Origin of the sequence: Rhodomicrobium sp. (assembly GCF_047605405.1) — a bacterium.
Classification (GTDB): Bacteria; Pseudomonadota; Alphaproteobacteria; order Rhizobiales; family Rhodomicrobiaceae; genus Rhodomicrobium; species Rhodomicrobium lacus.
Window position 1 is genome coordinate 1 of the sequence record NZ_JASGFR010000010.1, and the last position, 57339, is coordinate 57339.

51 protein-coding genes and 1 tRNA gene (1 of these 52 only partly in view) are annotated in these 57339 nt (G+C 62.9%); 30 read left to right on the forward strand and 22 right to left on the reverse strand.

What is annotated here, in order from left to right; genetic code table 11:
* Positions 1 to 15: 15 nt before the first annotated feature.
* From QM659_RS05785 to QM659_RS05800, 4 genes are all read right to left on the reverse strand, one after another.
* The gene (locus tag QM659_RS05785; protein ID WP_415187703.1) at positions 16 to 828 is read right to left on the reverse strand and encodes an energy transducer TonB family protein; all 813 of its coding nucleotides are present in this window, start codon (positions 826 to 828) and stop codon (positions 16 to 18) included.
* Positions 825 to 1289 carry a TonB system transport protein ExbD gene (gene exbD / locus QM659_RS05790; RefSeq protein ID WP_127077035.1) on the reverse strand — a complete coding sequence of 155 codons (465 nt, stop codon included), beginning with the start codon at positions 1287 to 1289 and terminating at the stop codon, positions 825 to 827. The genes QM659_RS05785 and exbD overlap by 4 nt, the downstream gene beginning before the upstream one ends.
* 4 nt (positions 1290 to 1293) lie before the next feature.
* Positions 1294 to 2370 carry a tonB-system energizer ExbB gene (exbB, locus tag QM659_RS05795; protein ID WP_415187704.1) on the reverse strand — a complete coding sequence of 359 codons (1077 nt, stop codon included), beginning with the start codon at positions 2368 to 2370 and terminating at the stop codon, positions 1294 to 1296.
* 257 nt (positions 2371 to 2627) lie between these two features.
* Positions 2628 to 4745, reverse strand: coding sequence for a TonB-dependent hemoglobin/transferrin/lactoferrin family receptor (locus QM659_RS05800; protein ID WP_415187705.1), 2118 nt, complete (start codon positions 4743 to 4745; stop codon positions 2628 to 2630).
* A 523-nt stretch (positions 4746 to 5268) separates the two neighbouring features.
* On the opposite strand from QM659_RS05800, the gene hutW reads away from it, so the two are divergent.
* Together hutW and hutX are read left to right on the forward strand one after the other, a co-directional pair.
* Complete coding sequence (gene hutW / locus QM659_RS05805) at positions 5269 to 6624, forward strand: heme anaerobic degradation radical SAM methyltransferase ChuW/HutW (RefSeq protein WP_415187706.1); 1356 nt, start codon at positions 5269 to 5271, stop codon at positions 6622 to 6624.
* On the forward strand, positions 6621 to 7151 hold the full coding sequence (hutX, locus tag QM659_RS05810; RefSeq protein ID WP_303484171.1) for a heme utilization cystosolic carrier protein HutX: 531 nt from the start codon (positions 6621 to 6623) through the stop codon (positions 7149 to 7151). The genes hutW and hutX overlap by 4 nt, the downstream gene beginning before the upstream one ends.
* A gap of 565 nt (positions 7152 to 7716) precedes the next feature.
* Here the strand turns inward: hutX and QM659_RS05815 are convergent.
* Positions 7717 to 7792: transfer RNA gene (locus tag QM659_RS05815), tRNA-Ile, on the reverse strand.
* Between the two features lie 117 nt (positions 7793 to 7909).
* On the opposite strand from QM659_RS05815, the gene QM659_RS05820 reads away from it, so the two are divergent.
* Positions 7910 to 8635, forward strand: a complete 726-nt coding sequence (locus QM659_RS05820; RefSeq protein WP_415187707.1) for an SIMPL domain-containing protein — start codon at positions 7910 to 7912, stop codon at positions 8633 to 8635.
* A gap of 36 nt (positions 8636 to 8671) precedes the next feature.
* Here the strand turns inward: QM659_RS05820 and QM659_RS05825 are convergent, their stop codons facing one another.
* Positions 8672 to 9394 (reverse strand): LrgB family protein, encoded by a 723-nt coding sequence (locus QM659_RS05825; RefSeq protein WP_415187708.1) that lies wholly within the window; start codon positions 9392 to 9394, stop codon positions 8672 to 8674.
* Positions 9391 to 9783, reverse strand: a complete 393-nt coding sequence (locus tag QM659_RS05830; protein ID WP_415187709.1) for a CidA/LrgA family protein — start codon at positions 9781 to 9783, stop codon at positions 9391 to 9393. The genes QM659_RS05825 and QM659_RS05830 overlap by 4 nt, the downstream gene beginning before the upstream one ends.
* Before the next feature lie 187 nt (positions 9784 to 9970).
* Here QM659_RS05830 and QM659_RS05835 point away from each other — a divergent pair, with 187 nt between their 5' ends.
* Entirely contained in the window at positions 9971 to 11872 is a 1902-nt protein-coding gene (locus QM659_RS05835) for a pentapeptide repeat-containing protein (protein ID WP_415187710.1), read from the forward strand.
* A gap of 65 nt (positions 11873 to 11937) precedes the next feature.
* Here QM659_RS05835 and QM659_RS05840 read toward each other — a convergent pair whose 3' ends face one another.
* The 5 genes from QM659_RS05840 to QM659_RS05860 all read right to left on the reverse strand — a co-directional run bounded on the left by QM659_RS05840 (position 11938) and on the right by QM659_RS05860 (position 16825).
* Complete coding sequence (locus QM659_RS05840; protein ID WP_127077027.1) at positions 11938 to 12585, reverse strand: hypothetical protein; 648 nt, start codon at positions 12583 to 12585, stop codon at positions 11938 to 11940.
* 201 nt (positions 12586 to 12786) lie between these two features.
* A complete protein-coding gene (gene glmM, locus QM659_RS05845) occupies positions 12787 to 14157 on the reverse strand; it encodes a phosphoglucosamine mutase (RefSeq protein ID WP_303484181.1) in 1371 nt (456 codons plus the stop codon).
* A gap of 238 nt (positions 14158 to 14395) precedes the next feature.
* On the reverse strand, positions 14396 to 15457 hold the full coding sequence (gene folP / locus QM659_RS05850; protein ID WP_415187711.1) for a dihydropteroate synthase: 1062 nt from the start codon (positions 15455 to 15457) through the stop codon (positions 14396 to 14398).
* Positions 15458 to 15600: 143 nt separating this feature from the next.
* On the reverse strand, positions 15601 to 16257 hold the full coding sequence (locus tag QM659_RS05855) for an invasion associated locus B family protein (RefSeq protein ID WP_303484185.1): 657 nt from the start codon (positions 16255 to 16257) through the stop codon (positions 15601 to 15603).
* Positions 16258 to 16315: 58 nt separating this feature from the next.
* Positions 16316 to 16825: an RNA methyltransferase gene (locus tag QM659_RS05860; protein ID WP_127077023.1), complete on the reverse strand. Its 510-nt coding sequence runs from the start codon at positions 16823 to 16825 to the stop codon at positions 16316 to 16318.
* Positions 16826 to 16867: 42 nt separating this feature from the next.
* On the opposite strand from QM659_RS05860, the gene QM659_RS05865 reads away from it, so the two are divergent.
* From QM659_RS05865 to QM659_RS05880, 4 genes are all read left to right on the forward strand, one after another.
* On the forward strand, positions 16868 to 17842 hold the full coding sequence (locus tag QM659_RS05865; protein WP_415187712.1) for an NADPH:quinone oxidoreductase family protein: 975 nt from the start codon (positions 16868 to 16870) through the stop codon (positions 17840 to 17842).
* Positions 17843 to 17863: 21 nt separating this feature from the next.
* Entirely contained in the window at positions 17864 to 18304 is a 441-nt protein-coding gene (locus QM659_RS05870; RefSeq protein ID WP_415187713.1) for a gamma-glutamylcyclotransferase family protein, read from the forward strand.
* A gap of 103 nt (positions 18305 to 18407) precedes the next feature.
* Complete coding sequence (gene fumC, locus QM659_RS05875; RefSeq protein ID WP_415187714.1) at positions 18408 to 19820, forward strand: class II fumarate hydratase; 1413 nt, start codon at positions 18408 to 18410, stop codon at positions 19818 to 19820.
* A 71-nt stretch (positions 19821 to 19891) separates the two neighbouring features.
* Entirely contained in the window at positions 19892 to 20242 is a 351-nt protein-coding gene (locus tag QM659_RS05880) for a ribbon-helix-helix domain-containing protein (RefSeq protein WP_415187715.1), read from the forward strand.
* A 119-nt stretch (positions 20243 to 20361) separates the two neighbouring features.
* Here QM659_RS05880 and acnB read toward each other — a convergent pair whose 3' ends face one another.
* Entirely contained in the window at positions 20362 to 22992 is a 2631-nt protein-coding gene (gene acnB, locus QM659_RS05885; protein ID WP_415187716.1) for a bifunctional aconitate hydratase 2/2-methylisocitrate dehydratase, read from the reverse strand.
* Between the two features lie 102 nt (positions 22993 to 23094).
* Positions 23095 to 25329 carry an NADP-dependent isocitrate dehydrogenase gene (locus tag QM659_RS05890; protein WP_415187717.1) on the reverse strand — a complete coding sequence of 745 codons (2235 nt, stop codon included), beginning with the start codon at positions 25327 to 25329 and terminating at the stop codon, positions 23095 to 23097.
* Between the two features lie 384 nt (positions 25330 to 25713).
* On the opposite strand from QM659_RS05890, the gene QM659_RS05895 reads away from it, so the two are divergent.
* The 6 genes from QM659_RS05895 to irrA all read left to right on the forward strand — a co-directional run bounded on the left by QM659_RS05895 (position 25714) and on the right by irrA (position 28768).
* Positions 25714 to 25938 carry an antitoxin MazE family protein gene (locus QM659_RS05895; RefSeq protein WP_127077017.1) on the forward strand — a complete coding sequence of 75 codons (225 nt, stop codon included), beginning with the start codon at positions 25714 to 25716 and terminating at the stop codon, positions 25936 to 25938.
* Entirely contained in the window at positions 25935 to 26291 is a 357-nt protein-coding gene (locus tag QM659_RS05900; RefSeq protein WP_415187718.1) for a type II toxin-antitoxin system PemK/MazF family toxin, read from the forward strand. The genes QM659_RS05895 and QM659_RS05900 overlap by 4 nt, the downstream gene beginning before the upstream one ends.
* A 160-nt stretch (positions 26292 to 26451) precedes the next feature.
* Positions 26452 to 26772 (forward strand): HesB/IscA family protein, encoded by a 321-nt coding sequence (locus QM659_RS05905; protein WP_127077015.1) that lies wholly within the window; start codon positions 26452 to 26454, stop codon positions 26770 to 26772.
* Positions 26773 to 26789: 17 nt separating this feature from the next.
* Positions 26790 to 27086, forward strand: a complete 297-nt coding sequence (locus QM659_RS05910; protein WP_127077014.1) for a NifU family protein — start codon at positions 26790 to 26792, stop codon at positions 27084 to 27086.
* 18 nt (positions 27087 to 27104) lie between these two features.
* Positions 27105 to 28310 (forward strand): cysteine desulfurase NifS, encoded by a 1206-nt coding sequence (nifS, locus tag QM659_RS05915; RefSeq protein ID WP_415187719.1) that lies wholly within the window; start codon positions 27105 to 27107, stop codon positions 28308 to 28310.
* A gap of 11 nt (positions 28311 to 28321) precedes the next feature.
* Positions 28322 to 28768: an iron response transcriptional regulator IrrA gene (gene irrA, locus QM659_RS05920; protein ID WP_415187720.1), complete on the forward strand. Its 447-nt coding sequence runs from the start codon at positions 28322 to 28324 to the stop codon at positions 28766 to 28768.
* Between the two features lie 161 nt (positions 28769 to 28929).
* Here the strand turns inward: irrA and QM659_RS05925 are convergent, their stop codons facing one another.
* The 3 genes from QM659_RS05925 to QM659_RS05935 all read right to left on the reverse strand — a co-directional run bounded on the left by QM659_RS05925 (position 28930) and on the right by QM659_RS05935 (position 30774).
* A complete protein-coding gene (locus QM659_RS05925) occupies positions 28930 to 29403 on the reverse strand; it encodes a YbgC/FadM family acyl-CoA thioesterase (RefSeq protein ID WP_415187721.1) in 474 nt (157 codons plus the stop codon).
* 185 nt (positions 29404 to 29588) lie between these two features.
* Complete coding sequence (locus tag QM659_RS05930) at positions 29589 to 30080, reverse strand: ferritin-like domain-containing protein (protein ID WP_127077010.1); 492 nt, start codon at positions 30078 to 30080, stop codon at positions 29589 to 29591.
* Between the two features lie 88 nt (positions 30081 to 30168).
* Entirely contained in the window at positions 30169 to 30774 is a 606-nt protein-coding gene (locus tag QM659_RS05935) for a PRC-barrel domain-containing protein (RefSeq protein WP_415187722.1), read from the reverse strand.
* A 356-nt stretch (positions 30775 to 31130) separates the two neighbouring features.
* Here QM659_RS05935 and purD point away from each other — a divergent pair, with 356 nt between their 5' ends.
* From purD to QM659_RS06010, 15 genes are all read left to right on the forward strand, one after another.
* A complete protein-coding gene (purD, locus tag QM659_RS05940) occupies positions 31131 to 32390 on the forward strand; it encodes a phosphoribosylamine--glycine ligase (RefSeq protein WP_415187723.1) in 1260 nt (419 codons plus the stop codon).
* A 237-nt stretch (positions 32391 to 32627) separates the two neighbouring features.
* Entirely contained in the window at positions 32628 to 36083 is a 3456-nt protein-coding gene (dnaE, locus tag QM659_RS05945; RefSeq protein WP_415187724.1) for a DNA polymerase III subunit alpha, read from the forward strand.
* Positions 36084 to 36266: 183 nt separating this feature from the next.
* Entirely contained in the window at positions 36267 to 37313 is a 1047-nt protein-coding gene (locus QM659_RS05950) for a 30S ribosomal protein S2 (RefSeq protein WP_127077007.1), read from the forward strand.
* A gap of 56 nt (positions 37314 to 37369) precedes the next feature.
* The gene (gene tsf, locus QM659_RS05955) at positions 37370 to 38299 is read left to right on the forward strand and encodes a translation elongation factor Ts (protein ID WP_415187725.1); all 930 of its coding nucleotides are present in this window, start codon (positions 37370 to 37372) and stop codon (positions 38297 to 38299) included.
* 66 nt (positions 38300 to 38365) lie between these two features.
* Complete coding sequence (pyrH, locus tag QM659_RS05960) at positions 38366 to 39094, forward strand: UMP kinase (RefSeq protein ID WP_415187726.1); 729 nt, start codon at positions 38366 to 38368, stop codon at positions 39092 to 39094.
* 46 nt (positions 39095 to 39140) lie between these two features.
* Positions 39141 to 39707: a ribosome recycling factor gene (gene frr / locus QM659_RS05965; protein WP_127077004.1), complete on the forward strand. Its 567-nt coding sequence runs from the start codon at positions 39141 to 39143 to the stop codon at positions 39705 to 39707.
* A 145-nt stretch (positions 39708 to 39852) separates the two neighbouring features.
* Positions 39853 to 40575, forward strand: coding sequence for an isoprenyl transferase (locus QM659_RS05970; RefSeq protein ID WP_415187758.1), 723 nt, complete (start codon positions 39853 to 39855; stop codon positions 40573 to 40575).
* A gap of 42 nt (positions 40576 to 40617) precedes the next feature.
* A complete protein-coding gene (locus QM659_RS05975; RefSeq protein WP_415187759.1) occupies positions 40618 to 41451 on the forward strand; it encodes a phosphatidate cytidylyltransferase in 834 nt (277 codons plus the stop codon).
* A 7-nt stretch (positions 41452 to 41458) separates the two neighbouring features.
* Complete coding sequence (gene dxr, locus QM659_RS05980) at positions 41459 to 42712, forward strand: 1-deoxy-D-xylulose-5-phosphate reductoisomerase (RefSeq protein ID WP_303484223.1); 1254 nt, start codon at positions 41459 to 41461, stop codon at positions 42710 to 42712.
* Between the two features lie 114 nt (positions 42713 to 42826).
* Entirely contained in the window at positions 42827 to 43987 is a 1161-nt protein-coding gene (rseP, locus tag QM659_RS05985) for an RIP metalloprotease RseP (protein WP_303484225.1), read from the forward strand.
* Between the two features lie 204 nt (positions 43988 to 44191).
* Positions 44192 to 46534 carry an outer membrane protein assembly factor BamA gene (gene bamA, locus QM659_RS05990; protein ID WP_415187727.1) on the forward strand — a complete coding sequence of 781 codons (2343 nt, stop codon included), beginning with the start codon at positions 44192 to 44194 and terminating at the stop codon, positions 46532 to 46534.
* A 102-nt stretch (positions 46535 to 46636) separates the two neighbouring features.
* Complete coding sequence (gene lpxD, locus QM659_RS05995; RefSeq protein WP_415187728.1) at positions 46637 to 47689, forward strand: UDP-3-O-(3-hydroxymyristoyl)glucosamine N-acyltransferase; 1053 nt, start codon at positions 46637 to 46639, stop codon at positions 47687 to 47689.
* Between the two features lie 11 nt (positions 47690 to 47700).
* The gene (fabZ, locus tag QM659_RS06000) at positions 47701 to 48222 is read left to right on the forward strand and encodes a 3-hydroxyacyl-ACP dehydratase FabZ (protein ID WP_303484230.1); all 522 of its coding nucleotides are present in this window, start codon (positions 47701 to 47703) and stop codon (positions 48220 to 48222) included.
* Positions 48223 to 48228: 6 nt separating this feature from the next.
* A complete protein-coding gene (gene lpxA / locus QM659_RS06005) occupies positions 48229 to 49029 on the forward strand; it encodes an acyl-ACP--UDP-N-acetylglucosamine O-acyltransferase (RefSeq protein WP_127076997.1) in 801 nt (266 codons plus the stop codon).
* Complete coding sequence (locus QM659_RS06010; protein WP_415187729.1) at positions 49026 to 49922, forward strand: LpxI family protein; 897 nt, start codon at positions 49026 to 49028, stop codon at positions 49920 to 49922. Before lpxA ends, QM659_RS06010 begins: the two co-directional genes overlap by 4 nt.
* Before the next feature lie 339 nt (positions 49923 to 50261).
* On the opposite strand, the gene QM659_RS06015 is transcribed toward QM659_RS06010, so the two are convergent.
* Positions 50262 to 51974 carry a L,D-transpeptidase family protein gene (locus tag QM659_RS06015; RefSeq protein ID WP_415187730.1) on the reverse strand — a complete coding sequence of 571 codons (1713 nt, stop codon included), beginning with the start codon at positions 51972 to 51974 and terminating at the stop codon, positions 50262 to 50264.
* 364 nt (positions 51975 to 52338) lie between these two features.
* On the reverse strand, positions 52339 to 52914 hold the full coding sequence (locus QM659_RS06020; RefSeq protein ID WP_127076994.1) for an HNH endonuclease: 576 nt from the start codon (positions 52912 to 52914) through the stop codon (positions 52339 to 52341).
* A gap of 172 nt (positions 52915 to 53086) precedes the next feature.
* Between QM659_RS06020 and QM659_RS06025 the strand changes: the two genes are divergently transcribed.
* A complete protein-coding gene (locus tag QM659_RS06025; RefSeq protein WP_415187731.1) occupies positions 53087 to 53383 on the forward strand; it encodes a DUF2293 domain-containing protein in 297 nt (98 codons plus the stop codon).
* Positions 53384 to 53667: 284 nt separating this feature from the next.
* Here the strand turns inward: QM659_RS06025 and QM659_RS06030 are convergent, their stop codons facing one another.
* From QM659_RS06030 to QM659_RS06040, 3 genes are all read right to left on the reverse strand, one after another.
* Complete coding sequence (locus QM659_RS06030) at positions 53668 to 55155, reverse strand: DEAD/DEAH box helicase (RefSeq protein WP_127076992.1); 1488 nt, start codon at positions 55153 to 55155, stop codon at positions 53668 to 53670.
* A gap of 285 nt (positions 55156 to 55440) precedes the next feature.
* On the reverse strand, positions 55441 to 56358 hold the full coding sequence (locus tag QM659_RS06035; protein ID WP_415187732.1) for an SDR family oxidoreductase: 918 nt from the start codon (positions 56356 to 56358) through the stop codon (positions 55441 to 55443).
* A 217-nt stretch (positions 56359 to 56575) separates the two neighbouring features.
* A protein-coding gene (locus QM659_RS06040; protein WP_415187733.1) for a glutamine synthetase family protein crosses the window boundary here: on the reverse strand, positions 56576 to 57339 show its 3' portion. Its footprint extends 535 nt past the window's final position; the window shows 764 of its 1299 coding nt (coding positions 536-1299); its start codon lies off the right edge, out of view; it ends in the stop codon at positions 56576 to 56578.

Here is a 57339-nt window from a genome sequence, read left to right on the forward strand (position 1 = left end):
CGATCTTCGAACCGGTCAGCGCGTGAAACGGAGCGGAACCGAGAGGGTGATCGACCCGCGCGCCATTTCCGCTGGCGGCGCGGGCACGGGAGAGGCGCGCTTCGCAAGAGAGACGGCCTCAGCGTCAAGCTGGGAACTGCCGGACGAACGGATGAGGCGCGCCCACAGAACACGGCCTTGCCTGTCTATGGCGAAAGCGACCGAGGCCGTGCCGTTCGATGCGCCGCCCGGATGACGCTTGTGGCGGTTCAGATGACCGACAACCGCGCTTCGCCATGAGGCGGCGGACGCCGAGGATGAGACGCCTGCGGACGGCGCCGCGTTTACGGCGGCATGCCTCGTCTTGTCCGGGCGCGGCGCGGCTGCGGCGCGAGCGGTCGATTTCACCCGATGCGGCTTCTGCTCCTCCGCTTTCTTTTCAATCGGCTTTTCGACCGGCTTTTCTGGTTGCGGCTCCTGCCGCGCCCGTTCGAGAACGGCCACGGCCTTCTCGAACTCGGGAAGTCTGGTCTCTTGCGGCACCGGCTCTTCTTCCGGCTTGGGCTCGCTGGTCTCCTGTTCGGGCGAAGCTTCCGATTCCGCGCCCGTAGCGACGTCACGCACCGGCGTCTCCGGGGCGGCCACGATCGGCGCGAGTTCGACCATGACCGCGCCAGCGGAATCGCTCGATGCAGGCGCCGCCTCCTCAGGCTGCCAGAGGATGACTAAAGCCGCGCAGGCATAGAGCGTCGCGGCAGCCGCAGCGGCGGCCGCCCAGCGCATGGCGTCGGTCCGACGCTCGTCCATGTTGCCAGTCGCGTAGTCCAACGCCCAATCTGCTGAGGTCATGGCTTCGCGCCACCCGTTTCCACCGCCTGCGCGCTCGCCTGCGGCGCGGCCTCGAGTCCAACGAGCCCGATTTTCAGATAGCCGGCGTTCCGAAGCAGGTTCATCGCTTCCATGAGGGAGCCGTAGTCCACGCTCTTGTCTGCGCGCACGAAAACGCGTTGTTCGGTGTCGCCCTTCGTCTTGGCGTCGAGCGCGGCCTTGATCGCCTCACGCCGGACGGGATCGTTGCCGATGGAGAGGGAGAGGTCTGCCTTCACCGTAACGAAAAGCGGTTCGGACGGCCTTGGCTTCGGTTGCGCATTCGACACCGGCAGATCGACCGGCACATCTACCGTGGAGAGCGGCGCGGCGACCATGAAGATGATCAGCAGCACCAGCATCACGTCGATCAGCGGCGTGACGTTTATCTCGTGGTTTTCCTCTATGCCGTCGCTCGGCTCCCGCTTCAAACTTCCGGCCATGGCGCTACTCCGCCGCCGCCTTGACGCGAGGTCTGGCCACGCATCTCGCATCGAGATCGAAGCTCACCAGCCTTTCGACCTCTGCCGATGCGTCGGCGAGAAGCTGGCGGTAGTCGGTGATCTGCCGCGCGAAAGCGTTGTAGACGACCACGGCGGGGATCGCGGCAACAAGGCCGAGCGCGGTTGCGAGCAGCGCTTCCGCGATGCCGGGGGCGACCACGGCCAGGTTGGTGGTTTGCGCTTTCGAGATGCCGATGAAGGCGTTCATGATGCCCCAGACGGTGCCGAACAGTCCCACGAACGGTGCAACCGAGCCGATGGTGGCCACGATGCCGATGCCGGACATGACACGCCGGGCCGCGCGTGCCTCCGCGCGGGACAAGCGGGATGCGACCCGCTCCTTGACGCCGTCCTTGTCGGGCTCTCCTAGCGTCGTGGAGCGCTGAACCTCTCGGGCTGCCTCGGCGACGATGACCGCGCCCGGGCCTTTCGCTTCCGCTACCGCGTCCAATGCCCCGCTGAGGCTTCGCGCATCTTCGAGAACAGCGATTGTTCCTTTCAGGCGTCGACGCGCCGTCCAAAGCTCCGCCGTTTTCGCGAAGAACACCGTCCATGTGAGAAACGAGGCGAGCAGCAGCGCAATCATCACCGTTTTCACGACCATGTCGGCGGCATGGAACATTCCCAGCGGCGACAACTCGTGCGGAAGCTGCCTGCCGATCGCCTTCTCGCTCGCCGGAGGTGGCAGCGGGTCGGATTGGGAGAATGCGAGAGGCGGCGGCGCCTCCACGGTTGCTCCCGCTTCGGCCTGCGCGGCTTGTGGCGCTTGCTCTTCGACCTTCGCTTCGGCTGTGAGCGGCGCGGCTTGCGACGGTTGGCCCTCGACGGTTGGCGCCGCTCCCGTTTGAACCGCTTGCTGCGGTTGCGTCTCTGCGGTCGTCTCTCCGCCCGAAGCAGTTTGCGGCGGCTGTGCGCTGCCCTCCTGGCCGAAAACCGGGCTCATCGCTATCAGAAGCGTGGCCATCACAGCAACTATGGCATACACCATCTGCAGGCACCGCGTCGTCGCCTCCGACTGCATCCGTTCTCCCTCATGTCGTGAGATGCACTTCGCGCGACTGTCTTGCCGTATTAGAAGATTGCCCAAGCGCGCTTCGAGACAATAAGCGCGCATCGCGATACAATCAATCAATATAGTTTGTAATTATTATAGGTTTAGTTCGCTGTTGGAGGCAGAGACAACACATGTTGCCGGATTGGCAAGAAAAGCCTCCCAAAAAACCAACAGCCGGCGGATGAGCCGCCGGCTTTATATCGCTTATCTTTTCGCTCGCGTGGCTACCACTTCACGGTCCAGCTCACTGCACCCTTGAAGTTGATGCCCTTCTCGTAGACATCCGCGGCGATCAACTGATAGGCCTTGTCGGTGACGTTATCGATGCCGAGGTCTACACGAAGTCCTTTCAATGGCCCTTCGGTCGGCTCGATCACGGCGAACAGGTCAACGAGGTTATAGGCGTCGCGGTAGGCCGTCGCCGCATCCGCGCGCGTAAACTTGTCGGCGAAGGTGAAGCGCGTGCCGAGGCGCGTCCAGTATTCCGGCAGCTTCACGCCGGCGGTGAGGATCACCTTGTCGGGCTGGAGCGCGCCCACATACGCATCGGTATCCGCATCGCGGCCGGTCATGGTCGCCCACGAAGCGCTGCCAAAAAACCGCGCGCTGTCATAGGCGAGCGCGATTTCCGCGCCCGAAAGGATGGCGTGGTCGGTGTTGAAGAACCGGGTATAGCACCCGCCTCGACCGGTGAAGCAGCCCATGTCACTTGCGCCGCCGACACCCGCACCCACGATCTCCTGATTGATGTAGTCGTGAGCGTCCATGTGCCAGTAGGAGCCCTTTAGCTTCACGGCGTCGCCCTTTGCCACGACATCGGTGAACTCGAAGCCAGCGCCGACTTCCCCGGTTTCCGCGGTCTGCGGCTTGAGGTCGGGATTCGGGATGAACGTGTTGCAGACGGGGCCCATGCAGAAATGGTTCCCCATGGCGTAAAGCTCATTGTAGTCCGGCGCACGAAAGGCGCTTCCGTAATTGCCGAACAGCAGGAACCACGGCACCGGCTTGTATGCGGCTGCGATCTTCGGCGAGAACGCCTCGTCGGAGAAGTCCTCCTCGCCGCTCGCCTCCATCGAAAACGAGTCGAAGCGCGCGCTCGGGGTCAGCGTAAGCTCGCCCGGAAGCGACGCTGGCCGAAGCATCTTGATTTCAGCCTGCACGAAGGTGCCGGTATAGTCGGCTTCAGCACTCGGGATCGAGGAGATATTGTTCCCGTACTGCCAGCCCACGGGAAGGCTGTCCGCGCCCGCCTGCTTGTCCCTGTGGTAGTCGACGCCGTAGGTGAACGTCACCTTGGTCTGCCAGTCGTTCAACTCGAACCACGAGCGGTTGTCGGCCTTCACGCCAATCGTTTCGACATCGCGCGACTGATACCGAGTACTGTTATAGTAATTCTCGGTCACCTTGTTCTGCGCCCAGTAGGCGAGAAAATTGCCGTTGAACCACTGACTGCCTTCCGGCGCATAGCTGAGCTTGCCCGATAAGGTATCGCTCAGGATGCCGCGCTTGACGAGCAGGTTCGATGAACTGACTTCGCCGTTGTCTTGCGGATTCGCGGGCGTGACGCCGTCGTCGCCGAAATGGACCCAGGTCGCGGTTGCCTTGAGGTCCGGCGTCACCTGCGCCGTGCCCTTCGCCAGCGCGGACTTGATGTTGTCCTTGTTGCTGAGGTCGTCGCCATTGCCAAGCTCGATCGACCCCATGCGCCGATAGGTGAAGCTGCCGATGGTTTCGAACTTGCCGTCCTCGGTCCGCGCGAAACCCGTGGTCGTGAGGATCGGCTGACCGTCCGCCGTCTGGAAGCCGACCTTGACGCGCGCGCCCGCCGTTTCGCCCGCTTCCAGAAGATCGCTCGCGTCGATGGTGGTCATCGCGATCACGCCGCCGAGCGCCCCCGAGCCGTAGAGCGATGAATTCGGCCCCTTCACCACTTCGACGCGCTTCAGCAGATCCGGGTCGACGAAAAGGCGACCGTCATGCCCGGACTGGAACGTCTGCGGCACGCCGTCGACGAGAATGAGGACGTCCTCACCGTCGAAGCCGCGAATGTTGGGCGTCTGCCCGCTCATGCGCGCGCCGCCATTCACGAACACGCCGGGGACGTTCTTCAGCGTCTCGGCCACTGTCGAGGCTTGCTCGGTCTGGATCTGATCGCGATCCACTACGTCCACTTGCCCGGGATAGTCGAACGTCGCGATCGGATTGAGAGTCGCGAAGATCGAAATCTCGTCGAGTTCGACGCGTTGCCCCGCTTCATCTTGCGAAAACGCAGACGCGGAAAGAAGAGTGGACGCGGAAAGCGCCACTGCAGCGGCGTAAGCCGCTCTGCTGCCCCATAACATTCAACAACCCCATCAAGTGCCAAATTGCCCGGCACAAGAGTGAGATAACAAAAAAGGCGGCGCAAGCCTAAAAAAGAGTCCATTTTCAGTTATTCATCATGTGTGTCGAATATATTTAGAATATTTCGTGATATAGATACGCATAATCATTCTTAGAATAATTGCAATCGCTAGATTTCTTCCTATGGCGGTTTTAAAGTTATAATTAGTCTAAATATATACAAATGTTGTTGCTGTATTAATCGGCGTAGTCTAGCGTTTTACTTAAGCTGGAGCCTCGCACTCTCATGCCCGCTCGACTGATTGAAGCGGGACAAGCATCTGCGCGCCAGCGTCGGGCCAGTTGAGGGGAGGGACCATGAAACGCACGCCGCCGCACGCCGAAAAAACAAGCTTATCCGGGCATGCGCGCAGCGACGCGCCACCTCACCATGGCGCAGGCCATTCCCATGCAGCCAATACCAGCGCGGGGCATCCGGCCCCCAAGCCGGGCCATCCGGGAGGTCATCCCGGCGGCCACCCCATGTCCGCGCCGAAAACCATCGACGCTTTTTTGGTGCCGGCGGGGCGCGATCCTCTGACAGAGGCGTTTTCCGGCCGTGAGTTTTCTCCGCCATGGCGCGGCAGTGTCGCCATCGATCCCGCTGAAGCAGGCAGCGCGGTCGCCCGAGCCTTCGCAACGCCCCGCTCCGAACCGGCCGCCGTTTATATCAATGTGCCCTACTGCCAGAGCCGCTGCCTGTTCTGCGGGTTTTTCCAGAACGTATGGCGGCCCGAGCTTTCGGATGCGTTCGTGGACGATGTCGTCGCCGAAATGGAGGAAATGGCCGCGACGCCGTTGGTTTCGACCGCGCCCATCGAGTCTGTCTATCTCGGCGGCGGCACACCGAGCGCGCTTCTGACGGCTCCGCTGGCGCGTCTCATCGCGAATATGCTCCGCCTGCTCCCGCTCGAACCTGAGTGTGAAATCACCGTGGAGGGCCGCGCTTACGGCTTCGGTCTTGAAAAGGCGGTCGCGGCATTCGACGCGGGTGCCAACCGCGTCTCGCTTGGCGTTCAGACCTTCGACACGGCTGTACGCCGCCGTCTTGGACGAAAGCTCGACGGCGCGGAAACGCTCGCCTTCCTGAACGATCTCGCCGCGCTCGACCGCGCCAGCATCGTGTGCGATCTCATGTACGGACTGCCCGGTCAATCGCGCGAAATCTGGCGGCGCGATATCGAAACCGTCGCGGCCAGCCGCATCGATGGCGTGACGCTCTACGCGCTGAATGTGTTTCGCGGCGGCCCGCTCGCGAAGTCCATCGCGGACGAGAAGCTGCCCCCCGCCGGCTCCGTGGGCGAGCAGGCGCAGATGTATGCCGAAGCCGCGGAATTCCTCGTGGCGGAAGGGTTCAAGCAGGTATCGCAGTCGCATTTCGCGCGGGGCGACCGCGAGCGGAACCGCTATAACAGCGGCATCAAGCGCGGCGTGCCCTGCATTCCGTTCGGCCCCGGCGCGGGCGGGCAGGCGCATGGCGTCCGCTGGAGCAATCTCGTCAGCATCGAAGAACGCAGGGCCGCGAAGGCGGAGGGGCAGGCCCCGATCGCGGGCGCATCGCGCATGCCGGCGGCCTATGCTGCGCAAGCCGCCATCACGGCGGGGCTCGAAACAGGCTCACTCGCCATCGCCGCAGTGGAGGCGGTCGCGCCCGGTTTCGCGCGCACAGTCGCGCCGCTTCTCGACAATTGGGCGGCCGCAGGGCTGGGAAGCATCGACGGCGGCACTTTCCGCACGACGCGCGCGGGCACCTTCTGGATCACCAACCTGACCGGCGGTCTTTACGCCGCGCTCGATGCCATTCGGCATGAAGCCACAGCAACGGAGGAAATCGCATGACCCAGACACAAACCGGCTTTGCCTCGAAAGAAGAAGCGCTGGCGGCACTCGCCGCGCGTCTCGAAACGAACCCGGACGGCGTCATCGAAGCACTGGCGGAGGCGCACGGCGTGAGCGTGGTCGAAGCGATGCAGCTTCTGCCGCGCGTTAACTGCGCCTTCGCGCCCGCGTCTGCCTTCGACGACGTCATGAACGAACTCTCCGAATGGGGCGACCTGACAGTTGTGGTTCACACGAAGAACCTCGTTCTCGAATGCCGGGGACCGCTTCCGAAGGGAGAGTACGGGCGCGGCTTCTTCAACCTGCATGGCAAAAGTCCCATCGGCGGGCATATCAAGGCGTCGCGTTGTGCCTGCATCGCGTTCGTGCGCCGGCCGTTCATGGGCAAGGAAAGCTGCGGCGTGCAATTCTTCGATGTCGACGGCGAAGCCATGTTCAAGGTGTTCGTGGGGCGGCTTGCGGACTATTCGCTCAACCCGGAGCAGGTGGCGAAATTCGAGGATCTGAAGGCGCGGCTGAGCAAGTGAGTGCCGCCAGCCGCGTCAAATCGGGTCCGATTTGACGCGGCTCGCTCTTGCGTCCGTTCCGGTCCGGTTGAACGACCTGATCGGAATTCTTTTCATGAGGAGAGCGCATCCGCTTTCGATTCGATAAGAAGCGGAGGTGCTCTTTTTTTGTGCGTGCCTTTCAGAAAACCGCGTCACTTTTCCGGACGCGGCGTGCGTAGGACCGTCGCGGACTGGCCCGACGCTAAATTTTACAGGTAACTTTTCCCTACGCGCGCGCGGCCGTCTTGCCGATCAAGGTGCAGCGAGGCTTGCCCTTTGGCTTTAACGCTTTGATTTAAAAGGCGTTTATGGCCAATTTAGCCCCTAATTTATGGTGCGTGGTACGACACCTGCGACACGTTTATGGTACGGCCTCCGCGTACCATGATTTATACCACAACGCAATTTCACTGGACGGGCGGCAAAATTACCGATTGTCGAGTAAATATGAGCGTAATCAGGTACATAGAGAGCTTGCGCAGCCCATGTTTCACCAACCGGAGGTGTTTGCTAAGCGCTTGATTTTGCTCATTCGGGTGGTAAGTGGTGGGCGCGGCAGGACTCGAACCTGCAACCAAGCGGTTATGAGCCGCTAGCTCTGACCATTGAGCTACACGCCCTATGCGAGACGTTCTTCGTCGCGAAGCCTACGGAAACTTAATCGGCGGCACAGCTAACGCTACCCGACGCAAAGTCTCATATGCGTTGCGGTTTCGATTCTTAGCGAAGAAAGCACCATGAGAAAAGCACTCCTTGTTCCTTTAGCGGCCTTTGCGGTGGCGTTTTCGACAGCAGCATCGGCAGAGCCGCAGGAATTGAGCATTCCCGCGCAGAGAACGTCGACGATCGAGGTGTCGGGCTCGGGCAGCGTGCAGGTCAAGCCGGACATCGCGGTGATCCGCATCGGCGTTGCGACCGAAGACGCCAACGCGGAATCGGCCGTCGCCAGGAACAGCGCGTCCACCGCGAAGGTGCTGTCCGAAATCGCGGCGGCGGGGATCGAGAAGACGGATTTGCAGACCGCGCAATTCTCCCTCTATCCGCAGACGCAGGCGGCCAGTTCATCGGCAAAGGAAAGGGGCGGCACCACCATTTTCCGCGCCTCCAACACGGTGAGCGTGACCGTGCGCAAACTCGAACGGCTGGCTGAAATCCTCGGCAAAGCCGTCGCTGCGGGTTCCAACCAGATTTCGGGACCGGACTTCATCGTGTCGGAGCCCGAAAAGCATCTCGGCGAGGCCCGCCGCAAGGCGGTGGAGCAGGCACTCGCGAAGGCGAATACCTATGCGGAAGCGGCCGGGCTGAAGCTCGGCACCGTGCTTTCCATCACGGAAGAGGGCGGTGCATCGCCCGTGCCGGTTTTCCGGGCTTCATACGCGAAGGCGCAGTCCGTGCCGGTCGAAAGCGGCGAGGAAACGCTTTCGGCGCAGGTGCGCATCGTGATCGAACTCGTCAAACCGTAGCGGAGACGACGGCGCCGAGCGGCCGCCGTCTTTCGCCTATCTTCCGAAGATGAGATGCCATGCTGCGGGAATCAGCAGCGCCGACGCGAGCGCGTTCAGCCCCATCGCAAGCCCGGCGAACGCGCCCGCGACCTCGTTCACCTGAAGCGCGCGCGCCGTGCCGATGCCGTGCGAGGCCGTGCCCATCGCGAGACCGCGCGCTGCCCAATCCCTGATGCCAAGCGCGTTCAGGAGCGGCGCGCCCAGCATCGCGCCGGTGATGCCGGTCAGGATGACGAACATCGCCGTCAGCGTCGGCAGGCCGCCGATCTGCTCGGTGATACCCATCGCGACAGGGGTCGTCACGGATTTCGGGGCCATCGAGACGAAGGAATCGCGCGTGCCGCCGAGCACCCAGGTGATGAAGACCGCACTCGCCGCCGCCGTTATCGAGCCGACGGTCAGGCTGACCGTCACCGCGAGCGCCGACTTCCGCACCCGCGCGACCTGACGGTATAGCGGGATCGCGAGCGCTACCGTCGCCGGGCCGAGCAGGAAGTGCACGAACTGCGCGCCCTGGAAATAGGTCTGGTAGCTCGTATGCGTCAGGAGCAGGATCGTGACCAGAATGATGATCGCGATCAGCACCGGGTTGAAGATGGGATTGAACTTCCGCCAGCGATAGACGGCGTAACCCGCCTGATAGGCGACGAGCGTCAGCGCGAGATGCAGGAGCGGGCTCGCGGAGAGGTAAACCCAGATGTCTGCGATACTGGTCATGGCCGCGCCTCGGGCTCTGACGCGGCGGGCTTCGGCCCCGGAGCGGTCCCGGATGGCTTGCGCGAGAGCCACGCCATGAGCGCTGCCGTTACGGCGATGGTGAGAAGCGTACTCAGGACGAGCGAGGCCCCGATGGGAAGCAGGTCGTGTTGAAGAACGCCGAAGTGCAGCATGACGCCCGCGCCGGCCGGGACGAACAGCAGCGACAGGTTCGACAGGAGACCTTCAGCGGTTTTCGCCAGCCCGTCAGGCACGCGTCGGTAGATGACCAGCGCGAGAAACAGCAGCACCATTCCGCACACGGGGCCCGGCACGGGCAGCTTCGTCGCCGCCGAAAGGATTTCTCCAGCGAGCTGGAAAACAACGAGGACGGTGAACCATTCGACCATGGCAAGGCTCCTGTCGGCAGGATTTTCCGGCGGGAAGGGTAAGCACAACTTCAGGGCGCGGTTCAAAGACTAATTTCCGGGGGAATACCTCACGCCCGCCCAATTCATGATAAAAAGGCTGTTCATCACTCGGGTGTGAATTTGGGTTCGGGAAGTCGCCGCGGCGGGCGATGGGGCTTGGGACTGCATGAATGGGCAGGAGACGCGGGCGCTGTTCGACATGGGCCGCGCGGCCTGGAACGACTGGGCTTCGCAGGTTCTGAAATCGAAAGCGAACTTTCAAGAAGCAGGGACGCTTTCGCTGAACTGGTTCGGCGAGGGCGACAACGATGAAACGCGCCTCTGGCTCAAGGTGGCGAAGGCCGATTTTGCGAATGAGCGTTTTGAAGATGCCGTCGATTTCGAGGGCTTCATCTTCCCCGGTCCGGTCAACCTCGCAGGGGCGGTGTTCGAGCGTCCGGTTTCGTTCGCGGGCGCGGAATTCGGGCTTTCCGTCGCTTTTGCACGCGCGCATTTTCAAGGAGACGCTACCTTCAAGGCGGCGAAGTTTTCCGGGCAGGCGGTTTTCGATGACGCGCTTTTCGACGGCGTGGCCGATTTCGAGCGCGCGGAGTTCCTGCAGGAGAAGAACGGCCCGCTTAGTCACGGCGTGAAATTCCAGCGGGCTCGCTTCACGGGAAAGGCCGATTTCCGGTCGAGCCTGATAACCGGCAGCGCCGACTTCTCGAAGGCGCAGTTTGCCGCCGCCGCGCGGTTCGACGAGGCGCGCCTGCTGTCAGACACGCTGTTCGAGGGAGCGGTTTTTTCCGGCTCGGCAGGGTTCCACGCGGCGCAGTTTCTTGGCAATGCCGGGTTTGCGGAGGCGCAGTTCACGGGCGATGCGCGTTTCGCCGAAGCCGCCTTCAAGGGTGAGGTGCTGTTCGATCGCTGCCAGTTCTGGAACGACGTGTCGTTTCGCGATGCTCGTTTCGATAGGCCCGCATCTTTCGTGGACATGCGCGCGGAAGGCAAGGCGCGCTTCAGCGGCGCGAAATTCGCGCTCGACGCGACATTTACCGACGCGCGCTTTTCGGGCGAGGGCGATTTTTCGGCCGCCGAGTTCGGCGCTCCCGCGATTTTCCGGCAGTCCGGATTTCCGGGCGGCGTGACCTTCGCGAACGCGCGTTTTCTCAGTCAGTCGGATTTCGCGGGCTTCAGCGTTGGCAAGACATCCACTTTCGCTGAAAGCAGGTTCGAAGGCGAGGCGGTGTTTCGCGAGGCCCGTTTTGAAGCGCCGGTTTCGTTTGCCTCTGCCGTATTTCTTGCGAACGCGGATTTCAGCGCCGCGCAGAGCCGCGTTGCGTTCGTGCTCGCGCGAGCGAATTTCAAAGCCGTGCCTAATTTCCTCGAAGCGAATTTCCACGAGCCGCCCCGTCTCGACAACATGACGGTGGCCGATCCGCTGAAGCGTTTCCACTCGTGGAAGAAGGCGGGCATTTCGGATCCGCGCGGGCCGTTCTTCAAGGCCGCGAAGGTCTGCGCGGACGCGGATGCTTCCGCGAAGTTCCGCCGTCTCAAGAAGCTGGCGTCGGAGGCGCAGGATCTGCCCCGCGAGCAAGAGTTCTTCGCGCAGGAGTTTCGCTGCCGGAGGTTCTGGAGCGACAGACCGTTCGGCGCGGGCGTCGGCCGCTTCTGGCTGGGCTATCTTTACGGCGGCGTTGCGAATTTCGGCCGCTCGCTTTTGAGACCGGCGGCTCTGTGGGGGCTGTCGGTCCTGGTGTTCGCGTGCTTCTACCTTATCGCGCGGGGAAGCGCAGCGTCGCTCCTGAAGTGGCCGCCCGCCGCAATAGGTTCGCCCTGCGCGAGCGGCGCCTCGAACCCGATCCTCGAAGCGCTGTATCTCTCGTTCAGAAGCGCGTTCCTGCAAATCGACTGGCACGATTCGATAAACGCGCGCCGCGTCTTCGGCTGCCTCTATGGCGTCGAGGCAGGTGGAACGCCCATCATGCCGCTCGTCGTATCCTCACTGGCGCTGTGTCAGGCGATCCTGAGCGCGGCGCTCATCTTTCTTTTCCTGCTCGCGCTGAGAAATCTGCTCAAGGTCCGCTGAGAACTCGGCGACGAAAAAAGGGCGGCACATGGCCGCCCTGCCGGATAGGAACATACGCGTCGTTGTTAATGCCGCCGCCAGCGCAGATATTCGTCGAGGCGCACGATGTTCGCTTCGAGCGACATCGGCGTTTCCATCATTGAAGACGACGCCACGGCCCGCGCGAGTGCGGGTTCTCTCACCGGCGTAAACGCCATGCGGGGCAGCGGCACCGACGCGCGCCAGAGCGCCGAGAAGCTCGCGATCGCTTCGGTGAGCACAAGCGGTGTGCAATCTTCCACGCGGTCGATCGCGCTGCGCGAATCTTCCGAGCGGCGCATGGAATCGCCCGTCCAGCAGAGTGTGCGGCCCAGCGTCAACCGCTCGTGCGCATCGAGAAGCGCGCGGTTCTTGGCCCAGCGAACGATGATTTCGGGGGCTCGGCCGCAGGCGTTGGCGAGCGAGCGCACGAAGGACTCAAGTTCGTCGGCGGGCGCGATCTGCGCGAAGATGACATTGACTTCGACGGAGCGCGGCTGGAAGCGGGCGAGGTTCAACGCCAGCGCCTTCGCACAGGGAGAAACGGGGGAACGCGCTATCAGAGTGACGGTTCGCTGCACCTCGTCGGCCTCCTGCTTGAGGCTAAGGCCGTAAACGTCGAAATAGGCGTCGAAACGGCTGGCCGCTCCGAGCAGCCCTTCGTGGGTAGCGTCGTAATCTGACATAAAGCTCATGGTTTGATCCAGTGATGCAGCATGGGACGGGCAAATCGGTCTGGCATCATTGGTAAACGGCTAAGGTTAAATATCGCTTGCGAGCGGGCCGTTTGTACTGGAAAAAGCCATCACGGATTATTATGGTTACTGAAGGGTGAAGTAATCCTAAGTATTGCGTGAAGCCGAGGCGAAAGCGAAAAGGTGCCCGCGCCCGGCCTTTTATGCCGCCGAAACAACGCCCTCGCCTTGCCCGGCGGCTTCAACGGCGGCGACGATCTCGGCCACGACGCCGCTGATGAGCGTCTGGTCCTCGCCCTGCGCCATGACGCGGATTAACGGCTCGGTGCCCGATTTGCGGATGAGGAGCCGCCCGGCCCTTCCGAGGCGCTTTTCCTGCGCGGCGATGACCGCCTTGACCGCCTCGCTTTCGAGCGGGCTCCTGCCGGAGAAGCGAAGGTTTTTCAGAAGCTGCGGCACCGGTTCGAAGCGGCGGCACACCTCGCTGACCGGCTTGCCGCTCTGAATCACGACGCTCAGCACCTGAAGCGCGGTTACGAGGCCGTCGCCCGTGGTAGTGAAGTCAGACAGCACGACATGGCCCGACTGCTCGCCGCCGACATTGTAATTGCCGCGCCGCATGGCCTCGACCACGTATCGGTCGCCGACCTTGGTGCGAACCAACGAGAGATCGAGCTTCTCGAAATAGCGCTCCAGGCCGAGATTGGACATCACCGTCGCCACTACGCCGCCGCCGCGCAGCCGCCCCGATTCGCGGAAATTTTCTCCGATGACGGCGAGGATCTGGTCGCCGTCGACGAGCTGGCCATTTTCATCCGAAATGATGACGCGGTCGGCGTCGCCGTCGAGTGCTATTCCGATATGCGCGCCCGTCTCGAGAACCTTGCGGCAGATGTGGTCGGGCACCGTCGAGCCGCATTCGCGGTTGATGTTGCGGCCGTCCGGCGCGATCCCCAGCGCAACCACCTCGGCGCCGAGTTCCCATAGCGCAGCGGGGGCGACGCGATAGGCGGCTCCGTTCGCGCAGTCGATGACGATCTTGAGGCCTGAGAGGCTGATGCTGCGGTCGAGGGTGCGTTTGGCGAATTCGATGTATCGGTCGACAATGCCGTCGATGCGCCGGGACTTGCCGATGTGGTCCGGTTCGGCGAGCAGGCGGTCGATGTCGCCGAACACCTCGGCCTCGATTTCGGCTTCCACCTCGTCCGAGAGCTTGTAGCCGTCGGGGCCGAACAGCTTGATGCCGTTATCCTGGTAAGCGTTGTGCGATGCCGAGATCATCACGCCGAGGTCGGCGCGAAGCGAGCGCACGAGCATGGCGACGGCGGGCGTCGGTATGGGGCCGAGTTGCACCACGTCCATGCCAACCGAGGTGAAGCCGGAAACGAGCGCGTTCTCGATGGTATAGCCGGAGAGCCGGGTGTCCTTGCCAATCACCACGCGGTGGCGGCGACCGCCATTCGTGAACATATGACCGGCCGCCATGCCCACCTTCAATGCAATCTCAGCCGTCATCGGCCAGGTGTTTGCCTGCCCGCGAATGCCGTCCGTGCCGAAGAGTTTTTGCCGCATGTCCATTCCCGGTAAGTCAGTTTGGCCGCCGTCAACAAAGACAGACTTGCGCTTAAATCGGATAAAGATTTTCGCTTCAGGCTACGTCTGTCAGCTCAACATTATATTTGAATATTTGACGGAATTGAGCCTGTTTGTTCCAGAATTGCATGAATACCGACAGGCGGTGTCTTGCATACAATCCGAAGCCGCTTCCCGCAAGCGTCTCGCCGGCATGGCAGCCACCCGGCCCCTTGCCTTATGGATCACGGCCGTTGAGCCAGCGCCAGATCGCAAGCGCCTGCGCGGTGGCGCCGACATTATGCATCCGCAGAATCTGCACGCCCCGCGAGGCGGCGTCGAGGGCCGCTGCGACGCTTGCGGCGTCGATGTCGGCTGAAAGCTCGACAGCGGCCACGCGCCGGAGCGACCGCTTGCGCGATGTGCCGACAAGCAGCGGCACGCCGAGGCCGTGGAACAGCGCGATGCTGCGGAGCAGGGCTGCGTTGTGATCGAGCGTCTTGCCGAAACCGATCCCCGGGTCGACGACGATTTTCGCTCTGTCTATTCCCGCCGCGACGGCAGCTTCGATCCGCGCTTCGAGCCAGTCGAACACTTCGAGCACAACGTCGGAATAAGTCGGCGCGTCCTGCATCGTTTTCGGATCGCCCTGCGCATGCATCAGGACAACGGGTCTGCCGAGTTCTGCTGCCGTTGACAGGCTGTCGCTGGCAAAGGTGAGGGCGGCAACGTCATTGACAAGGTCGAGCCGCGCGCCCGCCGCAGCACGCATGACGTCCGGCCGGCGCGTATCGACCGAAACGGGTGTCTGCCAGGCGGTCAGCCCTTCGAGCACGGGGAGGATGCGGCGCACCTCTTCCTCGACGTCCACCGGATCCGAGCCCGGCCGCGTCGATTCCCCGCCGACATCGATGAAGTCGGCGCCCTGGCTTACGAGATCCGCCGCATGCGCCAGCGCTGCATCCGTACCGAAATGCTGGCCGCCGTCGGAGAAGCTGTCCGGTGTGACGTTCAGAATGCCCATGATGCGCGGGCCGTCCATCGGCACGCCCGCTATGTCGGACCGAGGCGCGGTAAGGCGCGCGAGCAGGTCTTTCGCCCGCGGTTCGCTCAATTGCGAAAGGGCCGCTGCGCGCAGGAAGATGTTGCGAATGCGGCCAGCCCCGCCCTCCTGAAGGCGCGCGGCCGAAAACGCGATACGCGGGCTACCCGCAAGCGGCAACGCCTCTCCCGCCGCGATCGCCTGCCGCGCTACCTCGCCGTAAAGAAAGCCGGTTGGTTCCAGATAAAGTCCGGGCATCTCATCTCCAGAGCGTGAAACGGTCGCGCTGTTGGCGGCTGGTGGAAGCTCCACTAGAATCATGATGTTGCTGGTAATCCTTTCGATTCCGGCATTTGCTCGCAAGGGTGCTGCAAACGGATGCAAATGTCGGAATCGGACCACTAGGGGCAGATTTCGCGAAGCTTCTGAACGGCGGCAGGCGCCCCTTCGAGCGAATAGTGGTCCGTCGTGGCCGTACCCTTCGCGGACGTGGCCTTGACCGTCATCGGCCCGCCCATGGCCATCGCCGAAAGCAGCCTGCGCTCTTCGGCCGGGTCTCTCGCATAGGCCTTGTCGTCGAGCGCATAGAGCGCGAAGGATTGGCCGCCGAGCGTGATCGTGGTCTGCGCATTCGCCTTCATGGCGTAGCCCTGCCGCACGCTGACCTCATTATAGATCCCGTCCTTCTGCCACGAGCTGATGTAGAAAATGACGGACGTGCGCTTCGCCGTCTTCGGCTGCATGTCGGTTGGCGCGCTCGCGGCGAAACAGATACGGCCTTCGGGGCTGTCATGCAGGAAGACATTCCATTCCCCGATTTTCTCGACGAGCTTCGCCTTCACATCGGGAACGGGAGCGGGCGCCGGCTTTTTGGCGGGCACTGGCTTCGGCTTGGGCTTCGGTGCCGCCGCCGGGCGCGGCGGCTGGGTCGGGTCCGGCACTGCTGACGGTCCTTGCGGCAGCGTCTGCGGAATTTGCTGCACCTGAACTTGTTGAGCGACCGCGCCCGACGAGATCGCGGCGACGGACAGAAGCGGAAGGATCAGATGGCGCCGCATGAAAATTCCCGTTTGAAAAGCCATAGTTGGCAAGCCAAAACCTTAAGCAGAACCCAGGTCATCGGTCCACGGAAAGCCTGCCTTGGCGCGGCTGGAGCGCCTTTGCGGGTGCGTCCATCCGATCCGGGAACGAGCCGAGGCTTCGCACGCGGTCGTACATCACGATTGCTCCCGCGGTGCCGACGTTGATGCAGAATGCGGTCGGAATTTTGATCACGTGATCGCAGCGGGCGAGCACCTCGTCCGACAGCACGCCGAGTTCCGGGCCGAGCACATAGGCCGCGTGGAGCGGATGCTTGAACGCAGGCAGATCGGTGGCGCCTTCGATCAGTTCGACACCGACGAGTTTGCAGCGCAGCGGCAGCGCCATCTCCGCCACGTTCGCCCAGTGATAGACCGGCAGGTGGTCCACCGTTTTCGACGTGTCGGATTTTGCATCGAAGGCCCTCTCGTGCGCGCCGATGGTAAAAAAGAAGTTGGCGCCGAAAGCATGAGCGGAACGCATCAGCGCGCCGAGGTTCATCGGCTTCGAGATCCGTTCGGCTCCGATGGCGAAATATCCGCGCATGCTATAGCTTCGTTCGGGAAGTGCCATGCGATGAGGTAGGCGATGAAGGCTGTGCTGTGCAAGTCTCTCGAAGGACCGGACGCACTTGAAATGGCGGACCTGCCCGACGCGATACCGGGTCCGGGCGAGGTCGCAGTTCAAGTTACAGCGGTTGCGCTTAATTTTTTCGATACGCTGATCACGCGCGGAAAATATCAGACGAAGCCGGCGCTGCCGTTCTCGCCCGGCGGCGAGGTCGTGGGGCGCGTGATCGCTACGGGGGCGGGCGTCGAGGATTTTGCGGAAGGCGAGCGCGTGCTCGCCTATGTCGGCTATGGCGGATGCCGTGAGCAGGCCATCGCCCCGGCGGCGCGCACCGTCGTCGTGCCGGACGGCATCGCCGACGAAGAGGCGGCATCCATTCCCATCGCCTACGGCACGGCGCTGCACGGCCTCGAAGATCGCGGACAGGTTCGCGAGGGCGATGCGGTGCTTGTGCTGGGCGCAACGGGAGGCGCGGGCCTTGCGGCGGTGGAGGTGGCGGCGGCGCTCGGTGCGGAGGTAATCGCGGCGGGCACGTCCGACGAAAAGCTCAAGCTGTGTGCTGATCGCGGCGCGGCGCATCTTCTGAACCTGAACGGCGCCGACGTGAAGGAGGCCGTGCGGGCCCTTCGCGGCGGCAAGGGGCCGGACGTGATCTATGACTGCATCGGTGGCCCGTATGCCGAACCGGCGCTGCGCGGCATCGCCTGGGGCGGGCGCTATCTCGTCATCGGCTTCGCGGCGGGCGACATTCCGAAAATCCCGCTGAACCTCGTGCTCTTGAAGGGCTGCGATGTTCGGGGCGTGTTTTTCGGCCGTCACATCGACACCCATCCGGCAGCGTTCCGCGTTCAGATGGCGAAGCTGCTCGACTGGTGCGCGGAGGGAAAAATCCGCCCGCATATCGACCGCATTTTCAGCCTCGACGAAACGAAGGATGCGATCAAGGCGCTGGACGCGCGGACGATCAAGGGCAAGATCGTCGTGAAGCCGTGAGGGAAAAACGGGGGCAGCAGGATGAATGAAGACACCGATCTAGGGGCGACGAAGGTGAGCCGCCCGGTTGCCGAGCCGAAGCATATCTTCGTCTACGGCACATTGATGCGCGCAAGCCGCAGTCCCTATGCGCGCCTTCTCGAAACGCGCGCCCGTTTTGTCGGCGAAGCGTCTGTACGGGGGCGGCTTTACAATCTCGGGCGTTTTCCGGGGGCGGTGTTCGACGAGGCGGCGCGGACCCGCGTTTTCGGCGAGGTGTTCCGGCTGAATGGGGGGGCGGTGCTTGCGGCGCTCGACGCTTACGAAGGCTGCGCGGGCGTCGGCACCAAGCCCGACCAGTTCTATCGCACCGTGATCGAGGTACGGCTTCATCGCGGCGGCCCGCTGGCGGTATGGGTCTATCCTTACGCGGGCAAGGTCGACTTCCGCCCGCTCGTCGCGTCGGGCCGCTTCCCGCTGTAACGGAAGCGTGCGGTTTTGCGCCAATCCGTGCGGCTTGGCGCGACCGGCGCGGGCATGATAGACCACCCGTCAACCTTTCCACGCAAATCAGCAGAGACCGGCCATGACAGAAGACGTCTCCCCGTCCGCAACGCGCACCGAAACCGACACCTTCGGCCCCATCGACGTGCCCGCCAACCATTACTGGGGCGCGCAGACGCAGCGTAGCCTCGGCAATTTCAAGATCGGCGGCGAGCGCATGCCCATTCCGCTGGTGCACGCTCTCGGCATCGTGAAGAAGGCGGCGGCGAAGACGAATCTCGCGCTCGGCAATCTGGAGCAGCCCTTGCACGACGCCATCGTGACGGCGGCGGAAGAAGTCATATCCGGCAAGCTCGATGCGGAATTTCCGCTCGTCGTCTGGCAGACGGGATCCGGCACGCAGTCGAACATGAACGCGAACGAGGTGATCTCGAACCGCGCGATCGAACTGCTCGGCGGCGAGAAAGGCTCGAAGAAGCCGGTTCACCCGAACGACCATGTGAACCGCTCGCAATCCTCGAACGACACCTTCCCCACCGCGATGCGCATTGCCGCCGCCGTGCAGGTAAACGAGGCGCTGCTGCCCGCGCTCGACCATCTGGCCAGCGCCATCGAGGCGAAGGCGGAAGAGTTCAAGGACATCATCAAGATCGGCCGCACGCATCTTCAGGATGCGACGCCGGTTACGCTCGGGCAGGAGTTTTCGGGCTACGCGACGCAGCTGCGCTTCGGCATCGAGCGCGTGAAGGCCACGCTGCCGCGCCTCTATTTCCTCGCGCAGGGCGGCACGGCGGTGGGCACCGGCCTCAACACGCCCATCGGTTTCGCCGAGAAGTTCGCGGACGAAGTGGCTAGAGAAACGGGCCTGCCGTTCGTCACCGCGCCGAACAAGTTCGAGGCGCTGGCGTCGAACGACGCCGAAGTCGAGCTTTCGGGCGCGCTCAATGTGCTTGCGACGAGCCTGTTCAAGATCGCGAGCGACATCCGCCTCATGGGCTCCGGCCCGCGCTCCGGCATCGCCGAAATCTCGCTGCCCGAGAACGAGCCGGGCTCGTCCATCATGCCGGGCAAGGTGAACCCGACGCAGTGCGAGGCGCTCACCATGGTCTGCGCGCAGGTGTTCGGCAACAACGTGGCGATCACTGTCGCGGGCAGCCAGGGCCATTTCGAGCTGAACGTCTACAAGCCCGTCATCATTTACAATCTGCTCCAGTCGATCCGGCTGATCGCCGACGCGGCGGTGAGCTTCACCGACCATTGCGTCGTCGGCATCGAGCCGAATCGTGCGCGCATCGAAGACCTGCTGGAGCGTTCGCTGATGCTCGTAACCGCGCTCGCGCCGAAGATCGGCTACGACAAGGCCGCCAAGATCGCGAAGACGGCGCACAAGAACGGCACGACGCTTCGCGAGGAAGCGCTGGCGCTCGGCTACATCTCCGAGGAAGACTTCAACGCTCTGATGAAGCCGGAACTGATGATCAAGCCCGGCGTGTGACGAGCGGCGACGGGCGAGGCCGGGATTTCCCGGCCTTCCTTTTTGGGATCGTTCGGCGAAGCGGGTTGCCCATGAGGAAAGTCATCGCGCGCGGAAAAGCCGGAAGCAGCGGCAGGGAGCCCGGCGTGCGGCCCAGTGGCGATGCGGTCCAGAGTGCGGATGCAGGCTCCGAGCGTGCCGCGTTCGACCCCGCGCTTGCCTTGCCAAAAAAGCGCTCCCTCGCCATCGCGGGGCACCGCACGTCCATCACGCTCGAAGATGCCTTCTGGCGGGAACTCAAGGCCTCGGCGGAAGAACAGGGGCGCACGGTCGCGACACTCGTCGCCGAGATCGACGCGGCGCGCGGACCAGCGGGCCTTTCCGCTGCCATCCGGGTCTGGCTTCTCGAAAGATCGAATGAACGCGCGCCGCGACCGGAGTAACAAGCGCCGCGCTTGGCATGGGCCGCAAATAATGCGCCTCACAGGGCCATTCGACTGAAAGTGCAGAATCGATCAAAAAAGCCCCGCAGCACGGGGCTTCATGATCATTTCGTGCGCCGTCAAGCCGCCGCCTTACCCGCGTCGGCGAACTCCGGGATCTGGTCGAAATTCATGTAGCGGTAGACGTCACCGGAGGCTTTGTTCACGGCCTCGACGTGCTCCAGATATTCCGCGAGCGTCGGGATGCGTCCGAGAAGCGCGCCCACCGCCGCAAGCTCCGCCGACGAGAGATAGACCCGCGTGTCGATGCCGAGCCGGTTGGGGAAGTTGCGCGTCGAGGTGGAAAGCGCCGTCGAGCCTTTGCGGATCTGCGCCTGATTGCCCATGCAGAGCGAGCAGCCGGGCATTTCCATCCGCGCGCCGGACTTGCCGAGCACTGAATAATAGCCCTCTTCGGTCAGGATGCGCGCGTCCATCTTGGTCGGGGGCGCGATCCACAGCCGCGTCGGGATGTCGGATTTGCCCGCGAGGATCTTCCCCGCCGCGCGGAAGTGGCCGATGTTCGTCATGCACGAACCGATGAACACTTCGTCGATGGTGTCGCCAGCCACCTCGGACAGCGTCTTGACGTCGTCCGGGTCGTTCGGGCAGGCGAGGATCGGTTCCTTGATGTCGGCAAGGTCGATCTCGAACACGGCGGCGTAGTCCGCGTCCGCGTCCGGCTCGATGAGGTGCGGCGCGGCGATCCACGCCTCCATCGCGGCGATGCGGCGCTGCAAGCTGCGCGCGTCCTCATAGCCGTTCGCGATCATCCACCGCATCAGCGCGATGTTCGAGCGCATGTATTCGATGATCGGCTCCTTGTTGAGCCGCACGGTACACGCCGCCGCCGATCGCTCCGCCGATGCGTCGGTCAGCTCGAACGCCTGTTCCACCTTCAGATCCGGCAGCCCCTCGATTTCGAGGATGCGGCCGTTGAAGACGTTCTTCTTGCCCTTCTTCTCGACGGTGAGCGCGCCCGCCTTGATCGCCGCCAGCGGGATCGCATTCACGAGGTCGCGCAGCGTGATGCCGGGCTGTAGCTTGCCCTTGAAGCGCACGAGCACACTTTCCGGCATGTCGAGCGGCATGACGCCCGTCGCGGCAGCGAACGCCACGAGGCCCGAGCCCGCCGGGAACGAAATGCCGATCGGAAAGCGTGTATGGCTGTCGCCGCCGGTGCCGACCGTGTCGGGCAGAAGCAGGCGGTTCAGCCACGAATGGATGACGCCGTCGCCGGGGCGCAGGGATGCGCCGCCGCGTGTGGCGATGAAGCCCGGCAATTCGCGGTGCGTCGTCACGTCGACCGGCTTCGGATAGGCCGCCGTGTGGCAGAAGGACTGCATGACGAGATCCGCGGAGAAGCCGAGGCAGGCGAGATCCTTCAGCTCGTCGCGCGTCATCGGGCCGGTGGTGTCCTGACTGCCGACCGTCGTCATCTTCGGCTCGCAATAGGTGCCGGGGCGAATGCCCTTGCCTTCCGGCAGACCGCAGGCGCGGCCGACGATCTTCTGGGCGAGCGTGAAGCCCTTGCCGGTGTCGTGCGGCACGGCGGGCAGCCGGAACAGCGTCGATGCCGGAAGCCCGAGCGCCTCGCGCGCCTTCGCGGTGAGCCCGCGCCCGATGATGAGCGGGATGCGGCCGCCCGCGCGCACCTCGTCGAAGATCACGTCGGACTTCACCTTGAATTCCGCGATGACCTCGCCGCCTTTCAGCGCCTTGCCCTCATAGGGGCGAAGCTCGACCACGTCGCCCATGTCCATCTTCGACACGTCGAGTTCGATCGGCAGCGCGCCCGCATCTTCCATCGTGTTGTAGAAGATCGGCGCGATCTTCGTTCCGAGGCAGACGCCGCCGAAGCGCTTGTTCGGCACGTAGGGAATGTCTTCGCCCGTGAACCACAAGACCGAATTCGTCGCGGATTTGCGCGACGAACCGGTGCCGACCACATCGCCGACATACGCAACCGGGTTCCCCTTGGCGATGAGCGCCGCAAGCTGCTTGACGGGTCCGCGCGCGCCGGGTTCGTCCGGTTCGATGCCGGGGCGCGGGTTCTTCAGCATTGCGAGCGCGTGGAGGGGGATGTCGGGGCGAGTCGAGGCGTCGGGCGCGGGCGACAGGTCGTCCGTGTTCGTCTCGCCATTCACCTTGAACACGGTGACGGTGAGCGAGGCAGGCACTTCGGGGCGCGACGTGAACCACTCCGCGTCCGCCCAGCTCTGGATCACGACTTTCGCGTTGGCGTTGCCGCGATCCGCCCGCTCCTTCACGTCGTGGAAATAGTCGAACACGAGCAGCGTCTTCTTGAGGCCATCGGCGGCCACCGCGCCGACTTCGGCATCGTCGAGAAGCTCGATCAGAGGCTTGACGTTGAAGCCGCCGAGCATGGTTCCGAGAAGCTCAGTAGCCCGCGCGCGCGAAATAAGCGCGTTCGCTTCCTCGCCCCTCGCGATGGCGGAGAGGAACGCCGCCTTCACCTTCGCCGCATCGTCCACGCCCGCCGGGACGCGGTACGTTATGAGATCGAGAAGAAACGCTTCCTCGCCCGCAGGCGGATTGCGCAGCAGCGCGACGAGGTCTTCTGTCTGCTGGCGACTGAGCGGCAGCGCGGGAATGCCGAGCGCGGCGCGTTCGGCGGCGTGGGCACGGTAGGCTTCAAGCATGGTGTAGTCCTTGGAGGTCGGCGGCGGCGCGTTGTCTTTTTGAGGCAAGCGGCGTCATGAGGCAAGCGACACTGGAATCGTTTCAGGGTAGGCGAACCTGCCTTCCCTGAAACTCGCGTAAAAACAGACCGCGTGCGCATGTGCCGCTGTCTAGCGAAGGCTCTCCAGCGCCGCGTTCAAGGTCGCGCTCGGACGCATGGCGGCCGAGGCTTTCGCGAAGTCGGGGCGATAATAGCCGCCGAGATCGACCGGGCGCCCCTGCGCCGCGGCGAGTTCGCCCACGATCTTCGCTTCGTTCTCAGTCAGCGTCTCCGCGATCGGAGCGAACAGCGCCTGCAATTCCGCGTCCTTCGTCTGCTCGGCCAGCGCCTGCGCCCAGTAAAGCGCGAGATAGAAGTGGCTGCCGCGATTGTCGATGCCGCCGATCTTGCGTGCGGGGCCCTTGTCGTTCTCAAGAACCTTCGCGGTTGCCTTATCGAGCGTCTCCGCCAGAACTTCCGCCTTCTCGTTCCTGTAGGTCTGGCCGAGATGTTCGAGCGAGACGCCGAGCGCGAGATATTCGCCGAGCGAATCCCAGCGCAGATAGCCATCTTCCTGGAACTGCTGGATATGGCGCGGAGCAGAGCCGCCGGCGCCCGTTTCGAACAGCCCGCCGCCATCCATCAGCGGCACGATGGAGAGCATCTTCGCGGACGTGCCGAGTTCGAGGATGGGGAACAGGTCGGTCAGATAGTCGCGCAGCACGTTGCCGGTGACGGAAATCGTGTCCTCGCCCCTGCGGATGCGCGCGAGCGTGAAGCGCATCGCGTCGTCGGGCGAGAGGATGCGGATGTCGAGCCCGCCGGTGTTGTGGTCCTTGAGATAGCGCTCGACCTTCGCGATGACCTGCGCGTCGTGCCCGCGCTTCGGATCGAGCCAGAAGATCGCCGGCGTGCCGGTCGCGCGGGCGCGATTGACGGCGAGCTTCACCCAGTCCTGAATAGGCGCATCCTTCACCTGACACATGCGGAAGATGTCGCCGTGCTGCACTTCCTGTTCGAGGAGGACGTTGCCATCCTCGTCGATGGCGCGCACCTTGCCGTGGCCTTCGGTGATTTCGAAAGTCTTGTCGTGGCTGCCATATTCCTCGGCCTGCTGCGCCATGAGGCCGATATTCGACACGCTGCCCATGGTCTTCGGATCGAACTGGCCGTGTTCCTTGCAGTCGTCGATCATCACCTGATAGATCGTCGCGTAACAGCGGTCGGGGATCATCGCGAGCGTATCGGCGGTCTTGCCTTCCGCGTCCCACATCTTGCCGCCTTCGCGGATCATCGCGGGCATGGAGGCGTCAACGATCACGTCGTTCGGCACATGCAGGTTGGTGATGCCCTTGTCGGAATTCACCATCGCAAGCTGCGGACGCTTCGCATAAACGGCCTTGATATCGGCTTCGATCTCGGCGCGCTTGTCTTCCGGGAGCTTGCCCAGCTTCGCGTAGAGATCGCCGAGGCCGTTGTTCGGATTGACGCCGATGTCCTTGAAGGTTTCGGCGTGCTTGTCGAACACGTCCTTGAAGTAGACCGAAACCGCATGGCCGAACATGATCGGGTCCGACACCTTCATCATCGTGGCCTTGAGGTGCAGCGACAGCAGCACGCCCTCCGCCTTCGCCGCCTCGATGGCGTCCGCGTAGAAGGCGCGCAATGCGTCTCGGCTGATGAAGGCGGCGTCGACGATCTCGCCCGCCTTGTAGCGCACTTTCTGCTTCAGGACATGTGTGTGGCCATCCTCACCGAAGAACTCGATCATGAAGCTGCCATCGGTCGGCAGGGTGATGGACTTTTCGCTGCCGTAGAAGTCGCCGCCCGCCATATGCGCAACGTTCGTCTTCGAACTGGCCTTCCACGCCCCCATCTTGTGCGGATGGTTCTTCGCGTATTGCTTCACCGATGGAGCGGAGCGGCGATCAGAATTGCCTTCGCGCAGAACGGGGTTCACGGCCGAGCCGAGCACCTTCGCATAGCGCGCCTTGATTTCTCTCTCCGCCTCGGTCTTCGGCTCCTCGGGATAATCGGGCAGATCGTAACCTTGTGCCTGAAGCTCCTTGATCGCCGCCTTGAGCTGCGGGAGCGAGGCCGAGATGTTCGGCAGCTTGATGATGTTCGCTTCCGGCTTTTTCGCGAGAGCGCCGAGTTCGGCGAGCGCGTCGGGCTGGCGCTGCGCGGGCGTCAGGTTCTCGGGGAACGTCGCGATGATGCGGCCCGCGAGCGAAATGTCCTTCTCGACGACCGAAACACCGGCTGTTTTCGTGAACGCCTGGACGATGGGCAGGAGCGAATAGCTCGCAAGCGCCGGGGATTCATCGGTCCTGGTCCAGACGATCGTCGGTGCTTCGTTGGTCATGCTGTCAACCTCAGTCAATGGTTCCGGCCAAGCTTAGCCGCTCCGCAGCCGAATATCACGAGACAACCCGTGGGGCCGAGACGGAAAGCCGAAAAATCATCTCGCCGCATGAACGTTTCCAAAGACGATGGCGGTTCGCCGCCATTCCGCTTGTGGCATTCTGTAGCGCGGGCACTCATCTGGGATGGTAATGAATCGCCGCGTTCCGACCGAATGTAGCATGATGTTGTCGCCCGCGACGACGTGAAATCGCGCAAGAAAGCTTCGCCCCGCGGCGCGCATTCTTGGCCTCAAGCGTGCGGTCACGAAAGACAAATGCTTGTGAGGCTCGCAATTGCACCCTGTCAGCCGATATGATAGGTTACATGTAACCGGACCATAGACATGCCGCTATCTCCAAAGCCTAGGTCGTCTCGCATCAAGGTGCGCGAACATCGCGCGCGACTGCGGGCGCTCGGCCTCAGACCGATACAGATCTGGGTTCCGGATACAAGGACGCCCACCTTCAAGAGAGAAGCTCACCGCCAGTCGGCGGTTGTTGCGCGAAGCGGCAGCGCGGCTGACGACCAGGCTTTCATCGATTCAGTTTCCGACTGGCCGAACGAATGAGGCGCGGGGAAATCTGGACCGTGTCGGGCGGTAAGGATTACGCGGGCAAGCCCCGCCCCGCCGTCATCATTCAGGAAGACGCTTTCGACGCCACGGATTCAATAACGATCTGCGCCTTCACCTCCGACGAAACCGAAGCACCGTTGTTCCGGCTGCCGGTCGAGCCAGACAAGATGAACGGCCTCAGGCAGAGCTGCCGCCTCATGGTCGACAAGATTACGACGATTTCGAAATCGAAGCTTGGCGTGCGTATAGGACACCTCGCCGACGAGGACATTCTCCGTCTCAACCGCGCGATTCTGGTCTTTCTCGGCTTGACCGCTGCTCACAGGACAGCGCGCTCCGGTCATTGAACCGCGCGTCCCGCTTGCGACGTGTCGGGAATCCGACAAACCGCATCTTCGATCCGCTCTAGATTTGATATTTATCAAGCCATGCAGCCACTTGCCGCATTGGCACGGGCGTTGCTTCTGCCTTGAGCGAATGCAGGTTCAAGCAGAAAGGCTCCGCCGCATGATCTACCTTACGGAAGCCGCAGCAAACGCCGTTCGCACCGCCATCCAGGGCGCGAACACGCCGATCGAAGGGTTGCGCCTCGCCGTGGACGCAGGGGGATGCGCGGGCTTCAAATATCTGATGGGGCTCGTGGCCGATCCGAACCCCGACGACATCGTCGTTGAAGAGCGTGGCGTAAAACTCTTCGTGGATCGCGACAGCGTCGGGATGCTCGAAGGCACCACCGTCGATTTCGTGACCAGCGTGCAAAGCTCGGGCTTCACCTTCGACAATCCGAAGGCGACGTCGAGCTGTTCCTGCGGTAAATCGTTCGGCTGACAGAGGGAAAACAAACAATGTTCGAAGTCTTGGAACGCGCCGAAACCGTCGAGTGCGATGCCCCCGTGGAAACGGCCGAAGAAACGAAACTGCGCATCATCCGCGAAACCATCGAAGAACTGCGCCCGCACCTGAAGCGCGACGGCGGCGACTGCGAGCTTCTCGAAGTCTCGGGCAATTTCGTGAAAGTACGCATGACAGGCGCTTGCGTCGGCTGTCAGCTTGCGTCGGTCACCGTGCACGGCATCCAGGCCAAGATCATCGCGAAGCTTGGCTATCCGGTGCGGCTCATTCCCGCGATGGGTGCCCACTAAAACCGAAAGAAGGGACTTATGCATCCGGTCTATCTGGACAACAACGCCACCACCCGGCTCGATCCGGCTGTGCTGGCTGAGATGCTTCCCTTCTTTACCGAGCATTTCGGCAACGCGTCTTCCATCCACGGCTTCGGCAAGGAAGTGGGCGCGGCGATCAATCGGGCGCGCGAGCAGGTGCGCGCTCTGATCGGCGCTGCCCAAAGCCACGAGATCGTCTTCACCTCGGGCGGCACCGAATCGGACAATACGGCGCTTCTGTCAGCGCTCGAAACGCAGAGCGGCCGCAACGAGATCGTGACATCTGCCGTCGAGCATCCGGCGATCCTCGCGCTTGTGCAGCATCTCCAGCGCCATCGCGGCATCGTGGTGCACATGATCGGCGTCGACGGGAAGGGCCGTCTCGATATCGACGCCTATCGCGCCGCGCTCGGGCGGAAAACGGCCATAGCCTCGATCATGTGGGCGAACAACGAAACCGGTGCCATCTTCCCCGTAGCGGAGCTTGCGCGGCTCGCACACGAAGCGGGCGCGCTGTTTCACACGGACGCGGTTCAGGCCGCCGGACGCATCCCGATCGACGTGAAGGCCGCCGATGTCGATATGCTTTCACTGTCGTCGCACAAGTTTCACGGGCCGAAAGGGATCGGCGCGCTTTACGTGAAAAAGGGCGTGGCCTTCCATCAACTCATCCGCGGCGGCAAGCAGGAGCGTGGACGGCGCGCGGGGACCGAGAATGCGCCGGGCATCGTCGGGCTCGGCAAGGCTGCGGACCTCGCGCTGAAGCGTTTGCTGACCGGCGAAGGCGATCGCGTAAGGCAGCTTCGCGACAGCTTCGAGCGCGCGGCACTTGGTCGCATAGATGCGACGTTTATTGCGGGCGATACCGAGAATCGACTTCCGAACACGTCGAATATCGTGTTTGATCGCGCCGAGGGTGAAGTGATCCTTCTGGAACTCGATAAGGCTGGAATAGCAGCGTCGTCCGGTTCCGCTTGTGCTGCCGGCTCTACGGAGCCATCTCATGTCCTGCGGGCCATGAAGGTGCCTTACGCCGCCGCTTTGGGGGCGGTTCGCTTTTCGTTTTCGCATACCAGCGGGGCAGAGGACGTCGCTCGTGTTCTTGCAATATTGCCCGCGATAGTGGAAAAAGCGCGTGAAGCCTCAGGCTTTGCTGCGATGGACGAGACGGCGCAAGCAGGGCTTGGCGCCAGGTTTCGATAGGGGAGGGTGCGGTGTATCTGCCGGAAGAAGCGCGGGTTACGGACAGCAGGGACGCGACCTGCCGTATCGAAGCGAAACTTCGCGATGCGGGCCTGCGCCCCACGCGGCAGCGAATTGATCTCGCCAAGCTCCTGTTCAAGGAGAGAGATCGCCACGTGACAGCGGAGGAACTGCACGCGGAAGCCGTCGCCAACAAGATGGCGGTGTCGCTTGCCACCGTTTACAACACGCTGAAACAGCTCACCGAATGCGGGCTGCTGCGTGAAGTCGCGATCGAAGGGTCGAAGAACTATTTCCACACCAAGATTTCAGACCATCAGCACTTCTACTTCGAGGAGGAAGGCCGCCTCGTCGACCTTGAGCCCGACAACGAAGTGACCGTGACGGTTCCCAAGTTGCCGGAAGGCATGAAGGTCGCCCGTATAGACGTGCTGATCCGGCTCGTGAAGGCGCGCTAGTAGTCCGTTTCCGACATTTGCATCCGTTTGCAGCACGCTTGCGAGCAAATGTCGGGATCGAAAGGACCACGAGCATCATCATGAATTGAGTGGAGCTTTTTGAATTTGACATTTGAGCGAGAGCTCGCAGCCACTGGGACTCAAATGTCAAAACCGCTCCACTAGTCCTGACCGCGCGTCAGCATATCCACCAGCGCGGGCGGCAGGCGCAGCACGCGCCCGGTCATCGACAGCAGCACGCATTGCACTTCAAGTTCGAACACGCGCTCGCTTCCGCGCACGATGTGCTGCGTGAGCGAGATGGTCGCCTTGGTGAAGGAGCCGTAGGCCGTGTGCACCTCAAGCTCGTCGTCGATGCGGGCTGCGCGCAGGAATTCGGCCTTGAGACGGCGCACGGCGAACACCGACGGTTCGCCCGTCAGCGAGCCGTCCGCCAGCTTGTTGTGATGCACGCCGAGAAGGCGCAGGAAGTCGGAGCGGCCGCGCTCGCACCAGCGCAAGTAGCTCGCATGATAGGATGCGCCGGAAAAATCCGTGTCCTCGAAATAGACGCGCACCGGCAGCACGTGGCCGTCGGCCAGCACGCGGCCCGAAAGATCGGGCCAGGCCGAGCCCGGCGATGAAGCATCCGTCATGCGGCCCCCGCAACCGCGACCGCCGCGACCACGGCGCGTGCCGCTGCCCAAACGCTTCCCCGAAGTCCGTACACCGCCGTCTCCATCGCAGAACGGGCCTGCTCGCCCCCAATGGGCCACCTCCACAAAAAGTAAGGCGGGTCCATGGCAGAACCCGCCTTGCGACAAAATTTCGAGGAACCTGCTCAGGCCGCGCTTCGATTGATGCCACCCATGGCCATCTTGTTCAGGAGCGCATCCGTCTCCTTCTCTTCCTTCAGGGTCTGCTGGAGCAGCTTTGCCGCCTCGGGCATGCCAAGCTGCTCGGCCCACGCACACAAGGTTCCATATCGGGCGATCTCGTAATGCTCGACGGCCTGCGCAGCCGCGATCAGACCGGCGTCCATCACTTCTCCCGGTTCGGTCTCGCTCATGACTTCCTGGCCTTCTTCGACAAGCCCTTCGATTGCTTCGCAGGTCTTCCCGCGCGCGGACTTGTCGAGCATTTCGAACACCTGCTGCAGCCGCTCCACTTGCCCCTGCGTCTGGTCGAGGTGAAGCTGGAAGGCCTTCTTGAGTTCCGGCGTGGTGGCGTTTTTTGCCATCTTTGGGAGCGCTTTCAGGATCTGCTTTTCGCCGTGATAGATGTCCTGAAGCGTTGCGTAGAACAGTTCGTTCAGGTTTTTCGCCATCGGCATGACGGGATGTCCTTTTTCTAGGTGAATATTTCTCGGTTCCGGCTGCTGTTACGAAAAGAGAGGGCTATCAAGCCCCCTCTCCCGCCGATCATTGTCGTCTTTCGCCCATCATGCCGCTTCCTGAACCCTGGCGCTGGAAATTGGGCGCGTTGTTCAGGTCGTCCTTCGTCATGTTGATGGTGACGCGGTCTGGCGTGATGCCGCCGTTCTGCCGCAGATGGTTGTAATCCACCGCGACGTTTTTCTCGCCGAGGCCAAGGAAGCCCCCGACTCCGACCACGACCGCCGCGATGCGACCATCCTTGTCGATCACGAGATCATTCAGGTCGCCGATAGATTCACCATTGGAATTGTAGACACGCTTGTTCCAGAGATTGCCAACGAGCCACTGATCGGCACCTTGCGTCTGGCGGAAGCGCTCCGACGCGCCTGGCGCGCCCATGCCGCTTCGAATCGTATCGCGGACCTGGCCCTCTGTGCCCATCTGACTCTGATTTGTCTGTGCCATTCGGTCACGGCTGGCGCGGTTCGACTCTTCCGCGCGCATGGCGGCGGGATCTCCGGGGCCGCGCGTCCCGAGGCTGGACCCCGCATTGCCGGGGGGCGACGACTGCTGAACCTGCGGGGTTTGCTGAGCCTGAGCGGCGGTTGCAAGCAAGAGCACCGCAGCAGCCGCCGTGGTCATACACTTCATGGTCGTGTCCTCCGTTTGATGATGGTCCTTCTCAAACGCTCATTACGCCGTGAAGTTCCTGCCTGTGGAAAGGAACGGCGGTTTGCAGCCGAGTGTTCTACTGACCTGTCAAGCAATAGGAGGTAGAAAAATGAAGGGGGTTATGCTTTGGGCGATCGGAATCCCGATCCCGCTTATCATACTCGGCTATATCTTCGGATGGCTGTAAGCTTCTTGAGCGTGGCTTATGCTATCGAAGTGTCCAATTATATTCGCAGAACATCTGACACGCGTCGCTCGCGAGGGCCTCGAACGACGCGTGCCCGGACGGCTTTTTCGCTGTTAACGCGGGGCAATTTCGTTGCTAAGAAGCGTGCATGAACGTTCTTCTCATTGGCGGCGGTGGCCGCGAACATGCGCTGGCGTGGAAGCTCAGGCAGAGCCCGGCGCTCGGCACGCTTTATTGCTCGCCCGGCAACGCGGGGATCGCGCAAATCGCGGAGCAGGGGCCGACGAACCCTGACGATTTCGCGCAGGTCGCCGAATTCTGCCGTGAGGCGGCCATCGGCCTTGTGGTCGTCGGCCCGGAAGCGCCTTTGGTGGCGGGGCTCGCGGATTATCTCCGCGCCGCCGGATTACCGGTTTTCGGCCCGTCCGCAGCCGCCGCGCAGCTTGAGGCGTCGAAATCCTTCACCAAGGCCGTTTGCGACGAGCGCACCATTCCGACAGCCGCCTACGGCCATTTCGTGAGCCGCGAGGAAGCGATGGCGTATGCGCGCGCAAAGGGTGCGTCGCTCGTCGTGAAGGCGGACGGGCTTGCGGCCGGCAAGGGCGTGACCGTATGCGAGACGCTCGCCGAGGCCGAAGCCGCTATCGCGTCTTGTTTTGACGGCGCATTCGGCGAGGGCGGTTCGTCCGTCGTCATCGAGGAAAAACTTGTCGGCGAGGAAGCGAGCTTTTTCGCGATCTGCGACGGCACGCGCGCCGTGCCGTTCGGGAGCGGCAAGGACCACAAGCGCGCATTCGACGGCGACGAGGGTCCGAACACCGGCGGCATGGGCGTGATCTCGCCCGCGCCGCAGATGACGCCTGCGCTCGAAGAGCGCGTCATGCGCGAGATCGTGACCCCGACGCTCGAAGCGATGGCTGCGCACGGGACGCCGTTTCAGGGGGTGCTCTACGCCGGGCTGATGGTCACGGCGGATGGCCCAAAGCTCATCGAATACAATGTCCGCTTCGGCGATCCCGAATGTCAGGTGCTGATGCTTCGGCTGAAGTCCGATCTCCTGCCGTTGCTCCATGCCGCTGCGAAGGGCGATCTTTCCGGCGTGGCGCCGGAATGGAGCGACGACACGGCCGTCACCGTCGTGCTGGCCGCAAAAGGCTACCCCGGCGATTACGGGAAGGGCAGCGTCATTCGCGGGCTGGACGCGGCGGCCGCGCTTCCGGGCGTGACCGTGTTCCACGCCGGGACGAAGCGCGGGAACGATGGCAAGGTTCTCGCCAATGGCGGGCGCGTGCTCAATGTGAGTGCGGTAGGCCGCGATGTCGCGGAAGCGCGCGCTCGCGCCTATGCCGCCGTCGACGCCATCGATTGGCCGGAGGGGTTCTGCCGCCGGGACATCGCTTTGCGGTAGGATAAGGCGAAAGCCGGCATCATCGGACGGCATCGCCTCCGCCTGGGCTTTTCCGCCTGGAGGCTTTTCCGTCTGGCCCCGCCCACAGGCGGGAAGAGTTTTCCCCGCAAATGCCGCTGGATTGCCTTATATTCGTAAGCGACTTGAATCTCGATCCGCTTTCGCGGCCAATGGTTCCGCCGCCGGAGACGATTCGGCCATTACGGCCGTTTGCGGGAGAAGGGAGGGGCGAGGCTTATGACAAAACCGGGCTTCATCCACCTTCACGTTCATTCGGCCTATTCGCTGCTCGAAGGTGCGTTGCCGGTCAAGGCGCTCATCAAGGCCGCGGCCGCCGATAACCAGCCGGCGCTTGCGATCACCGACCGCAACAATCTTTTCGGCGCGCTCGAATTCTCCGAATACATGGCGGGGGAAGGCATCCAGCCGATCATCGGCTGCGCGCTGACGCTCGCCTTCCCCGCGCCCGCCGACGAGACGCCGCGCCCCGGTGCGCGCCCCGCCGCGAACACGGGCACTGTCGTTGTGCTCGCGAAGGACGCGGAGGGCTACGTCAACCTCATGCGTTTGTCCAGCCAGGCGTTTCTCGATTCCGGCGACGGCTCGAAGCCGCATGTCGAACTCGATTTTCTCGCGGAACACGCGCGCGGCCTCATCGCCCTGTCAGGCGGCCCCGACGGCCCGGCGGATCGCGCTTTCGCTGCCGGAAACACAGCCGTCGCGGAAGCGCGTCTTGCGGCGCTCGCGGAGTCGTTCGGCGACCGTTTCTATGTCGAAATCCAGCGCCACGGGCTCGCCCGCGAGCGCGCGGTGGAGCCGCAGCTCCTGCGCTGGGCCTATGATAATGGCGTGCCGCTCGTCGCCACCAATGAAGCCTATTTCCCGAAGCGCGCGGTTTTCGAGGCACACGACGCGCTGCTTTGCATTGCCGAGGGGCGCTACGTCGCCGAAGACGATCGCCGCCGCCTCTCGCCCGATCACTGGCTGAAGCCGCAAGCCGACATGGTGAAGCTGTTCGCGGACCTGCCCGAGGCGGTCGCGAACACCATCGAGATTGCGCAGCGCTGCGCCTTTCGCCCGCGCCCGAGAAAGCCGATCCTGCCGCAATTCGTGGTCGGCAGCGAGGACACGCACGAGGCAGAAGCCGCGGAGCTTCGCAAGCAGGCGCAGGAGGGGCTCGCGCGCCGCCTCGCCGTCATCCCGGAAAACCAGCGCGCGGCGAGCGTCGAGGATTACGAGAAGCGCCTCGAATTCGAACTCGACGTCATCACGCGCATGAAGTTTCCCGGCTACTTCCTGATCGTGTCCGACTTCATCAAATGGGCGAAGGCGCACGGCATCCCCGTTGGGCCGGGCCGCGGCTCGGGCGCGGGCTCGGTCGTCGCGTGGTCGCTCACCATCACCGATCTCGACCCGATCCGCTTCGGCCTCCTGTTCGAGCGCTTCCTCAACCCGGAACGCGTGTCGATGCCGGACTTCGACATCGACTTCTGCCAGGATCGCCGCGACGAGGTGATCCAGTATGTGCGCGGGAAATACGGAGCGAACCGCGTCGCGCAGATCATCACCTATGGAAAGCTTCAGGCGCGCGCGGTGCTTCGCGACGTGGGCCGCGTGCTGCAAATGCCCTACGGGCAGGTGGACCGGCTCTGCAAGCTCGTGCCGAACAACCCGGCAAACCCGGTCACGCTCGCGGAGGCCATCGAGGGCGAGCCGAAGCTTCAGGAAGCGCGAGACGGCGAGGAAATCGTCGCCCAGCTTCTCGACACCGCGCAGAAGCTCGAAGGGCTCTATCGCCACGCATCGACGCACGCGGCGGGCGTGGTGATCGGCGACCGCGACCTCGTGGAGCTTGTGCCGCTTTATCGCGATCCGAAGTCCGACATGCTCGTCACCCAGTTCAACATGAAGTGGGTGGAGCAGGCGGGGCTTGTGAAGTTCGACTTCCTCGGCCTGAAGACGCTGACCGTCCTGCAGAAGGCGTGCGCGCTGCTGGAGAAGGCGGGCAGACCCATCGACCTCGGCCATCTGCCGCTCGACGACCGGCCGACCTATGAAATGCTGGCGAAAGGCGATACGGGCGGCGTGTTCCAGCTCGAAAGTACGGGAATGCGGGAGGCACTGCGCAAGCTGAAGCCCGACCGCTTCGGCGACATCATCGCCATGGTGGCGCTCTACCGCCCCGGCCCGATGGACAACATCGAGACCTACGTCAACCGCAAGCACGGCATCGAGGTGCCGGACTATCTGCATCCGCTCGCGCAGCCCATCCTCGAAGAGACCTACGGCGTCATCATCTATCAGGAACAGGTGATGCAGCTCGCGCAGGTGCTGTCGGGCTACAGCCTTGGCGAAGCCGACCTGCTCCGCCGCGCCATGGGCAAGAAGATCAAGGCGGAGATGGACGCGCAGGGCGCGCGCTTCGTGAAGGGCGCGCTGGAGAAGGACATTCCCGAGGCCCGCGCACGCTACATCTTCGAGCTTGTGGCGAAGTTCGCGGGCTACGGCTTCAACAAGAGCCATGCCGCCGCTTATGCGCTGATCGCCTATCAGACGGCTTACCTGAAGGCGAACCACCCGCAGGAGTTCATCGCCGCGTCGATGACGCTCGACATGGCGAACACGGACAAGCTCTACGGCTTCACGCGCGAGGCCCGGCAAAACGGTCTTGCGATCCTGCCGCCCTCGGTCAACAGGTCGGCGGTCGAGTTCGAACCCGAGGGCGACGGCGCCATTCGCTACGCTCTCGCCGCCCTCAAGAATATGGGGCACGCAGCCGCAGCGCACATCGTGGAGGAGCGCGGCGACAAGCCATTTCTCGATCTCGCCGACTTCATGCTCCGCATCAACCCGAAGTCGGTGAACAAGCGCGCCATCGAGACGCTGAACGCGGCGGGCGCTTTTTCGGACATGGAGCCGAACCGCGCGAAGGTGGCGAAGAACCTCGACCGGCTCGTGGAGTTTGGCGCAAAGGCCGCCGAGGATCGCGCGCGCGGGCAGGTGGACATGTTCGGCGGCGGGATCGCGGGCGGCCCCGCGCCGCGCCTCGACCTCGCGGACGCGCCCGAATGGAGCCTCGTCGAAAAGCTCGAAAACGAGCTTGGCGCGGCGGGCTTCTACCTCTCCGGCCACCCGCTCGACGATTTCACCGACCAGCTCGCCCGCATGAACGTGCTGAAATGGAGCGATTTCTCGGCGCGCGTGCAGGCGCATGGCCGCGCGGAGTCGCGGCTTGCGGCAACCGTCACCTATCGGCAGGACCGCAAGGCCAAGTCCGGCAACCGCTTCGCGTTTGCGGGCTTCTCCGATCCGACCGGCCAATTCGAAGCCGTCATTTTCTCCGACACGCTGAATGTGGCGGGCGACAAGCTCGAAGCGGGCAAGAACGTGCTCGTCCATGTGGAGGGCGAGGCCGACGGCGAGGCGATCAAGGTGCGCGTGCAGGCCGTGCAGGCGCTTGACGACGTGCTCGGCAAGACCACGAAGCAGCTTTCCATCACCGCCACGGAGCGCCTGCAGGTGGCCGAACTCGTGAAGCATCTCGGCCGCGAGGGCGGCATCCAGGTGAACCTCGTGGTGCAGATCCCCGAGGCGCAAAAGGCCGTGGAGTTCAAGCTCGGCGACAATTTCTCGATTTCCGCGCGCCAGCTCGCCACGCTGAAGACGCTGCCGGGCGTGTTGCAGGTGGGGTAACGGGGGCGCCAAGCCGCGTCGCATCAACCCCGCTCTTGCAAATCGCGCCGTCGCCCCCTATACAAAGCGCATCTCGCACGCGGGGATCATGTCAGGGCCGTTCAAGCGGCCCTTTTTGGCATTCCGGTGATGGCATCGCCATCCACACGCCCCGCGGAGGCTCAACCGGACGAAGGACATACCATGACGCTTCCCCAATTCACGATGCGCCAGCTCCTCGAAGCTGGCGTGCATTTCGGCCACCAGACGCACCGCTGGAACCCGAAAATGTCGGACTACCTGTTCGGCACGCGCAACAAGATCCACATCATCGACCTGTCGAAGACCGTGCCGCTGCTGCATCAGGCAGTCGTCGCGGCGAGCGACGTGGTGGCCCAGGGCGGGCGTATCCTGTTCGTCGGCACGAAGCGGCAGGCGTCGGACGCCGTCGCGGACGCGGCGAAGCGCAGCGCGCAATATTACGTCAATCACCGCTGGCTCGGCGGCATGCTGACCAACTGGAAGACGATCACGAATTCGATCAAGCGGCTTCGCTATCTCGACGATCTCGTGTCGGGCGAAGGTCAGGGCTTCACCAAGAAGGAGCTTCTGAACCTCACGCGCGAGCGCGACAGGCTTGAGCAGGAACTCGGCGGCATCAAGGACATGGGCGGCGTGCCCGATCTTCTGTTCGTCATCGACACGAACAAGGAATCGATCGCGATCCAGGAAGCGAAGAAGCTCAAGATCCCGGTCATCGCGGTGATCGACTCGAACTCGAACCCGGACGGCGTCACCTATCCGATCCCGGGCAACGACGACGCGGGCCGCGCCATCACGCTGTATTGCGATCTGATTTCGCGCGCGGCGATCGACGGCATCGAGCGCGCTCAGGGCGTGTCGGGCATCGACATCGGCGAAGCAGAAGACGTCGCCGAAGTGGCGCTTGACGAAGTGCCCGCGACGAACGGCAAGAACGGCGCGCATGCGACCGTCGCCAAGAAGGAAGACGACGCGGAAACCACGCTTGAAGGTCTGGCCGAGCCGCAGGGTGAGAAGGACGACCTCAAGAAGGTGCGCGGCATCACCAAGGCGCACGAGAAGAAGCTCAACGAGCGCGGCATCTTCCATTTCTGGCAGGTTGCGGCGTTCACGCAGGACAATCTGGACGAGATCGACCGCCTGCTGCATGGCAACGGCCAGATCGCGAAGGGCGATTGGGTCGATCAGGCGCGCGAACTGACGAGCTAGGACATTAAGCCGGAGCGCGCGCGAGCGCGCTCCGGCTCAACGAAACGAGGTAGAGAATGGCTGCGATTACTGCCGCATTGGTGAAGGATCTTCGCGAGAAGACCGGCGCGGGTATGATGGACTGCAAGACGGCGCTTTCGGAATCGAACGGCGACATGGAAGCAGCCGTCGATTGGCTTCGCGCGAAAGGTCTGTCCAAGGCCGCGAAGAAGGCGGACCGTGTGGCTGCCGAGGGTCTGATCGGCGTGGCGTCCGACGCAAAGTCCGGCGCCCTGGTCGAAGTCAACTCCGAAACCGACTTCGTGGCCCGCAATCCCGAGTTCCAGAAGGTCGTGGCCGAAGTGGGCAAGCTCGCGCTCAAGGCCGGCGGCGATGTCGAGAAGCTCGCCGCTGCCATCTATCCGGGCAAGACGGCTTCCGTCACAGACCATCTCAAGGAACTCGTGGCCACCATCGGCGAGAACATCTCGCTGCGCCGCACGGCTGCGTTGTCGGTGAACGATGGCGTGGTTGCGACCTACGTCCACAATCAGGCGGCTCCGGGCCTCGGCAAGATCGGCGTGCTCGTCGCGCTCGAATCGACGGGCAACGCGGAGAAGCTCGCCGAGATCGGCCGTCAGATCGCGATGCATGTCGCGGCGACGAACCCGCTCGCGCTGAAGGATGAGGAAGTCGATCCGGAAGTGGTGGAGCGCGAGCGCGCGATCTTCACCGAGCAGGCGAGGGAAAGCGGCAAGCCCGAGAAGGTCATCGCGCAGATGATCGAAGGACGCATCCGCAAGTTCTATCAGGAGGTCGTTCTCCTGAAGCAGGCTTTCGTGATCAATCCCGACCTCACCGTTGAGAAGGCGGTGAAGGAAGCCGAGAAGGAAGCGGGAGCGCCGATCACGGTTGCGGGCTTCGTTCGCTTCGAACTCGGCGAGGGCATCGTCACCGAGAAGGGCGACTTCGCGGCGGAAGTGGCGGCGGCCGCTGCAAACCAATAACGGCAGACCGATATGGCGGGCGGCAACTCTGCCGTCCGTACTTCCCGCAGCCTCAAGGAAAAGCCCATGGCGCACCTTCCTTTCACCCGCCCGCTCATCAAGATTTCGGGCGAGGCGCTTATGGGCGGCGGACATTACGGCATCGACCCGCAGGCGCTCGACGCTATTGCGCGCGATATCGCCGAGGTGGCCAAGAGCGGCAAGCGCATCGCGCTCGTCGTCGGCGGCGGAAATATCTATCGCGGCCTCGCGGGCTCCGCGAAAGGCATCGACCGCGTGAAGGCCGACTTCATGGGCATGCTCGCCACGGTCATGAACGGCGTCGCTTTGCAGCAGACGCTGGTGCGCATCGGGCAGCCCGCCACGATCTACTCCGGGCTTCCGGTGCCAACGATCTGCGCGACCTTTTCACGCGATGAGGCGCTCGCCGATCTTGAGGCGGGCAAGGTCGTTGTGCTCGCGGGCGGCACTGGAAATCCGTATTTCACGACCGACACGACGGCAGCGCTTCGCGCCGCCGAACTCGATTGCGATTCGCTGCTCAAGGCGACGCAGGTGGACGGCATCTATTCCGCCGATCCGAAGAAAGACCCGCATGCCGAACGCTACGACCGGCTGACCTTTTCGGACGTCTTGGCCCGGGATCTCAAGGTGATGGACGCAGCGGCGATCGCGCTTGCCCGCGACAACGCGATTCCCGTCGTGGTATTCTCGCTTCACGAACAAGGCGCAATCGGCAAGGTAATGCGCGGTGAGGCCCTTTGCAGCGTTGTCGGAACCGACGCGGACGCATAAATCAGGGCCTAAAGAAACACAGCCTCAAGACTCGAAGGGGATGGAAATGGCTACCGGCAATTTCGACATCAAGGAAATCGAGAAGCGCATGAAGAGCTCGGTCGCTTCGCTGAAAAGCGAATTCGGCGGCCTTCGTACGGGGCGCGCGAGCACGACGCTGCTCGATCCGATCATGGTTCAGACGTCTTACGGCGCAAAGATGCCCATCCAGCAGGTGGCTGCGGTCAACGCGCCGGAACCGCGCCTCATCACGGTGCAGGTATGGGACAAGAGCAACCTTCACGGTGTGGAGAAGGCAATCCGCGAGTCGAACCTCGGCCTCAATCCCGTCGTCGACGGGCTGACGCTGCGCCTCCCGATCCCGGAGCTGAACCAGGAGCGCCGCCAGGAGCTCGTGAAGATCGCGAAGAAGTATGCCGAGACGACACGCGTTGCCGTGCGCAACGTCCGCAAGGATGGCATGGACCAGATCAAGAAGCTCGAAAAAGACGGCAAGATCAGCGAAGACGAGAGCGGCAAGTCTTCCGCCAAGGTGCAGGATCTGACCGACAAGACCATCAAGGAAATCGATGCATTGCTCGCCACCAAAGAGCAGGAAATCTTGCAGGTTTGAGGTTCGTCGATTCAGCCCGGCGCAGGTTCCGGCGCGTAACCTCCGGTGCCCGTCGACGGAGCCTGAAGCGCAAGAGCCTGTCGGGTTTAGCGGCAAATTGCCTCGGTAATCATGGGTGCTCGAAGTGAGATTGCGTGAACAGGCTCTGACCGACGGAAACGAGCGCCCGTCTCCGAAGCATATCGCCATCATCATGGATGGAAACGGCCGGTGGGCGGCTCAGCGCGGTCTGCCGCGTTCCGAGGGGCATCGCCGAGGGGTGGAAAGCACGCGCGAATGCGTGCGCGCGGCTGCCGAACTCGGGATTTCCTATCTGACGCTGTTCAGCTTTTCGTCGGAGAACTGGAAGCGCCCGCCGCTGGAAGTGACCTACCTCATGGGGCTTCTGCGCCGGTTCATCCGCCGCGATCTCGCGGAAATCCACCAGAACAACATCAAGATACGCGTCATCGGCTCGGAGGAAGGTGTGCCGCCCGACCTCTACGCCATGTTCCGCGACGCAATGGCGCTGACATCCGGCAACACCGGGATGGAACTCATCATCGCCTTCAATTACGGCGCGCGCGATGAGATCGTGCGTGCGGCGAAGCGTCTCGCGGAGCAGGCCAAGGCCGGCGAAATCGACCCCGCCGATATCACGCAGGAGATGTTAGCCAAACAGTTCGATACCGCCGGAATCCCCGATCCCGATCTCCTGATCCGGACGAGCGGCGAACAGCGGATTTCAAACTTTCTCCTGTGGCAGTGTGCCTACTCCGAGTTTTTATTCGTTGATAATTTCTGGCCGGACTTTACAAGACAGACGTTAGAAAGCGCGATCGCGTCTTACCAGCAGCGTGAACGCCGTTTCGGCGGCCTTGCAGGATAGCGCCCTCGCGCACCTCGCAGCCGCCAGAACGGGCGAAGGATGATGGTCAAACCTCTCAGTTCAGAGCTGGTTCTCAGAATCAATTCGGCCTTGGTCATGGTCGTCCTGACCTTGGCGTTGACCTACGCCGGGACAACGACGTTTGCAGGGTTGATCCTCTTCGCGGCGACGTTGATGAGCTGGGAATGGGGCCGCGTCGTGCGCGGGTCCAACATCGATCGCATCTTCGTCATTCAGTCGGTAGCCATCATCGCCGCCGGCTACGCGACGCTGATCGGGGAGCGGGTGCTGGCCATAGCCATCATCGTTGCGGCAACCTGGATCGTTTTTCGCGTTCACAAGAACAGCGAACTCACGAGCGATCCCTGGTGGTCCGCGGCCGGTGTCTATTACGCGGGTTTTCCCGCCATCGCGCTCATCGCGATCCGGCAGGATCCGGATTACGGATTCCACGCCATCATCTATCTGTTTCTGGTCGTCTGGTCCGCGGATACGGGCGCCTTCTTCGTCGGCAGGTTTTTCGGCGGTCCGAAACTTGCGCCCAGTATCTCGCCCAACAAGACGTGGTCGGGCTTCATCGGCGGCGCTGTGACGGCCGGCGTTGCGGGCGTCCTCTTCGCGCTCTGGTTCGAGCATACATCCGTCGAGATCATGGCCGGGCTCAGCGTGGTGCTCGCGATCATCTCGATGGGCGGCGATCTCGGCGAGTCGTTCATCAAACGCGCCTTCGGCGTAAAGAATTCGAGCGGGTTGATCCCCGGGCATGGCGGCGTTCTCGACCGCCTGGACGGTCTTGTTTTCGCGGCGATGGGCGCTGGCCTTATCGCTGCGGCGGCCGATCCGTTGAAGCCGGGACGCGCGCTGTTGATCTGGTGAGGCATCAATGACCAAGAACGGGCAGGCACACAAATCGAATGGAGCGGGCGTCAGAAAGCGCGTCAGCGTGCTGGGCGCAACCGGCACCATCGGCGACAGCACCTGCGACCTCCTCGCGCAGAACCCCGACCAGTTCGAAGTCGTGGCGCTTTCGGCGAACCGCAACGCGAAGAAGCTGGCGAGCCTCGCCGTGCAGTTCAAGGCGAAGTTCGCGGCGATCGCCGATGAGAGCGCAGGCGCGGAACTGCGCGACCTGCTTGCCGGAACGGGGATCGAATGCGGCGCTGGCAAGTCGGCTGTGGTCGACGCTGGGGCGCGCGACGCCGATGTCGTCATGGCTTCCATCGTGGGCTATGCGGGCCTCGCGCCCACGCTGGCCGCTTTGAAACAAGGCAGGACGGTAGCGCTCGCCAACAAGGAATGTCTCGTCTGCGCCGGTGCCTACTTCATGAACGAGCGCGAGCGTTACGGGACAACGCTGCTTCCGGTCGATTCGGAACATTCGGCCGTATTTCAGTCGCTCGACGAACAGGATGGCCGCCACGTCGAAAAGATCGTGCTCACGGCTTCCGGCGGCCCGTTCCGCACCTGGACGAAGGAGCAGATCGCGGCGGCGCGCGTCGAGGATGCGCTGAAGCATCCGAACTGGACGATGGGACAGAAAATCACCATCGACAGCGCCACGCTCATGAACAAGGGGCTCGAAATCATCGAGGCGTTCCACCTTTTCAAGGTGCGCGCCGACCAGCTCGATGCCGTCGTGCATCCGCAGTCGATCATCCACGCGCTCGTCTACTACACCGATGGCTCCGTGATCGCGCAGGCGAGCCTGCCGGACATGCGCACGCCCATCGCGCTGAGCCTTGCCTGGCCGCAGCGGCTCAAGGCGGAGACCATCAAGCGGCTCGACCTCGCCGAAGCTGCCACGCTCACCTTCGAGAAGCCGGACGAAACACGCTTTCCGGCGCTTCGCCTCGCAAAAGAAGTGCTGAAGTCGGGCGGCAACACGCCGACCGTTCTCAATGCAGCCAATGAGGTGGCGGTGGAAGCCTTCCTCAACCGCCAGATTTCCTTCCCCGGCATCGCCGAGGCCGTCGAGCGCACGCTCGACAAGGCGGCATCCGCGCTTGCGGGCGTGCTGCCGGATAGTCTCGACGCCGTCACCCATATCGATGAGCGTGCCCGCGATATCGCCCGGTCGGCGCTCGGCGCCGTTCGCCCCGCCGTCACCGCCACGGAAGCGGCGGCTCCGCATATTTAAGCCGTCCATCGAGCACCTTATATGCCTTCTGTTCAAGCTGCAGGTCGCGGCAAGTTCCGGAAGCGATAAGGCAGCTCACGCGTCGTTTTTCGCCTCCTCGCTGTAAGGGCCCCTATGATTCTCTCGGATTTATCCTCGGCGTTCGGGCAGTTCTTCCTCTGGACGGTGCCGTTCCTTCTCGTGCTCGGCGTCGTTGTGATCATTCACGAACTGGGGCACTTTCTCGCGGCGCGGGCGCTCGGCGTGAAGGTGGAGACCTTCTCGGTCGGCTTCGGCCCCGAGATTGCGGGCTTCGTCGATAGAAGCGGGATTCGCTGGCGGCTCGCCTGGGTTCCGCTCGGCGGATATGTGAAGTTCAAGGGCGATGAAAACGCGTCGAGCGTCGCCTCGGCCGAAGATATCGCGAAGCTGACGCCGGAAGAGCGCAAGGGCAACTTCCACACCGCAGACCTCTGGCGGCGCACGCTCATTGTGCTCGCCGGACCCTTTGCGAATTTCGCGCTCGGCATCGCGATTTTCGCCGGTCTCGCGCTCGCGAACGGCATCAGCTACCAGGAAGCGCGAATCGTTTGCGTCGAGCCGAACACGCCTGCCGCGAAGGCGGGCCTCGAAGCAGGGGACAAGATCCTTTCGATCGGCGGACGCCCGGTGAAAAGTTTCGAGGATTTCAGCTATTACGTGAAGCTGAATGCAAGGTCGCCGCTCGACATAGAGGTGGAGCGCGGGGGCCGCGTCATGGCCCTTACAGCGATACCCGAGCTTACCGAAAACGACTGCGTCGGGCGGCTCGGCGTGTTGGGAGGATCGCGGCGCGAGGACTCCCGAGTCGAAAGTGTCGGCCTCGCGCAGTCGGTGGGCATCGGCGTGGAGCGCACATGGCGCATCATCGAGGGCCCGTTCCAGTTTTTTGGACAGCTTTTTAAGGGCAACGCCTGCGCGAGCACGCTCGGTGGTCCGGTGAAGATCGCGGAGGTCGCGAAAACCTTTGCCTCAGACAGCTTCGTCAATCTTATCCCGTTGATTGCGTTCATTTCCATCAGCGTCGGACTATTCAACCTGTTCCCGATCCCCGTGCTGGATGGCGGCCACCTTTTGTTCTATGGCGCGGAAGCCATACTCGGGCGCCCATTGAGCCAGAGGGCCCAGGAAATCGGTTTTCAATTTGGATTCACTTTGCTTATCATGTTAATGATTTTCGTGACGTGGAATAACATAGCCGACATCACACGCGGCCCAACGCCTGCACCGCAGGTGGAAAGCGTGTGCCGTCGTTAGCGTCTTCTTAAGGGAGTGGTGGGTCTGGCCGTTATGATGCCGGGGGGCAACAGACGGTTCGTAAACAGACTGATTGGTGGGGGACAAGCCACCGTGGCGTCACAAATTGCTAGTCTCTGGCAAATTGAACTGCTGTGGTGGGGATCCGGCGTAATAGGGGCAACAAAACAGATGCTTCGCTCGAGCATAATCCGTGGGGTCTGCATGACCCTCGTACTACTCGCGGCCGCGATGACGGTGACCGTCACGGCCGGCGCGATCTATTCAACGGAAGTGTTCGCCCAGGGAGGTGGCGTCGTCCGCGACATAAAGGTCGTGGGCAATCGCCGCATCGAGCCGGAAACCGTCAAGTCCTACCTGACCTTCACGGCGGGCCAGCGCTATGACGCTTACAAGGCCGACGAAAGCCTGCGCGCACTTTTTGCTACAGGTCTTTTTCAGGACGTCCGGATCACCCCTCAGGGGAGCTCGGTTGTTATCGCGGTTGTCGAAAACCCGCTGATCAATCGCGTCGCCTTCGAGGGTAACACCGAAGTCAAGAGCGACACGCTCACAGGCGAGGTGCAGCTCAAGGCCCGCACCATGTATACGCGGGCCAAGGTGCAGGCGGACGTTCAGCGCATTCTCGACGTCTATCGTCGTCAGGGCTATTACGCGACCCAGGTCGATGCGCAGATCATCGAACTCGACAACAACCGCATAGACCTCGTCTTCGAAATTCGCGAAGGGCCGGAGACGAAGGTCGTCGGCATCAACTTCATCGGCAATCAGTCGTTCTCCGACACGGAGCTTCGCGGCGTCATCACGACGACCGAGTCGAGCTTCCTCGACTTCCTGAAGCCGACTTCCGTGTATGATCCCGATCGCTTCAATCTCGATCGCGAGCTTCTGCGCCGCTACTACCTCAAGAACGGTTATGCCGATTTCCGTGTCGTCTCGGCCGTGGCTGACGTGGACCAGGAGGGGAAAGGCTTCTTCCTGACGTTCACCATCGACGAGGGGCAGCAATATTTCTTCGGCGGCGTGGACGTCGAATCCACACTCCCCGCTTTCGCCGTCGACACGGTTCGCGGCAATCTCCTGACCAAGCCGGGCGACGTTTATAACGCCGAGCTCGTGGACCGCACCGCCGAGCGTTTGACGGTCGCCGTCGCAGAGCAGGGATTCGCCTTCGGTCAGGTTCGCCCCCGTATCGACCGCGATCCGGTCAACCGCACCATCACCGTGACCTACGTGGTGGAGCAGGGTCCGCGCGTCTACATCGAGCGCATCAACGTCGTCGGCAACTACCGCACCGAAGATTACGTCATCCGGCGTGAGTTCCGCGTGGCTGAGGGCGACGCCTACAACAAGATCATGGTCGATCAGGCTCGCCAGCGTCTCCTCTCCCTTGGGTTCTTCAAGGATGTGAAGGTCAACCGCGAGCCGGGTTCCGCGCCGGATCGTGTGGTGCTGACGGTCGCGGTCGAAGAACAGTCCACCGGCGAGCTTTCCTTCGCGGCTGGTTACTCCTCGGCTGAAGGTATCCTCGGCGAGGTGTCCTATACCGAGCGCAACCTTCTCGGCACGGGGCAATATCTCCAGATCAAGGTCACGGGCAGCCAGGTCAGCGGCGGCGCGGAAGTGAGCTGGACGGAACCGCGCTTCCTTGATCGGAACCTCTCGTTCGGTCTCGACGCATTCGCGCGCAACTCGGACTACACCTCGTCCTCCTATACGGACGCGGGCTACGCGGATCTCAAGATCGGCGGCAGCGTGCGGTTCGGCTTCGCGCTCGTCGACAGCCTGTGGCTCAACACGAACTACACGCTCATGTCGGATGAAGTTTACGATGTGTCGGATGGCTCGTCGCTCGCCGTGAAGCAGATCGAAGGAACCTCGGTGATCTCGTCGGTCGGTTACTCGCTGATCTACGACACCCGCAACAACCGCAAGAACCCCTCGCGAGGCTTCTACTTCTCCTTCGCGCAGGATGTTGCCGGTGTGGGTGGCGACGTGAACTACATCCGCTCCGTCGCAGAGGGTCGTGGCTACTATCCGATCACAAAGCAGATCACCTTCGTCGGTCGCGCCATCGGCGGTAATATTACCGGCTGGGACGATCAGAACGTCCGCATCGTGGACAGCTTCTTCAAGGGTGGCGAGACGATCCGCGGCTTTGCGACGGCTGGTCTCGGTCCGCGTGATAAATATACCGACGACCCGGTCGGCGGTAAGAACTTCTGGGCGGCCACGGCCGAAGTCCGCTTCCCGCTGCCCTTCATTCCGGACGACCTCGGCTTCGGCGGTGCGGTGTTCGCGGATGCGGGCTCGGTCTGGGGGACGGATGCTGGCAAATTTGCTCAGTCCTATATCGCCAACCATCCGGGCAGTGCAGGCTCCTACACCGGGACCTTCGACTCCAACGATATCCGGGCATCGGTCGGCGCCTCGATCCTTTGGAACTCGCCGGTCGGTCCGCTTCGCGCAGACTTCGCCTACGCGCTCGCCAAGGCAAGCTACGACGAAACGCAGGTCTTCCGTTTCGGTGCGGCAACCAAGTTCTGATCGCGTCTTTCGGCCTCGCGCCTTGGACTTTACGATCGCCTTCAACGATGCTAAGCGGGCACATGCTCGCTTAGCATTTTAATTTTTTGGGCCAGGTTCATCATGGATCATCCGGGCTTCTGGGCTCCCGCCGGGCCATACACTCTCTCCGAACTCGTTGCCCATGCGGACGCGACGATTCCGGAAGCGTTCCTTTCGCGCGGCGCACTCAAGATCGTCGCGATCAGGACGCTCGACGAAGCCGGTCCCGACGACGTTTCATTCTTCGACAACCGGAAATATCTCGCGGCGCTCAAGGTCACCAAGGCTGCGGCCGTTTTCGTCTCGCGCGAGTCGGTCGCCAAGCTGCCCGACGGCGTCGTGCCGCTCGTTGCGCGCGATCCCTATCGCGCGTTCGCCCGCGCGCTCGAATTGTTCTTTCCCGACGCCGGAACCCCGAAAGTGGCTCCGGGCCCGTCGCTCGTCGACGAAACGGCACAGATCGAGGACGGCGCGATCGTCGAGCCCGGCGCGGTGATCGGCGCGGGAGCCTCGATTGGCCGGGGAACGCGCATCGCAGCGGGCGCGGTGATCGGCTACCGCGTCGCAATCGGCCGCGACGGCTTCATCGGCCCCGGTGCCTCGATCACGCACGCACTCATCGGCAATCGTGTCATCATTCATGCGGGCGTGCGCGTCGGTCAGGACGGCTTCGGCTTCGCCATGGGTCCCGGCGGCCATTACAAGGTGCGCCAGGTGGGCCGCGTCATCATCCAGGACGACGTGGAGATCGGCGCGAACAGCACCATTGATCGAGGCGCGCTGAGGGATACGATCATCGGCGAGGGAACGAAGATCGACAATCTCGTTCAGATCGCCCATAACGTCGTCATCGGGCGGCATTGCGTGATCGCCGCTCAGACCGGTATTTCCGGCAGCACCGTCCTCGAAGATTTCGTGGCGATGGGCGGCCAGTGTGGAACCGTCGGTCACATCAGGATCGGAGCAGCTGCCCAGATCGGCGCGCAGAGCGGCGTCGCGTCCGATATCCCTCGCGGCGAACGATGGGGAGGCTACCCGGCCAAACCCATCGTGGCATGGGCGCGTGAAGTGGCGCTCCTGAAGCGTCTTGCAAAGCGCAAAGGCGCCGATACCCCGGGCGACACCAACGATTAGAAGTCATGAGCATGACCAACACATCCGAACCTCAACTGGAAAGCGAAACCCGGCAAGAACGCAGGGAACTCGGGACGGCCGATATCACCCGCATCCTCCAGCTCCTGCCGCATCGCTATCCGTTCCTTCTCGTCGACCGCATCATCGAGATGGACGGCGATCGGTCAGCGATCGGCATCAAGAACGTGACGATCAATGAGCCGTTCTTTCAGGGGCATTTCCCGAATTTCCCGGTGATGCCCGGCGTGCTTCTGATCGAGGGCATGGCGCAGACGGCAGGGGCGCTTTGCATGGCGAGCCTGTCCGGCTTCGAGCCGCAACTCGTCTACTTCATGTCGATCGACGGTGCGCGCTTTCGCCGGCCGGTGCTCCCGGGCGATCAGGTCCATTTCCACATGACGAAGAAGCGTAACCGCGGGCGCGTCTGGCGGTTCGACGGCGAGGCGCGTGTGAACGGGCAACTCGTGGCCGAAGCCGAGATCAGCGCCATGATCGTCGATCCAAACGAGAAGAAGGGCGCTCAGAACGCGTAAGTTTTCATGACAGAGATGCTGGTGCATTCCTCGGCGGCAATCGATCCGCGCGCAACGCTTGAAGAAGGCGTCGACGTCGGGCCGTTCGCTGTGATCGGACCGAATGTCACCCTGCGCAAGAACGTCAAGGTCCATGCCCACGCGGTCATCACGGGCGTGACCGACATCGGCGAGGGATGCGAAATTCATCCCTTCGCGGTGCTGGGCGGCCCTCCGCAAGACGTCAAATACAAGGGTGAGCGCAGCGAACTTTTCGTAGGCGCGCACACGATCGTGCGCGAGCATGTCACCATGAACGGCGGGACGGCGGGCGGTGGACATGTCACGCGCGTCGGCAGCCACGGCCTGTTCCTCGCGGGAAGCCATGTCGCGCATGATTGTCAGGTCGGCAACCATGTCATTCTGGTGAACAACGCGACGCTCGCGGGCCACGTCGTTGTCGAAGACTATGCCATTCTCGGGGGACTTTCGGCCGTTCATCAATGGGTGCGGATCGGCGCCTACGGCTTTGTCGGCGGCATGTCGGGCGTGGAGGCGGATGTGATCCCCTTTGGCATGGTCCTCGGCAACCGGGCGGCGCTCGCAGGGCTCAATATTCTCGGTTTGAAGCGGCAAGGCTTTGAACGCGAGCAGATCCACTCGTTACGCAAGGCGTATCGGCTTCTCTTCTCGGCTGAGGGCACGCTTTCCGAGCGGCTTGACGACGTCGAGAAGATGTTTCAGGGCGATGTGGCCGTGGAACGCATCGTGTCGTTCATGCGGGCCAAGACGGATCGCTCGTTCTGCGTGCCACGCGCCCAGGCATGACGGTCCCGGCCGGGATTGGAGAGCAGGGTGCGAAGGGCGGCGCGGCTGGCGAAGGATCCCGCATCGGGATCGTTGCTGGAGGCGGGACGCTGCCGGTTGCCGTCGCCGAAGCGGCTGCGGCGCGGGGCGAACGCCCTTACATCGTCGGCCTTCAGGGCAATGCATGCGCCGACATCGAGCGGTTTCCCCATAGCTATGCCGGCCTCGGCCAGATCGGTCGCATCCTCGGCGCGCTACGCCGCGAGGGCTGCAATCGCGTCGTCTTCGTCGGCAGCCTGCGTCGCCCCAATCTCTTCCGGTTGAAGATCGACGCCGGCTTCGTGCGCCACTTGCCCGAACTCCTGCGCCTGCTGCGTGGCGGCGACGACTCCGTGCTGCGTGGCGTTGCGCGATTTTTCGAGGCGCGCGGATTCGAGGTTCTGGCGGCACACGAAGTCGCGCCGCGGCTGCTCGCCCCGGCTGGCACATTCTCCCTGCGCGCTCCGGACGCGGAGGCGCTTGCCGACATGCGCCTCGCTTTCCGGGTCGCCCGCGCGCTGGGCAAGTACGATATCGGACAGGGCGCGGTCGTCGCTCGCGGCTATGTTCTCGCGGTGGAGGCTGCGGAAGGGACTGACGCCATGCTCGCGCGGTGTCGGGAGCTTAATCGCTGGGGGTTCAAGAACAGGCAGGGCGTGCTCGTGAAGACGCCGAAGCCGGGGCAGGATCTTCGCCTCGATATGCCCGCCATCGGCCCGAGGACGGTTGAACTTGCGGCAGAGGCGGGGCTCGCGGGGATCGCGGTGGCGGCTGGAGGTGTGCTCCTTGCCGAGCAACAGGCCATTGTGGAAAAGGCCGACGCTCACGGCCTGTTTCTCTATGGGGTCGACGAGGAAGCGTTGCCAGCTCAATAGCCAAAGGCGCGGTTCTCCGGGCGCTCGGCGCCAGAGGAACCGGTCTCGCGAGCGCTTTCGGGCCATGTGAATGGTCGTTCCCAAACGGCTGCGGCGGCCTGCATTTTTTTCGCGAATGGCTTTGCCCGCGTTCCATCCGGGCGGTAATTCGCCAACATCGGACGCGGAAGCTGATCGACAACACAAATCGACAGGAGCCGCATCCGATCTTGAGCGTATCAAAAAGCGCCTCTGCCTTTTCGTCTTGTCGCGCGTCTGAAAAACCGAGTCACAGTTTTCCGGACGCGCCCTGGCTAGGGCAGCCTCTTTGTTTGAACGCAAGGAGGCGCCGACATTCGATCACCAGCGGCCGAACAGCGAATCCAGAAATCCGCCCCGGAAGCTCGCATTGCTGCGCCAGACGCGTGGCGGCGCATCGGCCGCATCGTCCTCCGCGTAACGGTTGCGGCGCTGAGCGGACGCCATATCGAGTTCCACGGGCGCGAGGTGGTCCTTGCCTCGGGAGATTTGCGACCACTTTCCTTCGAGCGCCAGCGTAATGCGCCGCTCGTGGCCATAAACATCGGGGAAAGTGTGGAGCTTGCCGTCATCGTCCACAAGCGCCGTGAAATAGGTCATGTGGATGGGGATGCGCCGCTCGATCTCGAACTCGTTGTCGTTTCGGCCGGAGCGAACCGCTTCGCGCACCTGCGCCGCTTCGAGCCCCTTGTCTTCCCTCAGCAGGATTTCCGCGAGACCGATCGGATTTTGCACGCGCATGCAGCCGTGGCTGTACGTGCGCCGCGCCTTGTTGAACATCCATTTGTCGGGCGGATAGGCGTCATGCATGAAGACGGTGTGCTGGCTCGGGAAGGAGAACTTCACCTTGCCCATCACGCTCTTGGGGCCGTTCTCCTGCACCACGTTGAAGATGCGGATGTCGGTCCGGTACCAGTTGATGCGCCGCCAATCGACCGTCTGTCCGTTCTTGTCGCGAAGTTCAAGCTGCCATTCGCGCATCATTCCGCCGCCGCGCTGAAGGCTCGGCAGGATCTCGCGCACCTTGATGGATTCCGGCACGATCCAGGTCGGCTTGAACGTGATCTTCTTCAGTGTGCGCGTGAAGATCGGGGTCTGCTTGTCGAGCTGGCCCGTGACGATGCGTTCCTTGCGGACGACCTCGCCGTTCTTGACGACGCGCTGCATGAATTCCGGGATGTTGTTCCACACGTAAAGGTCGCCGAGGTCGGCAGGCATCCACCGCCACTGCTCCATGTTGGCGAGGAGGCGTTTGGCTTCCGCGCTCTGGCTCTTGTCGCGAAGCGCGAGATATTTCCGACGCAGCCTGTCGAATTGTGCGTGCTGGGGATGAAGGCTCCGAAGATAAGCATCCGGCTCCCCGCTGGCTGCGACGCTGTCGAGGATTACGTCGGGCTTGAGCAGTTGCGGGCGCCGGTCGAGATAGGAGCTGAGCTGTTCGGAAGGATTGATGATGCGGCCGCCCCGAGCAAAGCGCCCATATTTCAGCACCGCGCGCGAGATGGCGATTTCTTCGGAGGCGACGGTCTCCGGCTTCTGATCTCCGACGCGCGCGGCGGCCGTTTGCGCGCGTTGATCGAGCCCGGCGGGAAGCGTGAAGTCGCGCGGATCGAGGCCGTAATCCTCGGCGCGGGCAATTTCTGCCATGGCGCTCGTGGCTCTCGGTGTGGGCACGCCCGACATGTCGAGCCAGAGCGGGGCGAAGCGACGGGTCTCGTAAAACGACAACAGGGCCGCACGCTCGTTGCGCTCCTCCTCGTTGCCTCCGGCTGCGAGCGCCAGAAGCGCTTTTTTCAAAGCCTCGGCCTGTGGCGTGACCTGAGCCGGCGTTGCAGTCGCCTCGACGTCGTGACGCTCCTCGGGGGCGAAACGCTCTATCGCCGGGCGCTCCGCATCGTCGCCTGCTCCGGGAGCGCGGTCCTGGGGCGCCTCAACGGGGCTTTCCGGCTCGGTCTGCTGCGCCTGTGAAAACCCCGGCGACGCAAACGCCATCGCCGAGAGAACGAAGAACGCAAAAACAAGCTGCCCCGTCATTCCGATGCTCCTTCAACCGCATGATGGGGCACGATAGAGGGCGGAACTGGCGTGAAACCTGATTTAAAGAATCAGAAATACTTTGACCGGACGGCCTGAGGCGTGAACCTCGGTTTGCAGGGCATGGCGCGAGCCAGAGCCAAGGCGCGTCAGGGGGCGTCTAGAGATCGGCATGCGTCAAATCGGACGCGCGGAGAAGCCGATTGAAAACCAAGACCAGCAGCGTCGTTCTGCGTCTGATTTGCCGCGTCTGATTTGCCGCACGACGCTGTGGGGAGGTTTCTGCGGGGGCGCTCGCCGAAGGGCGGGCCGACATGAAAAGGCCGCCTTGCGGCGGCCCTAAGCGTTCAGCGGTATCTTCCGCTCATGGTTCCAGTTCGACGTCCCAATACAGATAGTCGAGCCAGCTTTGATGCAGATAGTTCGGCGGGAAGAAGCGCCCATTGCGATGAAGCTCATGGACCGTGGGCCGATAAGGCTTTAGCGCCGGAAACATCTTCGCCTTGGCGGGCATCTGGCCGCCCTTTTTCAGGTTGCATGGCGCGCAGGCGGCGGTGACGTTGTCCCAGCGCGTCTGGCCGCCCCGCGAACGCGGGATGACGTGGTCGAATGTGAGATCATGGGGAGAACCGCAATACTGGCATTGAAACTTGTCGCGCAGGAAGACATTAAAGCGCGTGAATGCCGGGTAAAGCGCTGGCTTCACAAAGGTTTTCAGCGAAACGACGCTGGGTAGCCTGATTTCCGCATTCGGGCTGCGGACAACCTTGTCGTAGAAGGAGACGATGTTGACGCGATCAAGAAAAACGGCCTTGATCGTCTCTTGCCAATTCCAGAGGGACAGAGGATAGTAGCTCAGCGGTTGGAAATCCGCGTTGAGCACGAGAGCCGGAAAGCTGTCCGGCGGAGACCCTAAAGAGGTCGCTGCGAAAGCTGTCACGTTCACCTTACCTCAACGATTGCCGTTAAGTCGGGGCCACGCTCGCACGTACGTCGCTCTATACACAGACGCGGATACTACATGCGCGTGTCAATTCTGTGAAGGGCGATGATGCACTTTCGTGCGGTTCGTGCGAAAAGCGTTTGAACGCTCGCCGCCGGACGAGGCTCGCATGGCATCGCGAAGAGAAGTCCAGGACGCGCTGACGCGCCTTGCTCCGAAAATTCCCGCCTTTGAATTCAATGCCATAGCCGATCACGCGATGGACAGTACGGGGCTTGCGAAAGCGTCGCCGGAAACGGCCGCCTGGCTGTCGATGGTCGCTTTTGTGCGCCATAATTTCACGGATTACGACGCGCTGCTGCATGATGGCTATGACCGAGCGGCAGCCAGGCATTTTGTCGCAGCCGAGATCGAAGGCGTTCTCGCGCGGTGGGGCGTTCGTCGGAAATTGTCGGCGGGTGAGTGAATCGCGGCGAACCCGGCCTCGAAAAGGCGAATTTCGGGCCTCGCGCACTGATTACTTCAGAGGGAGCGGTAATCGACCGCAGACGTGGTCGTTCCAGGCGGGGGCGCGTCGGGCTGGCGCATCGTCGCGGCGCGCCTACGCGTCCCGAAACAAAAACGCCCTCCGAAGAAGGGCGCTCTCACCATCTGCGAGGGCTCAAAGCTCCGTTCGCCTTGCAAACGTTCGCTTCAAGCCGTGTCTTGATCGCTCCGCGCTCGGCTGCTTTCGCACGAACGCGGCGTCACTTAACTTGCAACGCGCACCGGACGCATCAGGAAGGCCGGAACGTGATCGCCAAGGCCGACAACCGGCGCGGACGTTGCGGGCGGCAGAAGTTCGCGATGATAGCGCGATACGCTCGAACCGTCGCCGTTACGGCGATTGCGTGCGGGGCGCTCAGCCGTGGCAGCGGTGCGCGCGGGGCGGACGTCGCCGGCGGGCGCTGCTGCACCCTGACGGATCGGACGCACTTCCGCAGTTTCGCGAGGCTCGGCCGCTGCGACCGCGGCTTCCTTGCTCCGGCCGCGTCCGGCACCGCCACGTTCGCCCCGGCGAGACCGCTCGCGGCGTTCGCTGAAGTCTGTCGCGGCGAGATTCTCTGTCGAAGGTTCGCCGTCGATCCATTCGATCTTCGCCTTGCAGAGACTTTCGATGGCGCGCAGGCCCTTCATCTCCTTGGGTGTGACGATCATGGCGGCGTAGCCGTCGCGGCCCGCGCGGCCCGTGCGGCCGATGCGATGCACATAGTCCTCGGGGCTGATCGGCACATCGAAGTTGAACACATGGCTCACTTCGGGGATGTCGAGGCCGCGCGCGGCGACGTCGGACGCCGCGAGATAGGTGATTTCGCCCTTGCGGAAGGCTTCGAGCGTCGCCATGCGCTGACGCTGGTCGAGATCGCCGTGGAGGGCGCCCGCGTTGAAGCCGTGTTTGACGAGGGATTTATGAAGAACCGCGACGTCGCGCTTGCGATTGCAGAAGATGATCGCGTTCTGGATCGTCGCCGCCTCGGACCGCATCAGCTCGCGGAGGACATGGCGCTTCGTCTTGGAATCGGAGGGGGAGAACTTCAGCTTCTGCGTGATGTTCTTCGCCGCAGTGGACGGGGCGCTGACGCGAACCTGCTCGGGGTTCTTGAGGAACTGGTCGGTCAGCTTCTGGATTTCCGGCGGCATCGTCGCCGAGAAGAAGAGCGTTTGACGCGAGGGCGGAAGCAGCTTGCAGATACGCTCGATGTCGGGGATGAAGCCCATGTCGAGCATGCGATCTGCTTCGTCGATGACGAGGTAATCGACCGCGTTCATGAGAAGCTTGCCGCGTCCGAAGTGATCGAGAAGGCGGCCCGGCGTCGCGATGAGAATGTCCGCACCGCGTTCGAGCTTCTTTTCCTGATCGTCGAAGGACACGCCGCCGATGAGAAGCGCGACGGTGAACTTGTGCTGCGAACCGAGCGTCTCGAAGGCTTCGGCCACCTGGGCGGCCAGTTCGCGCGTCGGCTCAAGGATGAGCGAGCGCGGCATGCGGGCGCGAGCGCGCCCCTGTTCGAGCATGGTCAGCAGCGGTAGAACGAAGGAGGCCGTCTTGCCAGTTCCCGTCTGGGCGATGCCGACGACATCGCGGCCCTCTAGGGCGAAGGGGATTGCCTGGGCTTGAATTGGGGTGGGTGTGGTATACCCTGCTGCCTCGATGGCAGCCAGCACTTTGTCGCTGAGCTTAAGGTCTTTAAAAGTCATATCCCGTTGGGTTTTTGGAACCACGTCATCATGGGTTCGGTGAGTATCATCCGCACAATGCAGATCGATGACAGCATGCGTCAGGCACTAGTATCCAGCGTCGCATTAGCGGGCAGATTGCGACCCACATCGGATTACCATGCTGCCTGGAAGTGCTGCTTGGGCAGATTTCTGAAATTCTGCCTTGACGCTTGGCGCGAATATGATCTCAACACCTCGCGCAGTCAACCCCGTATGGGTGTATTTGCTGATTAACACGGGTGTTATGACGCTGATGCAACAGGCTCAGACCGAGGCGTGCGCCTTTTCAAGCGCGGCCTCCACAAGACGCTCGCTCTCCGTCCAGAGGCGCAGGGCAGCGTGCCGGTCTTCGGCGATGGGGTTCGGTCGCGCCGGTCGCTCCTTCACGAAGTAAAGCCCGGTTTTGCCTTCGATTTCCGTCGCGGTCGCGACGTATAACGAGTTTTCCGCGCCCTGCTCGGGTGTGAGCACCAGAGGCTTCAGAAGCGACCAGGCCGCGCCCATGACGCCGCCGACATTGCCGATGCCGGTGCCGACGACGCCCGGATGCAGGCAGTTCGCCGTGACGGGCTTCGGAGGCAGACGTCGGGCCAGTTCCACCGTGAAGAGGACGTTTGCGAGCTTGGACTGCGCATAGGCACCGAACACACTGTAGCGCCGGCTGGACTGAAGGTCGCCGAAGTCGATGGACGCGCGGTTCGAGGCGTTCGAGGCAACGGTCACGATGCGCGCCTTGCGCCGTTCCTCGCCGCTGCCCGCGAGCGCGGGAACAAGCCTGTTCGTGAACAGGAACGGCGCGAGATGGTTTACCGCGAAGGTCATTTCGTAGCCGTCGACCGTCAGCTCACGGACCGGCGCGAAGGCGCCGACATTGTTCACGAGGATGTGGATTTCGTTATAGCCGTCGGCGATCCGCTGGGCCGCGTTGTCGACGGATTTCAGGCTTGCGAAATTCGCGAGCACGACATCCGGTTCGTTGCCTCCGCTTTGCCGCGCGATCAGCCGCTTCGCATCGTCGCCGCGCGCCTGGCTGCGGCAGACCAGAACGACCTTCGCGCCCGCCTTGGCGAGGCCGAGCGCGGTGTAAAGGCCGATGCCGGAACTCGCGCCGGTGACGACGGCGATCCGTCCGGCCTGGCTTGGGATGGGCCGCTTTTCCTTCCGGTCGAGCGAGAGTTTCATGCGCGCCTCGCGAGGGTCTTCGGTTATAACTACCTTTCATTCCTATATATGTGACGCGAGGCTCTTTGCGACACGCCCGGCGCGATGTTCTTTGGCATCTCCGGCCCGATCACATAGTTGCAGCGTCGTGCCGCGCATCGGATGCGGCTCGACGCTTGCGTTCAAATGTCGATCAGCTTGTCTCCGTCAAATCGCGTCCGATTTTACGCGGGCCGATCTAGAAATTGACGAGATATCGCTCTGTCTCGACCGGCGTCACCTGCGCCTCAAGAAAATCGACCTCACGCTCGGCCTGACGCACCAGAATCGCAAGGCGATCCTCGCCGATCACTCGCTTCAGGAACTCTGACGATTTGGCGAGCGCAATCGCGGTCGGCAGATCGCGCGGGAGCGGCGGCAGGTCGGGCTGCTCATAGGCGTTGGTCGCAATCGGAGCGCTTGTCAGTTCCAGCCCCTCCTCGATGCCGTCGAGCCCTGCGGCGATGTCTGCGGCGAGCAGATAGTAGGGGTTGGCGTCGGCCGAGCCGTCCCGCTTCTCGATGCGGACCTGATGATCCTTGCCCTCGATGACCCGGAACGCAACCGTTCGATTGTCGTAGCCCCAACTGACATTGGTCGGGCAGAAGGTGTAGGGACGCCGCCGCCGGAAGGCATTGGGCGTGGTCGATACGGCGAGCGCGGATTCAGCGATGCGGCGTTCCAGCCCGGCGAGAAATGAGCGGCCGAACCTGGACAGGCGGCCTCCATCGGCGAACAGGTTCACTCCCTCCCGCCAGACCGAATAGTGCGCGTGGAAGCCGCTGCCCGACTGGTCGATAAAGGGCTTGGCCATGAAGGTGGCGATATAGCCGTGGCGCGCGGCGATTTCCTTGATCGCGGTCCTGAACAGCACCACCCGGTCCGCTCCGGTGAGCGCATCGGCGTGGCGAATGTTCACTTCCACCTGACCGGGCGCATATTCCGGGTTCGACTGCTCGATCG

Bases quoted from the DNA above. Each gene is read 5' to 3' on its own strand.
- QM659_RS05800 (WP_415187705.1), bottom strand. From the start codon at position 4,745: ATGTTATGGGGCAGCAGAGCGGCTTACGCCGCTGCAGTGGCGCTTTCC.
- QM659_RS05890 (WP_415187717.1), bottom strand. From the start codon at position 25,329: ATGACCAACGAAGCACCGACGATCGTCTGGACCAGGACCGATGAATCC.
- QM659_RS05860 (WP_127077023.1), bottom strand. From the start codon at position 16,825: ATGCGCGGATATTTCGCCATCGGAGCCGAACGGATCTCGAAGCCGATG.
- QM659_RS05820 (WP_415187707.1), top strand. From the start codon at position 7,910: ATGAGAAAAGCACTCCTTGTTCCTTTAGCGGCCTTTGCGGTGGCGTTT.
- folP (WP_415187711.1), bottom strand. From the start codon at position 15,457: ATGCCCGGACTTTATCTGGAACCAACCGGCTTTCTTTACGGCGAGGTA.
- fabZ (WP_303484230.1), top strand. From the start codon at position 47,701: ATGACCAACACATCCGAACCTCAACTGGAAAGCGAAACCCGGCAAGAA.
- QM659_RS06035 (WP_415187732.1), bottom strand. From the start codon at position 56,358: ATGAAACTCTCGCTCGACCGGAAGGAAAAGCGGCCCATCCCAAGCCAG.
- lpxA (WP_127076997.1), top strand. From the start codon at position 48,229: ATGACAGAGATGCTGGTGCATTCCTCGGCGGCAATCGATCCGCGCGCA.
- QM659_RS05830 (WP_415187709.1), bottom strand. From the start codon at position 9,783: ATGGTCGAATGGTTCACCGTCCTCGTTGTTTTCCAGCTCGCTGGAGAA.
- QM659_RS05930 (WP_127077010.1), bottom strand. From the start codon at position 30,080: ATGCCGATGGCGAAAAACCTGAACGAACTGTTCTACGCAACGCTTCAG.
- frr (WP_127077004.1), top strand. From the start codon at position 39,141: ATGGCTACCGGCAATTTCGACATCAAGGAAATCGAGAAGCGCATGAAG.
- QM659_RS05840 (WP_127077027.1), bottom strand. From the start codon at position 12,585: ATGAGCTTTATGTCAGATTACGACGCTACCCACGAAGGGCTGCTCGGA.
- QM659_RS05975 (WP_415187759.1), top strand. From the start codon at position 40,618: ATGGTCAAACCTCTCAGTTCAGAGCTGGTTCTCAGAATCAATTCGGCC.
- QM659_RS05855 (WP_303484185.1), bottom strand. From the start codon at position 16,257: ATGCGGCGCCATCTGATCCTTCCGCTTCTGTCCGTCGCCGCGATCTCG.
- tsf (WP_415187725.1), top strand. From the start codon at position 37,370: ATGGCTGCGATTACTGCCGCATTGGTGAAGGATCTTCGCGAGAAGACC.
- QM659_RS05950 (WP_127077007.1), top strand. From the start codon at position 36,267: ATGACGCTTCCCCAATTCACGATGCGCCAGCTCCTCGAAGCTGGCGTG.
- QM659_RS06010 (WP_415187729.1), top strand. From the start codon at position 49,026: ATGACGGTCCCGGCCGGGATTGGAGAGCAGGGTGCGAAGGGCGGCGCG.
- QM659_RS05865 (WP_415187712.1), top strand. From the start codon at position 16,868: ATGAAGGCTGTGCTGTGCAAGTCTCTCGAAGGACCGGACGCACTTGAA.
- QM659_RS05925 (WP_415187721.1), bottom strand. From the start codon at position 29,403: ATGACGGATGCTTCATCGCCGGGCTCGGCCTGGCCCGATCTTTCGGGC.
- pyrH (WP_415187726.1), top strand. From the start codon at position 38,366: ATGGCGCACCTTCCTTTCACCCGCCCGCTCATCAAGATTTCGGGCGAG.
- rseP (WP_303484225.1), top strand. From the start codon at position 42,827: ATGATTCTCTCGGATTTATCCTCGGCGTTCGGGCAGTTCTTCCTCTGG.
- QM659_RS05935 (WP_415187722.1), bottom strand. From the start codon at position 30,774: ATGAAGTGTATGACCACGGCGGCTGCTGCGGTGCTCTTGCTTGCAACC.
- dxr (WP_303484223.1), top strand. From the start codon at position 41,459: ATGACCAAGAACGGGCAGGCACACAAATCGAATGGAGCGGGCGTCAGA.
- QM659_RS06030 (WP_127076992.1), bottom strand. From the start codon at position 55,155: ATGACTTTTAAAGACCTTAAGCTCAGCGACAAAGTGCTGGCTGCCATC.
- QM659_RS05785 (WP_415187703.1), bottom strand. From the start codon at position 828: ATGACCTCAGCAGATTGGGCGTTGGACTACGCGACTGGCAACATGGAC.
- QM659_RS05835 (WP_415187710.1), top strand. From the start codon at position 9,971: ATGAATGGGCAGGAGACGCGGGCGCTGTTCGACATGGGCCGCGCGGCC.
- fumC (WP_415187714.1), top strand. From the start codon at position 18,408: ATGACAGAAGACGTCTCCCCGTCCGCAACGCGCACCGAAACCGACACC.
- QM659_RS05880 (WP_415187715.1), top strand. From the start codon at position 19,892: ATGAGGAAAGTCATCGCGCGCGGAAAAGCCGGAAGCAGCGGCAGGGAG.
- bamA (WP_415187727.1), top strand. From the start codon at position 44,192: ATGACCCTCGTACTACTCGCGGCCGCGATGACGGTGACCGTCACGGCC.
- glmM (WP_303484181.1), bottom strand. From the start codon at position 14,157: ATGCGGCAAAAACTCTTCGGCACGGACGGCATTCGCGGGCAGGCAAAC.
- exbD (WP_127077035.1), bottom strand. From the start codon at position 1,289: ATGGCCGGAAGTTTGAAGCGGGAGCCGAGCGACGGCATAGAGGAAAAC.
- QM659_RS06025 (WP_415187731.1), top strand. From the start codon at position 53,087: ATGGCATCGCGAAGAGAAGTCCAGGACGCGCTGACGCGCCTTGCTCCG.
- purD (WP_415187723.1), top strand. From the start codon at position 31,131: ATGAACGTTCTTCTCATTGGCGGCGGTGGCCGCGAACATGCGCTGGCG.
- hutX (WP_303484171.1), top strand. From the start codon at position 6,621: ATGACCCAGACACAAACCGGCTTTGCCTCGAAAGAAGAAGCGCTGGCG.
- nifS (WP_415187719.1), top strand. From the start codon at position 27,105: ATGCATCCGGTCTATCTGGACAACAACGCCACCACCCGGCTCGATCCG.
- QM659_RS05905 (WP_127077015.1), top strand. From the start codon at position 26,452: ATGATCTACCTTACGGAAGCCGCAGCAAACGCCGTTCGCACCGCCATC.
- QM659_RS05900 (WP_415187718.1), top strand. From the start codon at position 25,935: ATGAGGCGCGGGGAAATCTGGACCGTGTCGGGCGGTAAGGATTACGCG.
- exbB (WP_415187704.1), bottom strand. From the start codon at position 2,370: ATGCAGTCGGAGGCGACGACGCGGTGCCTGCAGATGGTGTATGCCATA.
- hutW (WP_415187706.1), top strand. From the start codon at position 5,269: ATGTCCGCGCCGAAAACCATCGACGCTTTTTTGGTGCCGGCGGGGCGC.
- dnaE (WP_415187724.1), top strand. From the start codon at position 32,628: ATGACAAAACCGGGCTTCATCCACCTTCACGTTCATTCGGCCTATTCG.
- QM659_RS06015 (WP_415187730.1), bottom strand. From the start codon at position 51,974: ATGACGGGGCAGCTTGTTTTTGCGTTCTTCGTTCTCTCGGCGATGGCG.
- QM659_RS05910 (WP_127077014.1), top strand. From the start codon at position 26,790: ATGTTCGAAGTCTTGGAACGCGCCGAAACCGTCGAGTGCGATGCCCCC.
- QM659_RS05825 (WP_415187708.1), bottom strand. From the start codon at position 9,394: ATGACCAGTATCGCAGACATCTGGGTTTACCTCTCCGCGAGCCCGCTC.
- lpxD (WP_415187728.1), top strand. From the start codon at position 46,637: ATGGATCATCCGGGCTTCTGGGCTCCCGCCGGGCCATACACTCTCTCC.
- QM659_RS05895 (WP_127077017.1), top strand. From the start codon at position 25,714: ATGCCGCTATCTCCAAAGCCTAGGTCGTCTCGCATCAAGGTGCGCGAA.
- QM659_RS05870 (WP_415187713.1), top strand. From the start codon at position 17,864: ATGAATGAAGACACCGATCTAGGGGCGACGAAGGTGAGCCGCCCGGTT.